Below are 56706 nucleotides of genomic sequence, written 5' to 3' on the forward strand. Positions count from 1 at the left end.
ACCGATCGCCGGATCCACCCGGACGACGCCCGCCAGGTCGTTGAGCGGAACCGGCACGTACTCGACGTACTGCCCGGTGTGGGGTGCGACGACCATCATCCCGTTGCCCCAGTAGATCGCGACGTGGTCGACGTCGGTCGGATCGCTCTTGTTGTAGTGCCAGAACAGCAGGTCACCGGGCCGGGCGTCGGCGTACGGCACGTGTGGACCGGTGAAGAACTGCTCCTCCGACACTCGCGGCATGGCGATACCGGCCTGCGCGAACGCCCACTGCACGAGCCCCGAGCAGTCGAAGGCGGACGGGCCGGCCGCGCCCCAGACGTAGGGCAACCCGATGCGGCTCTTCGCCGCGTTGAGGAAGTTGTAGATCTGCAGCCGGGTCAGGAACTCGCCCGCGTCCCGGGTGACGATGACCTCACGTAGCAGCTCGACGTGCACGCCGTGGCCCAGCATCTCCAGGGCCGTCTTGCGCAGCTTCAGCGGATCCGCTTTCGGCGCACTGATCAAGGCGCCGGTGTCGTCGGCCAGGCCGACCTGCGCCGCGCGCGCGGCGGACATCACGGCGTCGACCCCCGCCATGCCGACCGACGCGAACGCTCCGATCCGGATCGAGGTCAGGCCGCGGCGGCTGCCCACCGGCACGGTTCCGCCGAGCGGCAGGTTGGTGTTCTCCCCCATGTCGAAGGATGCGGCGAGCTCGCCTTGCTCGATGGTCTCCCACAGCGGGTTGCTGTCGGCGGTCAGCTTCGGCGTCCAGGACCGGAACGTCGTCGGGTCCACGCCGAGGACGAACGCCTTGTGCCCTTCGATCTGCGCGTGACCGGCCATCACCGTCTCCACCCGGCGTACCCCGGACAGCTTGTCGAGCCGTCGCACCTGGCGGGCGCTGAGCGGGCGCTTGTCGGAGACCAGCAGGGTCGCCGAGACGAGATGGCGGCGTTGATGAGCGGGCAGCGGTACGGGGGTCGAGCCGGGGGCTATCAGCTGGCCGAGGTCGCCGGCCGGCGCCGGCGGGAGCGGCTCGTCGGCGCTCGCGGTGTGGTGATGCTTCGTGACGAGGGCGGCGGTCACCGCCGTCGCGCCGGTCCCGACGGTGAGCACCGCGAGGAGCACAAGCACGAGCCCACCGGTCGTGGTTCGCAGCGGCAGCCATCCGGACGCGTGGCGCCGCCACGCGTCACGGGCACCCGTCACGGCGCGGCGCGGCGAGGTGAACCTGGGCATCCGCGGCGCGAACCTCCTTGCCCCCGTAGCTCTGCGTCAATTACAACGGCAGATCTCGGCGAAGGTTGACCACAGCGCGTCGGAACCGGGCCGATGAAGCGCCGCTACCCGGCCAGCGCGGATGCGGCGACTTTCAGATCTGCGACCAGTCCAGCGTATGCGGCGTCTCGGTCGTCGGCGCGCAGCACGGCCGACGGATGCAGGGTTGCCATGGCGAACGCGGAGGCGGGCGCGCCGTCGTCGTCCAGGCCGGGAAACGCGTCGGGCTCGGCCGCGGATGCCGGCCACGGCATCAGGACGCCGCGGGAACGCGTCACCCGAAACGACGCTCCGAACAGCGCCCGTGCCGCGGTCGCGCCGAGCGCCACGACCACCTCCGGGGAGAGCACGGCGAACTCGGCGAGCAGCCACGGGCGGCACGCCGCTATGTCGGCGACATCGGGCGTCTGATGGATACGCCGCTTGCCGACTCCCGCCGACCGGAACTTGAAGTGCTTGACCGCGTTCGTCGTGTAGACGCCGGCCGGATCGATGCCGGCGTCGGCCACGGCCTGGTCCAACATCTTCCCCGCCGGACCGACGAACGGCTCGCCCCGGCGGTCCTCGATGTCCCCCGGCTGCTCGCCGACGAACACCATGCGCGCCCCGACCGGACCCTTGCTGAAGACGGTCTGGGTGGTGCCCTTGTAGAGCTCGCACCCGGTGCAGCCCAATGCCGCCTTGCGTAGCTTGTCGATGGTCGCGCCGGGCGGGACGAACTCCGCGGCGCTCACGGGACCGGGTCCTGCGCGTCGTACTTGGCGAACGACGGGTACTTGGCGACGAAGGCAAGCAGTCCCACGATGCAGGCGATACCCCCGGAGATCACCGAGAACTCGGTGCTGACCAGGCTGGCGACCGTCCCGGACTCCAAGTCGCCGATGCGCGGGCCGCCCGCGACGACGACCGTGAACACGCCCTGCAGCCGGCCGCGCAGCGCGTCAGGGGTCGCGACCTGGAGGATCGTGCTGCGGAAGACCGCGCTCACCATGTCCGCCGCACCGGCGACGGCCAGCAAGATGACGCCGAGCCAGAGCACGTGCGCCAAGCCGAACAACGCGATCGCGGCGCCCCACACCGCGATGGAGACGATCACGGCGAGGCCTTGGCGGCGGACTCGCCCGGACCAACCCGAGAACGACGCTCCGAGGAACGCCCCGATCGACGGCGCGGCGTAGAGCACGCCGGCGGTCTCCGCGCCGCCGTGGAACACCCCCGAGGCGAGCGCGGGGAACAGCGCACGCGGCATTCCGAACACCATCGCCACGATGTCGACGAGGAAGGTCATCATCAGGTTCTTGCGAGGCGCCAGGAACTTGAAGCCTTCGCCAACCGACTTGAAGCCCGCCTTGTGACTGACGCTGTCGGGTGGCAGCGGTGGCAGGCGCAGCACGGCGTAGAGCACCGCCGCGAACGACGCGACGTCGATCGCGTACGCCGCGCCGTACCCCGCGGCCCCGACGACGACGCCGGCCAGCAGCGGCCCGGCCGTCAGTGCGGTGTTCCAACCCAGCTGGCCGAGCGAGTTCGCCGCTGGGAGCAGGTCGGCGCGCACCAGCCGCGGGAGGGTCGCCCCGCGGGCAGCGGAGTCGACCGAGCTGACGCCCGCCTGCAGACCCAGCAACACGTAGATGATCGAGAGCCGGTTGAGGTGCGTATCGGCCTGGACCAGGAGCAGCGACGACGTCGTCAACATCACGAGGCTCGTCACCATGACGAGCTTTCGACGATCGACTGCGTCAGCGATCGACCCTCCGAGCAGGCCGAACACGATCAGCGGGACGACCGTCACCAGTCCGGTGATCCCCACGTCGAACGACGAGTGGGAGATGTGGAACACCTGGAGCTGCGCCGCGACGATCGTGAGCTGGCTGCCGATGTTCGACACCGCGTAGCCCGCCCACCAGCGCCGGTAGGTCGGGCTCTCCCGCAACGGCGTGAGGTCGGCGAACAGCCGCCGGCGGGTGCGCTCCTGAGATCCGGCCGGATCGTCCGGTGATGGCTCGTCCGGCGGGGTGACGTCGCTCACGGGTTGAGCCGCTCCACACGCCATCCCGCGGGGTCGCGGAGGTAGCGCAGCCGGTCGTGCAAACGATCGTGACGACCCTGCCAGAACTCGATGGTCTCGGGCACGACCAGGTAGCCGCCCCAGTCCGGCGGACACGGCACGTCGACACCGTCGTACGCCGCGGCCGTCTCGGCGACTCGGCGCTCGAGAGCCTCGCGGTCGGTCACGACGCGGGACTGCGCGCTTGCGGTCGCCGACAGCTGGGCGCCGCGCGGGCGCGTGGCGAAGTACGCCTCGGAGTCCTCACGCGCGACCTTGTGGGCGACGCCGTTGACGATCACCTGGCGCGCCAACGCGTGCCAGGGGAACAACAGGGCGAGCGCCGGCTGCCCGGCGATCGCGACGCCTTTGCGGGAGGCGTAGTTCGTGAAGAACGTGAAGCCGCGTTCGTCGGCGGCCTTGCAGAGAACCGTTCGGATGCTCGGCCTGCCGTCGAGGTCGACCGTCGACACCACCATCGCGTTGGCTTCCGCGAGGCCGGCGGCCTGCGCGTCGGCCAGCCAGCGGCGCCACAGCTCGATCGGCTCGGCGGGCAGGTCGGCCCTGCTCAAGCCGGCCGATTGGTAGTCACTGCGCAGCCGCGCGAGATCCACCGTCGACCCGGTCTCGCTCACGACTCCTGACGCTCTCACACGGGCACACAGCGCCTGCACCGGTTTGTTCCTGCCCGCCATCACCGGTGCTACTCGCGAGTAGGAGAATGGGGGCAGCCCACGAGGCGACGCAACCGACAAGGAGTCGACATGGCCGACGAAACGGTCTTCAAGCCCGGACTGGAAGGCGTCATCGCCTTCGAAAGCGAGATCGCGGAGCCCGACAAGGAAGGTTCGGCGCTGCGCTACCGAGGCGTCGACATCGAAGATTTGGTCGGCCACGTGAGCTACGGCAACGTGTGGGGCCTGCTGGTCGACGGCCGGTTCGCGCCGGGCCTACCGCCCGCCGAGCCGTTCCCGGTCCCCGTCCACTCCGGCGACATCCGGGTCGACGTACAAAGCGCTCTGGCCACGTTGGCTCCGGCATGGGGGCTTCAGCAGCTGCTCGACATCGACGACGCGCAGGCGCGCGACGACCTGGCCCGCTGCTCGGTCACCGCGATGTCCTTCGTCGCCCAGTCGGCGCGTGGCCTCGGCGAGCCCATGGTGCCGCAGAAGCGGATCGACGAGGCGTCCACCGTGGTCGAGCGGTTCATGATCCGCTGGCGGGGCGAACCCGACCCGGCGCACACCAAGGCGGTCGACGCCTACTTCGTCTCGGCGGCGGAGCACGGCATGAACGCGTCCACGTTCACCGCGCGGGTCATCGCCTCCACCGGCGCCGATGCGGCCGCGTGCCTGTCCGGAGCGGTCGGGGCGCTGTCCGGTCCCCTGCACGGCGGTGCGCCCTCCCGCGTCCTGAAGATGCTCGACGAGGTGGCGGCCGAAGGCGACGCGCGTCGCTACGTGAAGCGGCTCTTGGACTCCAAGGAGCGCCTCATGGGGTTCGGCCACCGCGTCTATCGCGCCGAGGATCCGCGCGCCCGGGTGCTTCGTCGTACCGCGAAGGAGCTCGGCGCTCCCCGCGTCGAGGTCGCGGAGGCGCTCGAGAACGCCGCGCTCGCCGAGCTGCGGGAGCGCTACCCCGACCGCGTTCTCGCGACCAACGTGGAGTTCTGGTCGGCGGTCGTCCTCGACTTCGCGCAGGTGCCGGCGCACATGTTCACGTCGATGTTCACCTGCGCCCGGGTGGCCGGCTGGAGCGCCCACATCCTCGAGCAGAAGCGGACCGGCCGGCTGATCCGGCCGTCGGCGAAGTACGTCGGCCCAGCCAACCGCCCCGTCTCCGCGGTAGAAGGCGCCGACCAGCTCTAACCCAGCAACGCTCCATTGCTGGGGCTCCCTCCCCAGCAACGCTGCGTTGCCGGGGGATTGGCCGGGCAACGCTGCGTTGCTGGGGGATAACCCCACGTAATGGAGCGTTGCTGGTCAGTACCCTTGGCGGGTGACTGACGCCACTCTCGAGATTCCCGCCGACCTGCGGCCAGGCGATGGCCGTTTCGGCTCTGGCCCGACGAAGGTCCGGCCGGAGCAGCTTGCAGCCCTTGCTGCGACCGGGACGTCCTACCTCGGTACGTCGCACCGGCAGGAGACCGTGCGCTCGGTCGTTCGGCGGGTCCGAGAGGGCATCGCGACGCTGTACGACCTGCCGGACGGATACGAGGTGATCCTCGGCAACGGCGGCGCGACGATCTTCTGGGACATCGCAACCCTCTGCCTGATCGAGCGTCGCTCGCAGCACATGGCGTTCGGTGAGTTCTCGACGAAGTTCGCAAAGGCGACCGCCGCGGCACCGCACCTCGAAGAGCCCTCGGTCCTCAAGGCCGACTACGGCCACGCCCCTGACGCCTTCGCGCCGGAGGCCGGGATCGACGCCTACTGCCTGCCGCACAACGAGACCTCCACCGGCGTGATGACCAGCATCCAGCGACCCGTCGGCGCGGACGCCGGAGCGCTGATGCTGGTGGATGCGACCAGCGCCGCGGGCGGTCTTCCCGTCGACCTGACGCAGACCGATGCCTATTACTTCGCGCCGCAGAAGGGCTTCGCCTCGGACGGCGGGCTGTTCTTCGCGATCCTGTCACCCGCGGCGATCGAGCGCAGCGAGCGGCTCATCCCGCAGCGCTGGGTGCCGTCGACGCTGGACCTCGGAATCCACATCGAGCAATCGAGGCTCGAGCAGACCTACAACACACCCGCGCTCGCGACGGTGTTCCTCATGGCCGAGCAGGTCGAGTGGATGAACGCGCAGGGTGGGCTGGCCTGGGCAACCGAGCGCACTGGGGAGTCGGCGCGAATCCTCTACACGTGGGCGGACAAGGCGCCGTACGCCGAAGCCTTCGTCACCGACCCGGCGAAACGCTCGACCGTCGTCGGCACGATCCGGCTGGACGAGGCGATCGAGGCTGACAAGGTGGTCAAGGCACTGAAAGCCAACGGGATCCTCGACGTCGGCGCATACCGCGCGGCCGGGTACAACGGCCTGCGCGTCGGCATGTTCCCGGCGATCGATCCGGCAGACGTCGAAGCGCTCACCGCCTGCATCGACTGGGTGGTCGACCGGCTGTGACCCGTCGGGTACGCCTCGGCGGCATCGCCACCGCGCTGGCTGCGCTGCTGTCGGTCCTCGTCGTCGCGCTGCCACAGCCGGCAGCCGCCGCGCACCCGGCCGCCCGCCCCGCCGCCCGCCCCGCCGCGCGGAGCAAGGTGGCGAAGCTGCGCTGGGGCCTGTGCCCGTACTACCTGTACCCGGACCTGCGCCACAGCGGTGAGCAGTGCGCCCACCTCGATGTACCGCTCGACTACAGCCACCCCGGCGAAGGACACGTCACCCTCGAGCTGTCGATCCTTCGGCACACGTCTTCGCACTACAAGGGGGTGATCCTCACCAACCCGGGCGGCCCGGGTGCCCCCGGTCTCGATCTGCCGGCCTCCCTCGAACCGTTCGTGCCACACGGCGTCGGCGCGGACTACGACTGGGTCAGCTGGGACCCGCGAGGCGTCGGCGCGAGCAGCCCTGCGATGCACTGCCAGTCCAACTACTTCAAAGGCCCTCGCCGCCGCTACCAGACGACGAGCTCGAAGGTCCTGAAGTACTGGCTCGCCCGCACCAAGAAGTACGCCGCGGAGTGCGCGAAGAAGTACCCGCGGCTGATCAACAACATCTCCACCCGGGACTCCGCCCGCGACATGGATCGGATTCGCCGCGCGCTCGGCGCCAACAAGATCAGCTTCTACGGCTTCTCCTACGGCACCTATCTCGGCGAGGTCTACTCGACGCTGTTCCCGTCGCACCTGAAGTACATGGTGCTCGACAGCACTGTCGATCCCCGCCGCGTGTGGTGGGGCGCGAACCTCGACCAGGACAAGACGTTCCAGCGCAACATCGGCATCTTCTTCTCCTGGGTGGCGAGCTACGACGACGTCTACCACCTCGGCTCGACCGAGCAGGAGGTGTCCACGCGCTACAACACCGAGCTCGCCCGGCTGACCGTCAAGCCGAAGGGCGAACTGGGTCCGGACGAGTTCGCGGACGCGATCACCGAGGCCGCCTACTACCGGTTCGGGTGGACCGACCTCGCTCACGCGTGGCACCTGCTGGACGCGTCGGGCAAGCGAGCGCCGATGATCAAGCAGTACGTCGAGACCGACCAGCCCAGAAACGACAACGAGTTCGCGGTCTACTCGGCGGTGCAGTGCAGCGACGCGCACTGGCCCCGGTCATGGGCGAAGTGGGCGCGGGTCAACAAGGCGTACAACGCGAAGTACCCGTTCCTCACCTGGAACAACGCGTGGTTCAACGCACCGTGCCTGTTCTGGCACGCCCGCCAGCAGCACCCGTTGAAGATCAACGGCCACCGCACCGCGAGTGTGCTGATGGTCGACGAAACGCTCGACGCCGCGACGCCGTACTCGGGCAGTGTCGAGGTCCGCAAGCTCTACCCGCACGCGAGTCTCATCGCGGAGCCGGGCGGAATGACCCACGCCGACTCGCTGTCGGGCGACGCGTGCGTCGACGACAAGATCGCGACGTACCTGCGCAGCGGCAAGCGGCCGGTACGGCGGCCGGGCCCCGGCCCCGACGCGCGGTGCAAGCCGCTGCCCAACCCGCGCCCGCACGCCGGGTGACTCGCTTCGGCTAGCGGACCGCCAGCGTCCAGGCGAAGCTGTCGTGCCATGGCACGAACCCGTAGTACGGGCTTCCCGCCGGCAGCTGCAACCCGGACACGACCTTCGCCGCAGTCTGCAGACCAGGGCCGAGCAACCAGAGGGCACCTCGGCGTACGACGAGCATCGAGCCATCCGTCCCCCAGGTCGGCGCACTCGCCGCCTTGCCGGCCGACACCGCCGCGACCTGACCGCCCGACGACGCCGTCAGGATCCCGCCGCTGGCCTGCACCTGGTCGACGTAACTGATCCCGAAGCCGTGTTTCGGCGCGACGGCGCGATCCCGCACGAACGCCAGCCGTCCGGAGGCGCCGAACGCCGGGTCGAAGCTGACCTGCTTCGCACCCTGCGCGATAGCGCGGCAGGCCGCGACGCTGCACACGACGACGTGCTTGTGCTGCATGCTGATCTCGCGGTCGCCGCCGGCGATGAAGGCGACCTGGTTCGTCGCTGCCGATGTGGCGAGCCACTGGGAGTAGTCCAGCGCGATCCGGCCGAGCTGGCGCTGCTTGCCGTCAGCCACCGAGACGTCGACCAGTGGCAGGCCGTCCGCCGCCAGCGACGCGGAGCCTTGCGGGTCCAACCGCGCAAGAATGCCCGATCCGTCGGGCCACCAGCCGGCAACGTCGATGACCTTCTCCGTCGCGGCGGTGACGAGGCGCTTGTGGTCGGTCGCGGCGTCGATCGTGACCAGGCGGCTGTTGAAGTTGCCCGGCGAGCGGACCAGCCGGTCGCTGGCGAAGGCAAGCTGCGAACCGTCCGGCGACCAGGCGAACCCGGAGATGTCCGGTGCGGCCAGCAACCCGTCCGCCACCCCGTCCGCCGGGTCGTAGAAGCTCAGCACGTCCCGGTCGTTGCTCGGGTTCTTGGCCTGCAACGTGTACGAGACCGCGAGCCGGTCGGCGCCCGGCGACCACGCGGTCGTGACGTCGTACGCCTTCGTTCCGCGCGGGAACTCGCGGAGGACCTTCCCGCGCTGGCCGACGACGGCCACGAAGCTCGGCTCCTGCTTGTAAGGGTTGTGCTTCGGTGGCGGCGGGGTCACCACCACCGAGAGCAGCTTGCCGTCGGCCGACCACTGCGGGTCGCTTGGCTGGTTTCCGAAGCCGACGTAGTGAACCCCACTCACCGGCCCACCGATCAGGAACAGCTCATGCGCATGGATCACCGCGAGCTCCCCGTGCCCGCTCATCGCTGAGGCACTCGCGGCGGGAGGATCGGGAGCATCCCGCTGTGGCGCCGCCGAAGCGCTCAACGGCGCGATCAGACCGGCGAACGAAAGGACGACGGCGGAACCAACCAGCACACGCTTCACAACTCTCACGACGCCCGACGCTACGCCGCGGTTGTCGCAGCGCCACGTCGGGCCGGATACCGTCTCCCGGTGCTCATCCTGCTGCCGCCGAGCGAAGGCAAGGCGGCCGGTGGGTCCGAGCCGCCGGTCGATCTCGCCGGGATGTCGTGGCCCGAGCTCGCACCACATCGGCAACGCGTGCTGAGCGCCCTCGTCGCGCTCTGCAAGACCAGCCCCGCGAAGGCCCGCGCGGTGCTGGGGCTGTCGCAAGCCCTCGACGCCGACCGCGCCGCGAACGCGATCGCGGACACCTCACCCACCATGCCCGCCGGCGCGCGGTACTCCGGGGTGTTGCACGACGCGCTCGGCTACCCGACGTTGAAGATCGCGGCGCGTCGGCGAGCCGACGCCTCGCTCGTGGTCTTCTCCGGCCTGTGGGGCGCGACCCGGCCGACCGATCTGCTGCCGGCGTACCGGATCGGCATCGCCACCAAGCTGCCGAAGATCGCAGCGCTGCCGGCGTACTGGCGCACCCCGCTGCTCGACGCGCTGGATGCGGACGTCGGTGAGCAGGGTGCGCTCGACCTTCGCTCGTCCGGCTACTCGCTCATGTATCGCCCGTCGAAGGCTGCGGCCGACCGGCTCGTGACGGTCAACGTCACCGGGGCCGACGGGAAACGCGCCGCGCCGAGCTACCAGAGCAAGGTGGCCAAGGGGCGTCTCGTCCGCGCACTGCTCGAACAAGGCGAGCCGACCGCAGCGGCAGTCCCGGCGGCCGCCGAGGCGACCGGCCTCGAGCCGATCGAGACCGCGAACGGCTTCATCCTGAAGGCCCCGACCGGCTGGGGTCTGGTTGCCACGCGTCGCTAACGTTGTCGCCGTGGAGGTGGACCCGCCCAACTCCCGCGAGGTCGAGGTGACCGTCGCGGGCATCGTGGCGTGGGTGCTCGCCTTCGTGCTGCTCGCCACCGTGTTCCACCACGACCTGCAGCGCCATCACGCCACGTGGTGGCTGTGGTCGTGCCCGTGCGGCGTCGTCCTCGGCTTGTACGGGCTGCGCACCGCGCTGCGCCGACGCAACCGCGCCAGCTAAGAGCGCTCTACCTCGGCGTCGACGTCGAGCTCGATCTCGGCTGCGGTGATGGCGTCGTCGGCGGGTACCGGCTCGTCCGCGGCGTCATCGGCCGCGTCGTCGGCGGCGTCATCAGCGACCGCGTCGTCGACAACCTCGGCGACCGCGTCGTCGACAACCTCGGCGACCGCTTCGATCACCTCACCGGGCTCGGCCGGCTCGACGACGTCGTAGACCGCGTCATCGATCAGCGGCGGCGGCAGCGGCGCAGGCTCGGGCGCCACGATCGCCTCGGAGTGAGCGCCACAACCGTGGTCGACGGCGACGACCTTGCCGTCATCCGGAGCGAACGCGTTCGCGCAGGCCCCGAAGGCCGAGCGCAGTGCGCCCGACAGCGGCAGGAAGAACCCGCACGTGGCACATGCGGCCGGAGCCGAGCGCGCCACCTCCGACCGTGGGCCGGGCGCGCCGGCGTACCACCGGTCCACCGTTTCGAGCCGTCCTTCGTAGGACAGGAGCCGCTCGCGTCCCAGGCCGATCTCGAAGGCGACCATGGCCGCCTCCTCGTCCTCGGTCGAGAAGTACGCCGGCGTCAGCCGCGGGTCGTCCGGCGCCGTGGGAAGCAGGTCACCGGCCCCCATGTCGCCGGGGCGCAGCCGCTCGCTCCACGGCAGCCACGCCGGAGCCAGCACCGCTTCCGCCCCCGGAAGCAGCACCACGTCGTCGACCGTCGCCACCTTGGACCGCGACGCGCGGGCAACGGTAACCGCCCAGCGCCACCCGACGTACGCCGGATCGAGGGTCGCGAAGTAGTGGACGACGACTCGCTGCTCGTCGGGCTCGACCCCGAGATGCTCGCCGACCAGACCGGGGGCGTCCGCCTCAGCCGCCGCGCGAGCGAGGTCGACGGCTGCGGCCGCAACCTCGTCGAGCACGAGCTCGACGGCAGGAGAGGCGTCCGGCGAGTCCACAGTCTGGACGTCGTCAGGCGCCACGTCGGTTTCGGTCACGTGTTTAGTCTCGCTCATGACCACCGACGCGGGCGAATCGCAGCGTCCCGATCCGGGCCGCTTCGCCGAGCAGGATGACCGCGTCGGTCCAGCGCTCGGCCACCTGGCGCGCGCGACCGCGGCGGCGACCGGGCGCGGCGCGCGGCGGCTGCGCGAGTGGAACCGCCGCGGCGGCGCCGGCGCCTCCGGTCTTGCCGGCCTGGTCGAGACGCACGCGCTGCAGGCCGCGGGAGATGCCACCATCACGGTCGCTCTCGCCGGCTCGCTGTTCTTCTCCGTACCGACACACGAGGCCCGCAGCCGGGTCGCGCTCTACCTGCTCGTCACGATGGCACCGTTCGCCGTCGTCGCACCCGTCCTGGGACCGCTGCTCGACCGGTTGCGTCACGGCCGCCGGATCGCGCTCGCGGCAACGATGATCGCCCGCGCGATCCTGGCGATCACCATCGCTCACAGCCTCGGCTCGCACGGCCACACCTCCGTGACGCAGGCGTTGACGCTCTACCCCGCGGCGCTCGGAGTCCTCGTCGCCAGCAAGGCGTACGGCGTGACGCGCAGCGCCGCGGTCCCCCGACTGCTGCCGCCCGACATGACGCTGGTCCAGGCGAACTCGCGACTGACCCTCGCCGGGGTGGTGGCACCGAGCGTCGCGGGCTCGCTGGCTGCCGCCGTGATCAAGGTGCTCGGCCACCACGTCGAGCTCGAGCTCGGCGCGGTGATCTACGTCGTCGCGGCGGTGACCGCCTTCCGGTTGCCCCGCCGCGCCGACGGCGGCGGCAAGGCGCGTCCGGCCGGCGCCCGGCGGACGGGAATCCGGATGAACCGCGAGATCCTCGCGGCGCTGCGCACCGCTGCGGCGCTGCGCTGGCTTTCCGGGCTGCTGTTGCTGTTCGGCGCCTTCGTCGTACGCGTCCACCCGATCGGCGGGCTGTCGGCCAACATCTGTCTCGGCGAGCTCGCTCTCGGCATCGCCGCGGGTAACGTCGTCGGCACGCTCGTCGGTGCGCGCACCGCTTCCGCGGCCGGGGCCCGGCTGTCCGTCGTGCTGCTTGCGGCGACGATCGCGGTGTGCGCGTACGCCGCGCTCGCCTTCGGGGTGGTGTCGGTGTTCGCCGTCGCCTCCGTCGCGTCCGCGACCGCCGCGGTGTCGAAGCTCGCGCTCGATGCGACGATCCAGCGGCGCGTGGACGAGAACGTGCGGACGTCGACCTTCGCGCGATCCGAGACGGTGCTTCAGCTGTCCTGGGTGGTCGGCGGTGCGCTTGGCATCGTCATCCCGACCAAACCGATCGCCGGCTTCGGCCTCGCCGCCGTCGTACTCGCGGTGGCGCTGATCGCGGCGATCACCCGTCGCGGCAAGCCTGACGGCGCCTGACCGGTCAGCCTTCGAGCTCGGCCGCGATCGCCCGCATCATCTGCGCCAGGCGCGGCCCGGTTGTCTTGTCCGGGTAGCGGCCGCGACGCAGATCGGGCTGGACCTTCGCCTCGAAGAGCTTGATGAGGTCGTCGATCAGCCCGTGCAGCTCCTCGGCAGGCCGGCGCGTCGCGGCGGCAACCGACGGCAACGGGTCGAGCACCCGCACCGACAGCGCCTGCTCGCCGCGGCGACCTTCGGCGACCCCGAACTCCACCCGCGCGCCCGGCTTGAGCGTGGTCGCGTCGGGCAGCGACGAAGCGTGGACGTATACGTCGCTACCGCCGTCGTCACGGGACAGGAAGCCGAAGCCCTTGTCCGTGTCGAACCACTTCACCTTGCCCGTGGGCACCGCTGACCTCTTCGCTCGCTGTTGGCATACCCCGACCGGTACGCCCGAACAAGGCTACTTGGAATATCGAAACGGTTATTCGCCGAGCGCTTCGTTCATCGAACCGGACCGAAACCCCCTCGGGTCCACCTCCACCGACGCGAATCCGGAGACCGCCGCGAGCAGGTCGCCCCGCCGCGCGAGTGAGGCCACCATGTCGGCATCCACCTCGACGCGGGCGACGTCGCCGAGATCACGAACTCGCAGGTCCCGTACATCGAGGCCGGCCTCGCGCAGGGCGGAGCGCAGGCCGGCCTCGGCCCGCTCGACGCGGGCCAGCCGGTACGGCGAGACCTCGATCCCATAGGCGATCCGGCTCGACAGGCAGGCCGCCGCCGGCTTGTCCCAGGTCGGCAGGTCCCACGCCCGGCTGAGCTCGCGGACCTGCGGCTTGGTGAGCCCCGCGTCCAGTAGCGGGGTGACTGCGCCGCGTTCGGCCGCGGCCCGGATCCCAGGACGGAACCCGGCGACGGCGTCGTCGGCGTTGGTGCCGGTCGCGACGTACGCCAGGCCGAGGTCATCCGCCAGCGGCGTGAGCACGTCGAGCAGCTCCGCCTTGCAGAAGAAGCAACGGTCGGCGCCGTTGGCCCGGTACCCCTCGCGCGACATCTCGTCGGTGCGCGGCGTCAGGTGACGTACGCCGAGGCCGGCCGCGAAGTCCCTGGCCTGGTCGAGCTCGCTGGCCGGCAGGCTCGCCGACACCGCGGTCGCCGCCGCGACCCGGTCGGCCCCGAGCGCGCGCGCCGCGGCGGCCACCAGGAACGCGGAGTCGGCGCCCCCGCTGAAGGCGACCAGCACGCTGCCGAGCTCGGCAAGCCGCGCCTGCAGGACCTCGAGCCTCTCGCGCGATCCGGCCGAACCCACCCCGCGAGGCTATCCACCCCGCGCGGCTATCCACCCCGCGCGGCTATCCACCCCGCCGAGCCCAACGTTGTTGGTCTCTCAGGGCCGTCGAAAGACCAACAACGTTGGGCTCGGCGTTGGGGGGCGGCGTTGGGAGGGCGGGGGGTCAGGCCAGGGCGGCGACGAGGGCCGGGGCGTTCGGCGTACCGAGGCCGGTCGAGTCGTCGTAGCCGGGCAACGCCTGCAAGGTTCCGAGTACGCCGATCGTTCGCAGCGTGTAGATGACCGCGGACTTCGGGTTGTCCCCGGTCGTGTAGTCCGGCCGGACGTCGGCCAGGCGGGTCAGCGCACCGCGCTTGGCCACCGGCACCGGGTCGTAGAACAGCCGCTGCCGCTGCGCCGCGGTGCGCGAGTCGGCGTACATCGTCGGTGTCACCAGCCCGAGCCGGTGATGCGCCTCGGCGTCCGCGAGCGCCAGCAAGCCGGTGAACAGCGGCGAGGCCAGACTGGTCCCGCCGATCCGGTACTCGCCATAGCGGGTCGCGCCATCGGCGAAGCTCTGCGTCAGCCCGAGCGCGATCCCGGTGGTCGGGTCGGCGACCATCGACACGTCCGGCTCGACGCGGCCCGGCTGCATCAACCCGCCGTACGTCGCCTCGTCAGCCGGCACGATCCCGTACTGCCAGGCCGGCTCGCGGAAGATCGTGCTGTCGCCGCCGCCCCCGCCGTACATGTAGACCTTGTGCTGGTAGTCCCACTTCCCCTTGGTGAACGGGATCTTCTGCGTCCCCCAGTACGACTCGGAGACGCGCGCTCCGGTTCGCCCGATCTGCAGCGTCGTGCCGCCGACCGTGACGACCCCGGGGCTGGTGGTCGGGAAGTCCGCGACCCGATGCCCGGTGAGGGCGAGCTCGTCGCCGTCGTCACCGGAGGAGAAGGCGATCGTGACACCTTCGGCGGCGGCCTCGTTCGTGATCGCGTTGAGCACCTGTACGTCGCCGAGCACGGTGTCTTCGCTGTCATCCCCCCACGAGTTGCTCACCAGGTCGACCTTGCCGCTCTCGACGGCTTGCGCCAGCGCGAGCAGGAGGTTGTCGACGCCGACCCCGATGCCTGCGACCTCTTCGTACGGGAGGTTGGCGACGGCCGAGTAGTAGGCGATGCTCGCGTCGGGCGCCATCCCGTGAACCGCTTCGATGTCGAGGGTCTCCTCACCGGCCCAACCCTGTCCGTCGAGGATCGGTACGCCGAGCAACGACAGCTCCGGCAGGCTCGACTCACCGGGGAAGGTGTGCTGCGTGAGCTGGCCGGGCCGCAACCGCGGCAGCCCCATCCGCTGCGACCACGTGTCGACGTCGGACTCGACGGTCGGCGAGGCGTAGGCGTCGACGATCCCGACGGTGACGCCGCGGCCGGTCGAGTGCACCTGGTTCACGCCGTACGCCGAACGGATCTGGCCCATCGTGTAGCCGCAGACCGCGTACGGCGCGTGCCGGCCCTGGTAGGAGGGCAGCGTCGAGGCGACCTTCTGCCCGTAGTAGCGCGAGCACGGATGCGCGTTGATGTACCCCGTCGGTGGTGACGCGTCCGACACCGCCGGGGTCTGCGCGAGCCCGACCACTGTCGCCGCGAGCGGCCGCAGCGCAGTGGGCATCGTCGGCTGCGACAGCGGCGCGCGCAGCAGGCGGCCGGCGACGTCGAACAGGCCGAAGGTCGTGGCGAACACCTTCCCGACCAGCGCGGACGTGGCGTGTGCCGTGATCAGCGTGCCGCCGGGCGTCGTGTTGTCGATCGTGAACCCCGCGTGCCGCAGCCAGGTCCGCGCCGCGGCCGTCTCGGCCGGCGCCGGTCCGAACCGGCGGGCGAACTCGGCGCGGGTCAGGAAGTGCCGGTACGACGCCGACGTCGGGTCGCTGACCGCCGCGTCGAAGCGCCGCAACGCGGCCGGATGACGACCCTTCAGCAGCACCGAGAACTGCACCAGCGCGTCCGGCGACTCGAGCTTCGCCGGCAGGACGTCTCGCGCCCACGCCGGGATCGCCTCGATCACCGACGCGAGGCTCCGCACCGGTTGCGCGGTCGGGCCAGCGGCGAGCGCCGGCGCTTCCAGGGCGGTGACCGCGAGTACTGCGGCGGCCGCGGCGAGGCGCAGGGTCGACCCGGTCTTCACCCCGCTCATCTTGCCGCCCGGCGCGGGCCGGCGTGCCCTCGCACGCCGGCCAGCGCCGCGACCAGCGGGCCGGCGTTCGGCGTACCGAGACCGGTCGAGTCGTCGTAACCACGCAGCGACTGGAGCGTGCCGAGGTTCGACAGGATCCGCAGGCTGTAGGCGACCGGCGACTTGGGGTTGTCGGTGGCGGTGTGGTCCGGCCGGACGTCAGCCAACGTCGACAGGTCGTCGCGCAGCGGCACCGTCACCGGGTCGTAGAACAACCGCTTGCGCTCGGCCGCCTTGCCGGCCTCGGCGTAGAGGGTGGGCGTGACCAGCCCGAGCCGCTGGTGGCGTTCGGCGGCCGCCAGCGCGAGCAGCCCGGAGAACAGCGGACACGACACGCTCGTCCCACCGATCCGGAACTCGCCGTAGCGGTTCGAGCCGTCGGCGAAGTGCTCCGTCAGTCCGATCAGCATGCCGGTGGTGGTGTCGGCCACCATCGACACGTCGGGCACGACCCGACCCGGCGCGCTCAGCCCGCCGTACGTCGCCTCGGCCGGCGGGACGACGCCGCGCTGCCATGCCGGCTCGGCGTACGCCGTGCTCACGCCGCCTCCGGCGCCGGAGCTGAACGCCTTGTCCTTCAAGTCCCACGAACCCTTGTCCAGCTTCGCGATGTCGGTGCCCCAGTACGACTCGGAGATCCGCTTGCCGTTGGCGCCGACCTCCAGCGTGGTGCCGCCGACCGCCGTCACCTCGGGGCTGGTCGCCGGGAAGTCCGCCTGCCGCTTGCCGCTGGCGGCCAGCTCGTCGCCGGAGTCGCCGGAGGAGAAGTCGAGCGTGATGCCCTCCGCCGCGGCCTGGTTGGCGACGGCGTCGAAGATCTGCAGGTCGCCCGGGGTCAGGTGCTCGCCGGCCGCTCCCCAGGAGTTGCTGATGATCGCGACCTTGTCATCGGACACCGCCTGCGCCAGCGCGACGAACAGCGGCTCGATCCCGATCTCGAAGCCGACCTCGTTGAGACCGATCGCTCCGCCAATCGCGGCGTAGTAGTCGATGTCGGCACCGGGCGCCATCGCGTGGACCGCCTCGACATCGAGGCTCTCCTCCGGCTCGACGTCCTGCGGGTCGATGATCGGCAGGACCACCGACACCTCCGGCAGGCTCGACAGACCCGGAAGGACGTGTTGGGTGAGCTGGCCGGACCGCAGCGCCGGAAGACCCATGTGACGCGACCAGGTGTCGACGTCGGACTCGATCGTCGGCGACGCGTACGGGTCGACGATGCCGACCGCGGCGCCCTTGCCGGTCGAGGCGACCTGGTTGACGCCGTACGCCGACCGCAGCTGCCCGGCGGTGTAGCCGCACAACGCGTAGGGCTGGTGCTTGCCGAGGTAGGTCGGCAGCGACTTGGCGATCTTCTGGCCGTAGAAGTGCGAGCACGGCCGGGCGTTCACGTACGCCGGCGCCGGCCCGGCGTCCGTCACGGCGCGGTTCTGGGCGAGTCCCATCACGGCCGACACGAACGGGTGCAGCGCACCGGGCAGCGACGGCTCGGTCAGCGGCGAGCGCAGCAGCTCACCGGCCACCCGGAACAACCCGAACGTCGTGTCGAACACCTTGCCGACGACCGACGCCGCCGCGTGCGCGGTGATCAGCGACGTGCTCGTCGAGTCGATCACGAAGCCGGCGTCGCGAAGCCACGACGTGGCGGCGGCCACCTCGGCCGCAGTCGGGCCGAACCGCCGCTGGTACTCCGCCCTGGTCAGGAAGTGCCGGTACGACGGCGAGGCCGGGTCGCTGACCCGGGCCACCAGCTCGTTGAGCGCGGCCGGGTGGCGGCCCTTCAACAGCAGCGAGACCTGGACCGGCGCGGCCGCGGGCTCGACCCGTGCCGGTGCCACGCCGCGGGCCCACGACGGGATGGCGTCGAGCACGGCGTCAAGCCGCGGCGCCGACCGGTCCGACGCGGTGGCGGCGAGTGCCGGCGCCCCTGTCGCGGCGATTGCGACGACGGCCGCGACCGAGATGAAACGCATGGCGGGGCGAGGCTTCATCGGGCTCATTTCGCTGGGTGGATCAGACCATCCTGCACGTGAAACGACGAAAGGGACCAGCCCGGTACGGGGCTGGTCCCTTTCGGGAGTTGGCTGGACTCTAGAAGTCCATACCGCCCATGTCGCCGCCGCCCGGCATGGCCGGCGCAGCCTTCTCGGGCTTGTCGGCGATGACGGCCTCGGTGGTGAGGAACAGCGCGGCGATCGACGCGGCGTTCTGCAGCGCGGAGCGCGTGACCTTCGCCGGGTCGATGATGCCTTCCTTGATCAGGTCGACGTACTCGCCGGTCGCGGCGTTGAGGCCGTGGCCGACCTTGAGCGAGCGAACCTTCTCCACGACGACGCCGCCCTCGAGACCGCCGTTGGCCGCGATCTGCTTGATCGGAGCCTCGAGCGCGAGCTGGACGATACGGGCACCGGTGGCCTCGTCACCTTCGAGCTCGAGCTTGTCGAACGCGGTCTTCGACGCGTGCAGGAGCGCGACGCCACCACCGGCGACGATGCCCTCCTCGACGGCCGCCTTCGCGTTGCGGACGGCGTCCTCGATGCGGTGCTTGCGCTCCTTGAGCTCGACCTCGGTGGCGGCACCGACCTTGATGACCGCAACGCCGCCGGCCAGCTTGGCCAGCCGCTCCTGCAGCTTCTCGCGGTCGTAGTCGCTGTCCGACTTCTCGATCTCGGCCTTGATCTGGTTGACGCGGCCGGCGATCTGGTCGGCGTCGCCGGCACCCTCGACGATCGTGGTCTCGTCCTTGGTGACGACGATCTTGCGGGCGCGGCCGAGCAGGTCGAGCGTCGTGCTCTCGAGCTTGAGGCCGACCTCCTCGCTGATGACCTGGCCACCGGTGAGGATGGCCATGTCCTGGAGCATCGCCTTGCGGCGGTCGCCGAAGCCAGGAGCCTTGATCGCGACGGACTTGAACGTGCCGCGGATCTTGTTCACGACCAGGGTGGCCAGCGCCTCGCCCTCGACGTCCTCGGCGATGATCGCGAGCGGCTTGCCGCCCTGCATGACCTTCTCGAGGACCGGGAGCAGGTCCTTGACCGCCGAGATCTTCGAGTTGACGAACAGCACGTACGGGTCGTCGAGCACGGCCTCCATGCGCTCGGCGTCGGAGACGAAGTACGGCGAGATGAAGCCCTTGTCGAAGCGCATGCCCTCGACGAGCTCGAGCTCGAGCCCGAACGTGTTGGACTCCTCGACGGTGATGACGCCTTCCTTGCCGACCTTGTCCATCGCCTCGGCGATGATCTGGCCGACAGTGGTGTCACCCGCGGAGATGCTCGCGGTCGACGCGATCTGCTCCTTGGTCTCGACGTCCTTGGCCTGCTTCGACAGCTCCTCGCTGACCCGCTCGACGGCAGCCTCGATGCCGCGCTTGAGCGACATCGGGTTGGCGCCTGCGGCGACGTTGCGAAGGCCCTCGCGGACCAGCGCCTGAGCCAGGACGGTCGCGGTCGTCGTACCGTCACCGGCGACGTCATCGGTCTTCTTCGCGACCTCCTTGACGAGCTCGGCGCCGATCTTCTCGTACGGGTCCTCGAGCTCGATCTCCTTGGCGATGCTCACACCGTCGTTGGTGATCGTGGGCGCGCCCCACTTCTTCTCCAGCACGACGTTGCGGCCCTTGGGGCCAAGCGTGACCTTGACGGCGTCGGCGAGCTGGTTCATGCCGCGCTCGAGCGCGCGGCGTGCATCCTCGTCGAACGAAATGATCTTTGCCATTGGGTGGCGATCCCTCTCGCGTGACTGTGCTGATGGCGGACGTCCCGTCCCGGGCCGTCCGATGTGGGGAGACTCCGCGGCCACCGCGTGACCAACGGCGTAACCACCGGCGTTGTCACTCGAGGCCGCAGAGTGCTAGAGCCATTGTTAGCACTCGACCCGGTCGAGTGCAAGCCGTCGGTCGGGGCCCGAAATCCCCGGTCGGTGAGCTCGCGGCGCGTCCCGCGTCACGCCCGGCCGAACGTGTCGTTATTGTGTGCGGGCGCGCCCAACCGGGCGCGCGTCGCATTCGCACCGCCAAACCTGTCCGGCGAATGCGTCGCCTTCAATCCCAGACGGACGGGGCCGGGGACCCAAAAGTTCTACCCAGCAACTGGAACGCGCACGCGCGTTTCACGGAGCGATTCGCTCCTTGGGGTGAAGCCGTCTCACGACGGCCGGGTGATCCACTCACCCGAACCCGACAGCTAACTCGGCAGGCGTCGGAGTGGACTTCATGCTGCCTTCGCATACCTGTGCCCGCTTTCGCACCGTCGTACTCGCCGGCCTGACCGCCGGTTTGGTCGTGTCCGCCGCCGGTACTGCCTCCGCCGCCCCGACCGGGCGACCCACGAGCACCGCGACCGACACCGAGACCCACTCGGGGACGAACTCCGGGTCCCACTCGGGGACGAACTCCGGGACGGCGAGCCCCGCCGACCCCACCCCGACCGACCCGACCACGACGAGCCCGTCCGACCCGACCGCGCCCACATCTCCTGGCGATCCGGGCGCGGCGACCGGCGATCCGAGCGATCCGACGACCGGCCCGACACTTCCGATCGACCCGAACCTGCCGGCCATCACCTTCGAGCTGCCGCAGGCCAGCGCCCACTTGCGCTACGAGCGCGCCCGGTTGCGCCGCCGCGAATGGCACCAGCACGCGGTGAGCGCGGTGCTCACGGAGGCGCGCCGCCAGGCCGGCAAGCCGTACGTCTACGGCGCAGCCGGACCGAGTTCCTTCGACTGCTCCGGGCTGGTCCGCTACGTCTTCGGCCACGCGATCGGTGACTGGCTGCCGCACAACGCCGCCGCGCAGTACGCCGTCATCGAACACATCAAGCGTCGTGACCTCGAGCCGGGCGACCTTGTCTTCCAGGAGTCGGGCGGCTACCCGTTCCACGTCGGGATCTACGCCGGCCACGACAAGTGGTGGCACGCGCCGCACACCGGCGCGGTCGTGCACAAGCAGACGATCTACCGCGGCCACCTGTTCTACGGCCGAGTCCTCACCAGCCGGATGGCCCGGCAGCGCACCCGCCACTAAGAAAACACAAACGTGACGCGTGAGCCCTCCTGAGGCGGGTCACCCACCTCAGGAGGCTGCTCTCGTCACGTTTGTGTTCGCTTCGGCACCGAGGTCGAGCAGCCGGCGTACCGCGGTCACGACGTACGCCGGATCCTGCGTGACGTCGAACCACGTCACGACGGCAAGGCGCCAGCCGGCGGCGGTGATCGCCGTCCAACGACGCCGATCCCGGCGGAAGTACTCGCGCGAGGAGTGATAGGCGTAGCCGTCGCATTCGAGTACGGCGCGCAGCTGCGGCCAGGCGAAGTCGACGAAGCCGACCCAGCCGGTTGCGCTGCTCTTCAACGAGAGCTGAGTGACCGGGATCGGCAGCCCTTCGCGCCAGAGCAGGACGCGGGTCAGTGACTCGAGCACCGAGCCGCTGAGCGGATCGACCAGGCCGGCGACGGTCTGGATGCGCAGCCGGCCCGGCCCTTTGGCGCCGCGAGCGACCGCCGCGAACTCCGCGTCGGTGAAGTGGCGCTGCCGGATGAAGGCATCGATGATCGCGACCGCCTGGTCGATCGGTGCGTGCCGGGCGATGTCGAGACAGGTACGCAGCGGCGTCGTCACCAGGGCGCCGTTGCGGAACTCGACGTCGGTGCGCGCAAGGTCCGCACGGTGCAGCCGGACGCCTGCCACCGCCTCGGCGTACCGCCCTCGATGGCGCGGCACCGTCACGTGGATCTGGGTCAACGGCGTCGGCAGGTCGACGCCGTGCCAGGCGACCGCGGATTGGTAGCTGATCACGGCGTACCAGCCGTTGGCGATCCGACGCGGCTCGGGCAGCGGGTCGCCGACGGCGTACACCCCGCGTGCGATGCGGGCGACCGAGCCGGTGCTCACGAGCTCACTCAGCACCCGGGCGCTGACCCCGGTCGCGAGCACTTGCGAGCGGGTCAGGACCCCGCCGTTGTCACGCGCGATCGGGGCGATGAGGGTGAGCGCATCCACGGCGGCAACCGTGACGGAGGCAACCTGCGCCGCCCAGACCCAATCGCCCCCCTGTGGAAATCACCCGCAGGGCGCCCCGGTACGCAAGGAAACACAAACGTTGCGGAATCCCGTTATCGCGTTGGAGGTCGCTGGCGAGAACGTGATTCCTGCAACGTTTGTGTTTCCTTCGGTACGTCGAAGGGCTACGGCGGGTACGGCGGGTCAGCCGGCGGGTACGGCGGGTCAGCCGCCGGCTACGGCGGGGATGATCGACACCGATGCGCCGTCGGGCGTTGGCGTCTGCAGGCCTTCGGCGAAGCGGACGTCGTCGTCGTTGACGTAGACGTTGACGAACCTGCGGAGCTTGCCGTCCTCGTCGAGCACCCGCGCCCGGATGCCGGTGTGGTCGGCTTCGAGGGCGTCGAGTACGTCGGCGAGGGTCGCACCCTCCGCGGTGACCTCGGCCGCGCCGCCGGTCAGCGATCGCAGGATCGTGGGCACGCGCACTGTCACTGCCATGTCGAGGCCCCCGCGAAGTCGTGGCGCGCGCCGAGACGACGGCGTCGGATGTCGGTCATTGGTGCAATCCTGCCGCACGGAACGCGTCGAGCGTCGCCGGGATCGTCGCCGTCGGCCGGGCGACCGGCTCGACCGCGTCGAGGGTCTTTAGGCCGTCGCCGGTGTTGAGGATCACCGTCTCGGCCGCTGGGTCGAGCTGGCCCGACGCGAGCAGCTTGCGCAGCGTCGCGACGGTCACCCCGCCGGCGGTCTCGCCGAAGATGCCGGTCGTCCGCGCGAGCAGCTGGATGCCCTCGACCACCTCGTCGTCGCTGACGTCCTCGATCGCGCCACCGGTACGACGTGCCACGTCGAGCGCGTAGGGCCCGTCCGCCGGGTTGCCGATCGCGAGCGACTTCGCGATGCCGCTCGGGCGCACCGGCTGCACGACGTCGTGCCCAGCCCGGAAGGCGGTCGCCACCGGAGAGCACCCGGACGACTGCGCGCCGAACACCTTGTACGGCGTCGCGTCGACCAGCCCGAGCTTGCCGAGCTCGCGCCAGGCCTTGTCGACCTTGGTGAGCAGCGAACCCGACGCGATCGGGATGACGACCTGCTCGGGCAACCGCCAGCCGAGCTGTTCGGCGATCTCGTAGCCGACGGTCTTGGAGCCTTCGGCGTAGAACGGCCGGACGTTGACGTTGACGAACGCCCACGGCAGCTCGCCCGCGACCTCCGCACACAGCCGGTTCACGTCGTCGTAGGAGCCTTCGACGGCGACGAGCGTGCCGCCGTACACCGCCGTCGTGACGACCTTGCCCGCCTCGAGGTCGTGCGGGATGAACACGACCGACTTCATCCCGCAGCTGGCGGCAGCGGCGGCGACGGCGTTGGCCAGGTTGCCCGTCGACGCGCAGGACAGTACGTCGAAGCCGAGCGCACGGGCAGCGTTGGCCGCGACGCCGACCACCCGGTCCTTGAACGAGTGCGTCGGGTTGCCGCTGTCGTCTTTGACCCACAGCGTCTTCATGCCGAGCTCACGGGCGAGGTTGTCCGCCCGCACCAGTCGTGTCATGCCGACCTGCAGGTCGACGACCGGCGCGGCCGGCAGCAGGCCGGCGTAGCGCCACATCGTCTGCGGGCCGGCCGCGACCGACTCGCGGGTGACCAGGCGTTGCAGGTCCTCGTCATAGGCGATCTCGAGCGGGCCGAAACACATCTCGCAGACGTGCGACGGACCGATCTCGTACTGCGTGCCGCACTCGCGACAGACCAGGTGGGACGCCGAGCCGAAGGCAGCGGCGCGCTCTAGCACCGAAGTGGGTGACATCAAAGAGGCCTTCCGTCCTCATCTTCCCCCCGGACGGTTGCCCGAAGGCCGGATGTGGCACCTGCCCGAGACGGGTGGTTGCCGGGGCTTCAACGGGCCGGTTCCCTCAGCCCCTCTTGATGAGAGGTGCGCCCGCCCGAAAGCGGGTGCAGTGATCAGTTTGCCATACGCCGGCCGGCGACAGCCGCCGGGTTTCTTTCGGCTCCTAGTCTTTTGGTCGTGGCAAGCGCCTCGGTTGTCATCGCGTCGAACCGCGGGCCGCTGTCGTTCTCACGCGACGACGACGGCCGAACCACGTCGCGGCGAGGCGGCGGGGGGCTGGTCTCCGCCATGGCGATCGCGGCCGCGGCGCCCGGCGCCGTCTGGGTGTGCGCCGCGTTGTCCGACACCGACCGCGAGGTCGCAGCTGCCGCCGAAGGCGGGCGGGTCGATCTCGCCGGGTTCGACACCGAAGGCGCCGCGGTACGCATGCTCGGCATCGACGCAGGGGTGCTCGACGGCGCGTACACATCTATCTCGAACTCGACGCTGTGGCCGCTCAACCACGGCCTCGGGAAGCCGGCGGCGTACGACGAGCGGTGGCGCGAGGACTGGCAGCGCTACGTCGCCTACAACGAGACGTTCGCCGCGGCGATCGCCGAGGAAGCCGAGCCGCACGCCCGGATCCTGGTGCAGGACTACCACCTGAACCTGGTGCCCGCGGCGCTGCGGGAGCGGCGTCCCGACCTGCGAATCGCGCACTTCACCCACACGCCGTGGGCGGCTCCCCGAGACTTCGCAACGCTGCCGGACGACGTCGCGCGCGCGGTGATCGAGGGCCTGCTCGGTGCCGACTCTCTCGGCTTCCACTCCCCGCGCTGGGCCGCGGAGTTCGCGGAGTGCGCGTCGGCACTGGGCATCGAGGTCGCGGTGCCGCTGCGCGTCCATCCGCTGGGGGTCGACGCAGCGCCGCTGCGCGCCCGGGCAAGCGAGCCTGACGTCGCGCAGCGGCGCGCGGAGCTTCGCGCCGAGGTGGGCGGGGCACGCATCATCGGCCGCGTCGACCGCACGGAACCGGCGAAGAACATCCATCGCGGGCTGCTGGCCTTCGCCGACCTGCTGCGCCGTCATCCGGAGCACGTCGGCAACGTCGTCCACGTTGCGCTCGCCTATCCCAGTCGGCAGGACGTCGCGGAGTACCGCGACTACACCGACCTGTGCCGCCAGACCGCGGCGGCGATCAACGCCGAGCTCGGTGACGGCGGCTGGCAACCGGTCCACCTCGACGTCAAGGACGACTACGCGCGCTCGCTGGCGACCCTGTCGTCCGCCGACGTCCTGCTGGTGAACTCGTTGCGCGACGGGATGAACCTCGTCGCCAAGGAAGGTGTGCTCCTCAACGACTGCGCCGGTCTCGTGCTGTCACGGGAGACCGGCGCCGCCGACGAGATGACCGAGGCGCTGCTGGTCGATCCGCTCGACGTCGAGGCGACCACGGCGGCGATGCACGCCGCGCTGACGATGCCGGACGGCGAGCGCGCCGCTCGCTATGCCGAGCTCGCCCGGGTCGCGGCCGCCCTGCCGCCGCGCGAGTGGCTCCAGCAGCAGCTCGACGTACTGGGTTGAGTCAGCCGGCGTCGAGCATGTCGGCCAGACCGGCCAGCCACGCGACCGCCGCAACCGGACCCGCCAGCACGAGGTCGGCGCGTGCCGCCACCTCCCGCGGCGAGTCCGGGTCCGCGGGGTCGGCGACCGCCACCGTCAAGCCCGACACCGCCGCGTCGCGACGCAGCCGTTCCACCTCGGCGTACGCCGGCAGGTCGCCGAGGTCGTCGCCGAGGTAGATCACCGTTCGCGCGCCGGAGTCGGTGACCAGCCGGCGCAGCGCCTCCCCCTTGTCGACCCCGCGCGGGCGCAGCTCGATGACATAGCGGCCGGGCACCGCCTCCAGGTCGCAGTCGGCCGCGAGCTCCAGCAGCGCCGGGCGCAGCGCCGCGAGCGCTGCGGTCGGGTCGGCGGCGCCCCGGGTGTGGACCGCGACCGAGTGCGTCTTGTCCTCCGTCTGTACGCCGGGATCGGCCGTCGCGAGCAGCTCGGCCAGCCGGGCGCGGGCACGTCCGACGCCTTCGACCGGCGCAGGCGTGGTCAGCGAACCCTCGCGCCAGCTCTGCAAGCCGTAGTGGCCGAGCACCTGGATCCCGGACTGCGCGGTCAGCCCGGCGAGGCCGAGGACCTCCTCGGCGGCCCGACCGCTGACGATCGCGACGGCGCCGATCCGGGCCGCGAGTGCGGTCAGCGCGTCGACCGCACCGGGCGCCGGCCGGGCGTCCTGCGGGCGGGACACGATCGGAGCCAGGGTCCCGTCGAAGTCCACCGCCACAACCGCCGACGACGGGTCGGCCAGCAACGCCGCAACGGCATCAGACGTGACCGCCATCGTCGTCGGTCTAGTCGTGCCAGGAGGCGGTCAGGATCAAGGTGAGCCCGCTGAAGGTGATGCCGGCGGCGGAGTCCGGCACGACCCGCTGGATCCCGGAGAACTCGCCGGCCAGGTGCTGCGCGGCGGCATGCAGACCCGGCGCGTAGTACAGCGTGGTCAGTGACGAGGCGCCGCTGACGTTGCCGACGTCGATCACGGTCCAGCCGCGCGCCTGGATCTCCTCGGCGACGTGATGGGCCAAGCCGGTGATCGTGGTGCTGTTGTAGACCCGCACCGGCGCCATGGCGGTCTGATCGGGCTTGGGCTTCGGCTTGGCCGCAGGCGCGGTGTGCCGGGCCGGTGGACTCGCCGGGCGACTCGCGGTCGGGGTCGGACCAGCGCTGCTCGCGGTCACCGTGGGCGTCGGGTCGGGTGTCAGTGTCGGCGTCGTCGCCGCCGTGACCACGCCGGGACCGGGGCCCTTGCCCGACGAGTGGCCGTTTACCTTGTACACGACGAGGACGACGGCAGCGACCGCCACGACGGCAACCACCGGCGCGACGAGGCGCACCATGACCCTGCGAACGGCGCTCGGCGGCGCGCGATGCCTACCGACCCACGGCCCTTTCGAGCCCGAGCCCCGCGGTGCGATGGCGAAAGCCTTGGGTCAGGCCTCGAAGCCGAGGCGGCGCGCCGAACGCTGACGCTGCCGGGCAGCCCGCATCCGGCGCAGCCGCTTGACCAGCATCGGGTCGGCAGCCAGCGCCTCCGGCCGGTCGAGCAGGGCGTTGAGGACCTGGTAGTAGCGCGTGGCCGACATGTCGAACAGGTCGCGGATCGCCTGCTCCTTGGCTCCGGCGTACTTCCACCACTGCCGCTCGAACTCCAGAATCGCGCTGTCGCGCTCAGAGAGCTCGCCGTTGGCGGGTTCGCGGTCAGAGACCGCTCCAACAACGCTCATGGCAGACTCCTGCGATCGTTCGGCGCCGAACTACAGCGATGTCATTCTGGCACGCCTGGGCTCACAGGTCACGCAACAGGGGCCCGTCACGGGTAGAGACCGCGGATCTGATGCGCCTCCGCCACCCGCCCGACGGCGATGATCTGCGCCGCGATCCGCTTGGACACCCCCCGTTCGCGCGCCACGGCGGCGACGTCGGCGTACGAGCGCTCCATGATCGCCTTCATCCGGTTGACCACCTCTTGCTCGGACCACCAGTACACCTGGATGTCCTGCACCCACTCGAAGTAGGACACCGCCACCCCGCCCGAGTTGGCCAGGATGTCGGGTACGACGACGGTGCCCTTGCTCTCGAGCACCGCGTCCGCGTCGGGCGTGGTCGGGCCGTTGGCGCCCTCGACCACGAACCGCGCCTTGATCGCGTCGGCGTTGCCGTTGTGGATCACGCCTTCGAGCGCTGCCGGCACGAGTACGTCGACGTCGAGGGTCAGCAGGTCCTCGTTGGTGATCGAGTCCGTGCCCGGATAGCCCGCGACCGTGGCCAGCCCGCCGCGGACGTCGCGGAGCATCGCGGCGGGATCGAGTCCGGCCGCGTTGTAGGCACCGCCCCCCACATCGGAGACCGCGACCACCTTGCAGCCGGCTTCCTGAAGGAACTGTGCGGCCAGCCCCCCGACCTTGCCGAAGCCCTGCACCGCGACGGTCGCGCCGACCGGGTCGACGCCCGCCTCGCGCAGCGCTGCGAAGACCGCGATCTGCACCCCACGGCTGGTCGCACCGCCGCGGCCTTCGGACCCGCCGACGCTGAGCGGCTTGCCGGTGACCACCCCAGGGGTGGTGTAGCCCTTCTGCACCGAGAAGGTGTCCATGAACCACGCCATGGTCTGCTCGTCGGTGCCGACGTCAGGCGCCGGGATGTCCTTTTCCGGACCGACGATCGGGAACAGCTCGCTGGCGTAACGCCGCGTCACCCGTTCCAGCTCGTAGTGGCTGTAACGGCGCGGGTCGATCGTGACGCCGCCCTTGGCGCCGCCGTACGGGATGCCGATCAACGCGCACTTCCAGGTCATCCACATCGCGAGGGCGCGCACCTCGTCGATGTCGGTGGACGGGTGATAGCGGATCCCGCCCTTGGCCGGGCCCCGCGCGTCGTTGTGCTGGACGCGATAGCCGCGCAGTACCTCTACGTTGCCGTCGTCTCGGCGCAGCGGAATGGCCACCGTCAGCTCACGCCGAGGCGTCGCGAGCGTCCGGTACATCCCGTCGTCGAGCCCGAGGTGCTTGACCGCCTCCGCGAGCTGCAGCTGCGCCGACTGCCACGCCGACTGCCGGACCGGTTGGGACGTCTGATCGGCCACGGGCTCATCCTGCCACCGACGACAGCACCGAGCCCCGTGTCCGGATTGAACGGACGACCGCTCGCTTACAAGGCGAGTGCTCTACCACTGAGCTAACGGGGCAAGCGCCCCAAGGTTAGGGAATCACTGATCCATGCATGTCCTGCTGCGCGTCGCCCGGATCGACGGCTGGACCGCGTTGTCGTCGTCGGCGGTAGCGCTGCTACCGCGCTCCTCCTCCGCCTTGCCAGCCGCCGCCCGGATCGCCGCTCGCGACGGACGGCATTAATCAGTGATTCCCTAGAGCGCGGCGGCTGCCAACCGAATCGGCGCTTCGAGAGTCTTCTGTGCATGCCGGGGGTGCCGCTGACTCGTCGGCGGGCGCTCGGCCTGCTGGCGGGGACGGGAGCGGCGGGCGTCCTCGCCGCGTGCAGTGGCGGCTCCGGCCGGCCGGTGGCGCCGAGCGGTACGCGGGCCCCGACACCGACGCCCAAGCCGCCGAGCGCCCCCGCCACCGCAGCCGCCACCGACTGGCGGGCGCTGCGACAGGCCATGACCGGTGAGCTGCGACGGCGTGGTGAGGCGGGGTACGAGGAGGCTTCCCTGCTCTTCGACCCCCGCTTCGACCACGTCCGCCCGGCGGCCGTCGCGACGGTCGCGACCGAGAGCGACGTCGCGGCATGCGTCGCGTTCGCGCACCGGTTCGGTCTGCCGCTGTCGATCAGGTCCGGCGGCCACTCCTACATCGGTGCCTCCACCGGACCCGGGCTGGTGATCGACCTGCGTGGGCTGCACGACATCGACGTCGGCGACGGCACCGCGACGATCGGCGCCGGCGCGGCGCTGGTCGACGTGTACGCCGGCCTCGCTGCGCAGGGTGTCGCGATCCCTGCGGGGTCCTGCCCGTCCGTCGGGTTGTCCGGGCTGGCACTCGGCGGCGGGGTCGGAGTCGTCACCCGCAAGTACGGCCTGACCTGTGACCGGATCGCCGCCGCCCGGGTAATCACCGCCGACAGCACGGCGCAGACCGTCGACGCCGACCACGACGGCGAGCTCTTCTGGGCACTGCGCGGCGGCGGTGGCAGCTTCGGCGTGGTGACCTCGCTGACCGTGCAGACCCATCCGACCGAAGCGCTCTCGCACGCCTTCCTGGTCTGGCCGTGGTCGGCGGCCGCCGACGTGGTGAGCGCCTGGCAGGCGTTCGCCGTCGCGGCGCCCCGCGAGCTGTGGTCGGCCTGCCACGTCCTCGCGCCCGACACCAAGTCGGCCGGCCCGAACGTGTCGGTCGTCGCGGTCCACGTCGGTCCGAGCAGCGCCCTGTCGGGCCACCTCGACAGCTTGCTTGCCGCGGTGCCGCTCGCGCCGACGACCCGCTCGATCACCGACGACGACTACGAGTCGACGATGCTGCTCGAAGCGGGGTGCGCCGACCTCACGCTCGCGCAATGCCACGTCGGCGCCGAGACGCCGGGCGGCACGCTGCCGCGCGCGGCGTTCCTCGGCGCCTCGGACTACTTCCACGACCCGATCCCCGCGGCAGGCATCGCGGCGATGGTGCAAGCCGTCGAACGCCGCGCGGCCGATCCACTCCTCGGCAACGGCGGCGTGTCGCTCGACGCGCTCGGCGGCGCGGTCGACGACCTCGCCCCCGACGCCACGGCGTACGTCCATCGGGGTGCGCTGTTCAACGCGCAGTACACGGCGGGATGGCGCGGCGGCGGCGATGCAGCGCTGGCCCGCAACCGGTCGTCGCTGGCCGCGATTCATGCGACGCTGCGGCCCTACGGCACCGGCCAGGCGTACCAGAACTACGCGGACGCGACGCTGGTCGACCCGCAGCGGGCGTACTACGGCGCGAACCTGCCGCGGCTGGTCGAAGTCAAACGGAGCTACGACCGGCGCAACGTCTTCGACCAACCTCAGGGCATCAAGCCCCGGTGATCACGACGCGTCAGCGATCTCCCGCGCCCGCAGGTGACCGTCGAGCTTGCGCTTGATCCGCTGCAGCGCGTTGTCGATCGACTTCACGTGCCGGTCGAGCACCGCCGCGATCTCGTGGTAGCTCTTGCCGTCGATGTAGAGCCGCAGCACCTCGGCTTCGAGGTCGGACAGCGCCGCGTCGAAGTGGGCCTGCAGCGCCCGGATCCGCTCGGCGGAGATCACCAGGTCGGCTGGGTCGCAGACCGCGGTCATCGGGAGTACGTCGGCGAGCGTGCGGTCCCCGTCCTCGTCAGCGACGACCGGGCGGGAGAACGAGACGTAGTTGTTCAGCGGTCCGTGCTTCTGGCGGGTCGCGGTCTTGATCGCGGTGATGATCTGGCGGGTCACGCAGAGCTCGGCGAAGGCGCGAAAGCTCGACGTGAGCTCCGGGTTGAAGTCGCGGATCGCCTTGTAGAGGCCGATCATGCCCTCCTGGACGATGTCCTCGTGGTCGGCCCCGACCAGGAAGTAGGAGCGTGCCTTCGACCGGGCGAAGCCGCGGTACTTGGTGAGCAGGTCGCTGAGTGCGTAGTCGTCGCCCGCCCGGGCGGCGGCGACGAGCGCGTCGTCGTCGTCCTCACGGCGTGCCACGGGCGCAACCGGGTGCACCCTCGCTGAACGCATAGGTCAGGCCTCTCAACGCTGGGCAACTGGCACGACCAGTGACGAATCGTAGGTTCGTGACCGGCCGGTGAACATCGGGCCTCGTCACAACAACGAGCGAGCGACCTTGGAGTTGCGGGCGGATAAATCCGACTTTTCGGACAAAACCCTGTGACCCGGGTCTCACCGGGAAAATGCCCCTCGTCGCGTCTCACAAGATCGGCGAGGAAAACCGGCCGCGCCGGCCGGCCCTACCGGGCCCGCTGCACCGAGCGCTGACCGCCCTCAGCCGCGCCGGCGACGGGCCACTTCGGCGAGTGCGATCCCGGCGGCGACCGAGGCGTTGAGCGACTCCACCGGCCCGGCCAGCGGGATCCGCAGGGTGAGGTCGCAGCGCTCCCGGACCAGTCGCGACAGCCCCGCGCCCTCGGCGCCGACCACCACGACCAGGGGCCCGGTCGCCAGCTCGAAGCCGTCGAGGTCGAGCTCGCCCCGGCCGTCGAGACCGACGACCATCAGCCCGGCGTCGGCGTACGACGTGAGCGCCCGGACCAGGTTCGTCGCGCGAGCGACCGGCAACCGGGCGAGCGCCCCCGCGCTCGCCTTCCACGCCGACGGCGTCACCCCCACCGACCTGCGCTGCGGCAGCAGCACGCCGTGGGCGCCGAACGCCGCAGCCGAGCGCACCACCGCGCCGAGGTTGTGCGGGTCCGTCACCCCGTCGAGTGCCACGACGAGCGGCGCATCGGTCGACTCGAGCACCCGGCGCAGCAAGTCGTCGGGATGGGCGTAGTCGAACGGACGCACCGCGAGCGCGATGCCTTGGTGCGCAGCGCCGCCACTGAGCCGGTCGAGCTCCGGGCGGCCGGTCTCGATGATCGCGATCTCGTGCTCCTTGGCCAGCCGGGCCGCCTCGATCAGCCGATCGTCGCGGTCCAGGCCTGACGCGAGGTACATCGTCGTGGCCGGCACCGCGGCGCGCAGCGCCTCGACGACCGCGTTGCGGCCGGCGACCACGTCCGCGGCGCCCTCGCGGCGACGGGTGTCCTGGCGGGCCGGGCGCGGCTGGGCCGTCGCTCGCTTGGCCGCCGCCCGGGCCCGGCGAGCGGCCGGATGCTTCGTCCGGTCCTCTGCCTTCGGGGTCGGGCCGCGGCCCTGCAGCTTGCGACGGCCGTGACCTCCGGTGCCGCTGGTCGGACCCTTCTTGCTCGCCACGGCGCTACCCGATCCGCCAGCGCGGCCCGTCGGCGGTGTCCTCGACGACCACGCCGGCCGCCGCGAGCGCGTCGCGGATCCGGTCGCTCTCGGCGAAGTCCTTGCGTTCGCGCGCCGCCTGCCGGGATGCCAGCAGTGCCGGCATCACCGCGTCGAGGACCTGTCCCTGCGCGGACTCGCCACTGCCGGCGAACTCGTTGGGCGCCAGCCCCAGCACGTCCGCCATCGCCGCGACCTCGGCGTACGCCGACCGCGCCGCGGCGGCATCCCCGTCGGCCAGCGCGGAGTTGCCGCGGCGGACCGTGTCGTGCAGCACACCGAGCGCGGCGGGCACCGCGATGTCGTCGTCCATCGCCGCGACGAACTCCTCCGGCAGCCCCGAGGTCCCGCTGACGTCGGGGTAGCGCTCGGCTGCCCGCGACAGGAAGTTCTCGATGCGGGTGTAGGCCGCGTCAGCCTCGGCCAGGCCGGCATCGCTCCATTCACTCTCGGAGCGGTAGTGCGGCGAGACGAGGTAGTAGCGCAACGCCTGCGGGCGGGCCGCCGCCAGCAGGTCGGCGACGAACAGCGAGTTGCCCAGCGACTTGCTCATCTTCGTACCGCTGGTGTTGAGCAGGCCGTGGTGCAGCCAGAACCGCGCGAACCCGTCACCGGCTGCGGCGGACTGCGCGAGCTCGTTCTCGTGGTGCGGGAAGACGAGGTCGAGCCCGCCGCCGTGGATGTCGAAGGTCGGGCCGAGGTACTTCGTCGCCATCGCCGAGCACTCGATGTGCCACCCCGGACGGCCGGGGCCCCACGGGGTGTCCCAGAACGGCTCGCCGGGCTTGGCTGCCTTCCACAATGCGAAGTCGAGCGGGCTGCGCTTGGCCGCCGTACCGTCGTCGCCGGACTGCATCGCGTCCGGCTGCTGGCCGGAGAGCTCGCCGTACGCCGGGTGAGAGCGGACGTCGAAGTAGACGTCGCCCCCGGAGGGGTAGGCGTGGCCGGCCTCGATCAGCCGTTGGATCAGCGCGACCATCTCCGGAATGTGCCCGGTGGCGCGAGGCTCTCCCGTCGGCGGCAGGCAGTTCAACGCGTCGTAAGCAGCGTGGAACTCACGCGTCACCGCGGTCGCGAGCGCCCACCACGGCGTGCCTTTGGCGTCGGCGTTGACGAGGATCTTGTCGTCGATGTCGGTGACGTTGCGCAGGTGGTGGACGTCGTGGCCGCTCGCCTGAAGCCACCGGCGTACGACGTCGAACGCCACCGCCGAACGGACGTGCCCGATGTGCGGGGCCGACTGCACCGTCGGGCCGCAGACGTAGAGGGTGACGATGCCGGGGGTGACGGGCTCGAAGTCACGGACCGCCCGGGTCCTGGTGTCGTACAGCCGCAGCGCCACCGACCCACCCTATTGATCCGCCGAGCCCAACGTTGTTGGTCTTTCGCGGCGCCCGAAAGACCAAAAAGGTTGGGCTCGACGCTTAGACGGCGACGAGGAGGGCGGTGGCGATGGCCGCGAGGCCCTCGCCGCGACCGGTCAGCCCGAGACCGTCGGTGGTCGTCGCCGACACCGAGACCGGCGCCCCGATGGCACTGGACAGGGCAGCCTCCGCCTCGACGCGGCGGGAGCCGAGCTTGGGCGTCTCGCCGATCAGCTGCACCGCGACGTTGCCGATCGCCCAACCCGCCACGATGAGCCGGCGGGCGGTCTCGGTCAGCAGCGCCACGCCGGAGGCGCCCGCCCACCGGGGATCCCCGGTCCCGAACTGTGCGCCGAGGTCGCCCATGCCCGCCGCCGACAGCAACGCGTCGCACGCGGCGTGCGCGACGACGTCCCCGTCCGAATGACCGGCGAGCCCTCGCTCGCCCGGCCAGGCCAGCCCGGCGAGAGCGAGCGGACGATCGTCGGCGAACGGATGCACGTCGACCCCGATGCCGATTCGGGGTACGCCGGCCAACGCCTGGTTGAGCGGGACGACCTCCTCGCTCATGCTCCTGCCTTGGCCGCCGGCGCCGGCCCGGTCACGTCCCCGAAGACCAGACGCCCGTTGGCGGTCACGACCACACTGCTGATGCGCACCGTCACATCCTTGCCGACCAGCGAGCGACCTCGCTCGACCACGACCATCGTGCCGTCGTCGAGATACCCGACACCCTGTCCCGCCTCACGCCCGGGCTTCGTGACCTGGACGGTCACGTCCTCGCCGACCACCACCGGTGGGCGCAGCGCGAGGGAGAGGGCGTGGAAGTTGAGGACGGCAACCCCGGAGATCGCGGCCGACTTCGCCAGGTTCGAGTCCAGCGTGAGCAACGCGTAGTCGAGGTCGAGGCAGGTCCGGACCAGCTTCTCGTCGACGGCGTCGACCTCGGGCTGCGGGTCGGGGATCACGTCGAGGTCCACGAACGGCTCACGACGCAGCGTCTCCAGGACCTCGATGCCGCGCCGGCCGCGGCTGCGGCGGGTCGGGTCCGAGGTCTTGACGAGCCGATCGAGCTCGTCGAGCACAGGCTGAATCACGACGAACCGGCCGTGGACGAACCCGGCGCGGACCACGTCGACGATCCGCCCGTCGATCGCCACCGAGGTGTCGACCAGCTTCACCAGCGCGGAGCCCGAGACCCGCCGCGGCATGACCCCGGTGCGGAACCCGATGACCCCGAGCACCTCGTCGCGCTTGGCGGCGCCCACTCGGAAGCCGACGTAGGCGAGCAGTACGACGACGATGCTGAACAGCGACACCGCAAGGGCGAGCCCTGGGATGAAGAACAGCGGCCAGCCGGTGACCACGCCGATGAGCGCACCGACCAGCGCACCGAAGCTGCCGGCGACAAGGGTGTCGGCCGAGACCTCACGCAGGACCGCCTCGGTGCGGTCCGCGGTGGTCGCGGCGGTTCGCCCGAGGATGCCGCCGACGACGTACCCGACCCCCGAGCCGACGATGACGCCGAGCCCGGCGCCGCGGAACGGGCCGATCGAGACGTTGTGCAGATGGCGCGAGCTGACCTGGCCGACCTCGACCCCGAGGCCGATGAAGAACACGACCGTGAGCAGCCGCAGTACCTCGACAAGGCTGTTCGGGGTACGGCGGCTCGGCACGCGGGTCCGGCTCACCTAGCGATTCTCGGCCTCTCGGGCCCTCGCCACTTCACCCAGAAGGGCTAATCAAGATCGCGGCGGCTAGCTGGCGAGGACCTCGTCCAGAATGGCTTCGGCCTTGTCCTCGTTGGTGCCTTCGGCGAGCGCGAGCTCGCTGACCAGGATCTGGCGGGCCTTGGCGAGCATCCGCTTCTCGCCCGCCGACAGGCCGCGCTCCCGGTCCCGCCGCCACAGGTCGCGGACCACCTCGGCGACCTTGTTCACGTCACCCGATGCGATCTTCTCGACGTTGGCCTTGTACCGGCGCGACCAGTTCGTCGGCTCCTCGGTGTGGGGGGCCTTGAGGATCTCGAAGACCCGCTCCAGGCCGTCCGCGCCGACGACGTCACGGACCCCGACGTACTCGGCGTTGTCGGCGGGAACCCGGACCGTCAGGTCGCCCTGCGCAACCTTCAGGACGAGGTAGGTCTTCTCCTCGCCCTTGATGGTCCTGGTCTCGATTGCCTCGATGAGCGCCGCCCCGTGGTGGGGGTAAACGACAGTCTCGCCGACCGTGAACGTCATGCGCGTTGATCCCTTCGCTGACCTCCAGGATATCACGCAAAATCGCTGCCCCGACCGGCCGCCAAAGAGCAAAACCGCAGGTCAGAGGCCTGTTCTGCGCAAATCCAGGTCTTGACAGGACGTCCGGCACGTGCATGTGCACAACGCTGGGGACGACCTCGATCTGGTGTGTTCAGGGTATGTCGCGACAGCGACATCGAGCGCATACTCGAACCCGATGCGGGACGACGACGACCGACCGGGTGAGGCGGCACATGCCGCTGATGAGAGCTGGGCGGACCTCGTCGTACCCGACGACATCTCCGAGCTGGCAGCCGACATCGCCGCCTACCACCGCGAGCTGCGGCGCGCCCGCCGGGGCCGGCGGTTCACCCGCTCGAATGCCCGCCGCGCGACCGGCCCGATCTTCGCGCTGGCCCTCGCCACCGCGTTGGCCGGCCTCGTGGCCTTGATGCTGACCGTGATGGCGCCGCAAGCCGTGCAACCGCCGTCGGCCGCGCCGCTGGCCGCCCCGACCGTTGCCGACGGCTCGGTCGGCGGGCTGCTGCCCGAGGTGACGTTGACCGGCCCGAACGGACCGGTCGACTCTCGCGCGGTTGCGTTGCGTCCGGCGGTGTTCGCTCTCGTGCCGGTCGGCTGTGCGTGCAAGGCGTTGCTCGATGGGCTCGGCGGGGAGGCGTACAGCGAAGGGCTACCGCTGGCCGTCGTCGTACCGTCCGCCAGCGACCCGAGCACAGCCGCGGTGGTCGCCTCGCTGGACCGCGGGGTGACGCTGTATCTCGACCCGAGCGCGGCGCTCGCGACCGCCGTGACCGGCAGCGCCGCGCCTGACCCGACCGCGATCTCGGCCACCGTCGTCGTCGTGAACAAGGACGGCACGATCTACGACATCGACCGCGACGTCAGCAACGCCTCGCAGTCCTCACTGGAGGCGGAGCTGCAGAGCATGCTGGTGCGCCACTAGCGAGGTGGCGGGTCCGCCTCCGGCCTCGCACGGGCACCTCAGTAGGCTGGCCGCGCCTGCCAAGTAGGCAACGCCGGACCGGAGGACTCGAGGAGTGTCTGTGATCGCGCGCCGTGCCACACAGCGCAGCATCGCCGCGGGCGCGCTCGCGCTCGTGCTGCCTGTCCTTGCCGGATGCGGCATGGAGGCCAAGGACGAGACGAGCAAGGAACACACCCAGATCCAGGCCGCGAGCAACCACATCGGCGCGATCAAGATCCGCAACGCATTCCTCACGACGCTGCCCTCGGCGACGTCGGTCGACTCCGGCACGACCTACCTCGTGGTCACCCTCGTCAACGACGGCCGGACCCCGGACGCCCTCACGGGTGTCACCACGCCACTGGGCACCGCATCCCTTCAGGGCGGGCCGGTGACGCTGCCACCCGGAGTCGTCGTCTCGATCAGCGACCCGGAGCTCGACCCGAGCGCGACCACGCTCGCCGTCACTACGGCGACCGCGCCGACGGTGGGGACGACCGAGCCGGTGTCCTTCAGCTTCGCGACCGCGGGAACCACCGAGAACCTCGACGTACCGGTGGTCGCGCCCGGCGGCAGCCTCTCACCCGACCAGGTGATCCCGACCACCCAGGCCACGGTCGCCACCCCCATCGTCTGACCTTCCCCCCAGCAACGCTGCGTTGCTGGGGGATCTCCCGGGCGACGCTGCGTTGCTGGGCAAAAAGCCGAGGCAACGCTGCGTTGCTGGGGTGGGGTGGGGGTCGGGGTGGGGTGGGGGTGGGGTGGGGTCAGCGGCCTTGGTTGGCGACGGCTTCCGCCGCGGCCTTGGCGGCGTCGGCGTCGAGATAGGTCCCACCCGCGACCAGCGGCCTCAGCTGGTCGTCGAGCTCGTACGCCAGCGGGATGCCGGTCGGGATGTTGAGCTCGACGATCGCCTTGTCGCTGATCCCGTCGAGGTGCTTGACCATCGCCCGCAGCGAGTTCCCGTGCGCCACCACGAGCACCGTCTTGCCGGTACGCAGGTCCGGCACGATCGCGTCGTACCAGTACGGCAGCATCCGCGCGATCACGTCGGCGAGGCACTCGGTACGCGGCACGATCTCCGGTGGCAGCGACGCGTACCGCGGATCGCCGACCTGAGAGAACTCGTCGTCATCAGGCAGCGGCGGCGGCGGGGTGTCGAACGAACGCCGCCACACCATGAACTGGTCGTCGCCGAACTCCGCCCGCACCTGCGCCTTGTCCTTGCCCTGCAACGCCCCGTAGTGGCGCTCGTTGAGCCGCCAGCTCCGGCGTACCGGAATCCACTGCCGGTCGCAGGCGACCAGTGCGTTGCCGGCCGTGACGATCGCGCGCTTGAGCACGGACGTGTGAAGTACGTCGGGAAGCAGCCCGTGCTCGGCGAGCAGCTCACCCGCGCGGACCGCCTCGGCGAATCCCTTGTCCGTCAGCCCGACGTCGACCCAGCCGGTGAACAGGTTCTTCGAGTTCCACTCGCTCTCGCCGTGGCGAAGCAAGACCAGCCGTCCCGTCACGGGGTGCCATTCTGCTGTGCGCCGCGAGCCGCCCGGTTGTCGGGATCGGCGAAGCGCGCGAACGCGGCGAGATTCGCCAGCGACTCGCCCCGTTTCACCCGCCAGTCCCATTCCCGTTCGATCGAGGTGCGGAAGCCGATTTCGAGGGCGGTGTCGAACAGGTCGTCGGAAGCGGTGAGTACGGCGCCGAGCACCCGGTCGATCTCCTCCGGGGTCACCGACGACAGCGGCAGCCGCCCGACGAGGTAGACGTCACCGAGCAGGTCCACCGAGAACGCGACGGCGTAGAGCTTCGCGTTGCGTTCGAGCAGCCACCGCCAGAACCGCTCCTCGTTCTCGTCCGGCTTGCGGCAGAAGAACGCTTCGACGTGCAGCGAATGGTCGCCGATGACCAGCCACGTCATGGTGGCGAGCTTGTGCGAGCCAGGCAGCTTGACGAAGAACGCGCCCGGGTTGGGCTCTTCGAACTCGAGTTCTCGCTCGCCGAGCTCCTCGCGCAGCACCGCCGCCAGGCGGTCGACGTCGGTCATGGCACGACGGAGGTGTAGACCTCGAGGACCCGCTCGACGGTCGCGCCCCACCCGAACCGTTCGGCGTGGCGGATCGCTCCTTCGGCCAGGGCGAGCCGGCTCGCCGGCTGGGCGAGCAGGCCGCCGAGCACCCGGGCGTAGTCCCGCGGATCGTGACCGTCGATGAGCAGACCCGAGCCGCCGTCACACACGGCCGTGACGAGCCCGCCGACCCGGGCCGCGACCACCGGCGTCCCGCAGGCCTGCGACTCCAGCGCCACCAGACCGAACGACTCGTTGTACGACGGGACGACGGTCACGTCGGCCGCCCGGTAGTAGTCGGCGAGCAGCGCGCGCGGCGCGGGTCGCTCGAAACGGACCAGGTCCGCGATGCCGAGGGAGACCGCGAGCTTCGACAGCTCTTCGGGCTTGTCCAGCCCGTTGCCCGACGGGCCGCCGACCACCAGCACCACTAGCCGGTCGCGAAGCGCGGGGTCGGCCTCGACCAGTCCGGCGGCGGCACGCAGGAGGACGTCCGGCGCCTTGAGCGGTTGGATCCGCCCGACGAACAGCAGCACGTGGGCGTCGGCCGCGATGCCCAGCGCGAGCCGGGCGAGGACCCGGTCACCAGGCGTGAAGGTCTCGAGGTCGACCCCGGGGGCCACCACGTCGACCTTCGCGGCGTCCGCGCCGTACAGCTCGACCAGCTGCGTCGCCTCGTCGGTGGTGGAGGCGATCAGCCGGTCGGCGGCCTCGACCACCTGCGCCTCACCGATCGCCCGCATCGCGGGCTCCGGCGCGTCGCCGTCGGCCAGCAGCGCGTTCTTGACCTTCGCCATGGTGTGCATCGTGTGGACCAGCGGGACGCCCCAGCGTTCCTTCGCCAGCCACCCGACCTGGCCGGACAGCCAGTAGTGGGAGTGGACCAGGTCGTACCAGCCGGGTTCGTGCGCGGCCTCCTCGCGCAGCACCGCGCTGGTGAAGGCGCACAGCTGCGCCGGCAGGTCGTTCTTGTGGAGGCCCTCATACGGGCCGGCCGTCACGTGGCGGACGAGTACGCCGGGCGAGAGCTCCACGGTGGGCGGCAGCTCGCTGCTCGTCGCCCGGGTGAAGATCTCGACGCTGATGCCGTGCTCGGCGAGGCGGCGGCTCACCTCGGTGACGTAGACGTTCATTCCGCCGGCGTCGCCGCACCCAGGCTGCTCCAGCGGGGAGGTGTGGACCGACAGCGTCGCGACCCGACGTGGCAGTCCCATGCTCTCAATCCTGCCCGAAAGGCCCGGTTCGCTCACCTGGCCGGCCGCGGCAGCCCGACTCATAGGCTCGTCCTGTGCAACGAACCGCTGTCGTGACCGGGGCGAGCAGCGGCATCGGCGCCGCGACCGCTCGCCGGCTGGCCGCCGAGGGGTACGACGTGATCGCCGCGGCGCGCCGCCTCGACCGACTGGAGGCGCTCGCCGCCGAAGCCGGCGTGCGACCGGTCGTGCTCGACGTCACCGACGAGGCCTCGGTACGCGCCCTCGCCGACTCGCTGGCCACCTGTCATGTCCTGGTCAACAACGCGGGCGGGGCTTTCGGTCTCGAGCCGGTCGCCGACGCCGACGAAGCCGCCTGGCGACAGATGTGGGAGACCAACGTCCTCGGCATGATGCGCGTGACCCGCGCGTTGCTCCCGGCGCTCGAGCGCAGCGGCGACGGGGTGGTCGTCACGGTGACCTCCGTCGCCGGGCACATCGTTTACGAAAACGGTGCGGGGTACGCCGCGGCGAAGCATGCGGAGCGCGCGGTGTCGGAGACGCTGCGCCTCGAGGTGTTCGGCAAGCCGATCCGCGTAGTGGAGGTCGCGCCGGGCATGGTCGCCACGGAGGAGTTCTCACTAAATCGGTTGGGCGGGGACCGCGCCAAGGCGGATGCTGTCTACGCCGGAGTGCCCGGGCCGCTGTCCGCCGACGACGTCGCCGACTGCATCGCGTGGGCCGCCACCCGGCCGTGGAACGTCAACGTCGACCTCCTCGTGGTGCGCCCTCGCGCGCAAGCCGCGCAACACAAGCTCTACCGGGAGACGACAGCGTGACCGAACCGACACCGGCGGCAGGCGACCACACCCACGTCGTACACAACGGCAAACGCGAGCTGACCATCGACGAGCTCGCCCTGATGCAGCCGGGCATGGACCGGCTGATGGCGGAGGTCGGCCAGCGGACCCACCGGCTCTACTACGCCGCGAAGGCCGGCAACTGGAAGCTCGCGGAGTACTTCTACACCTCCACGTACAAGCAGCTGCGGCTGTGCGCCACCAGCCGGCCGAAGTACGCCGAGGACATGGCCGCCTACCTCGAGCAGGACTGCGCGCCGGTCCGCGAGGCGTTGCGCAACCGCGACCAGGACGCCTTCGACGTGGCCTACCAGCGACTCGTCGACCGCGCCAACCACTACCACGACGTGTGGAAGAAGCCCTGGCTGCACTGGGTGACACCGGACAGCCCGCCCAACGACCTCGACCTCACCGCCGGCATCGAGGACCAGTGACCACCCCCGCGTACGCAGAGCTCGTCAGCGCCGTCCGGCGCGAGGGTGAGGCACTCGTCGCCGCCGCCCGGCAGGGCAGCGAAGCCGCCGTGCCGACGTGCGGGGCGTGGACCGTCGCCGACCTCGCCCGCCACGTCTGGCAGGTCTACGCCAACGTCACGATGTACGTGACGACGCGCGCCACACGACGTCCGGACCAGTTCCCGGAGCTGCCCGACGGCGACCCCGTCGACCTGCTCGAGGCACAGCTCGACCAGCTGGTCGCCGCGTTGAGCGACGTGGCTGCCGACACCCCGATCTGGACGTGGGTGTTCGACGCTCCCGCGGGCGCGGTGTTCTGGGCGCGACGGATGGCCCACGAGTCGGCGGTGCACCGGTTCGACGCCCAGAACGCCCACGGCATCCAGGAGCCGATCAACGCGGAGCTGGCGGGCGACGGGATCGACGAGCTGGTCGACGTCATCGCGCCTCGGGTCTACGGTCGCGACGAGCTCAGCGGCCCGACCGGCTCGCTGGCCCTGCACTCCACCGACGGCGACGCCTGGTTCCTGGAGCTGCATCCGAGCGGGGTGCGCAAGGTGGAGCGGCTCGAGTCACCGGCCGTGACCGCGACCGGCACCAGCAGCGGGCTGCTGCTGACCGTCTACGGCCGCGTCCCGATCAGCACGGTCGAGGTCACTGGCGACGCGTCGCTGCTCGAAGCCTGGACCGACGTCCTCAACTTCTGAGGGCGCGGGCGAACTCGTCGTACGCGTCCTGGCTGAACAGCACGAACCGTACGTCGGTCACGTCCGTCGGGGTCGCCGTCACGGTCGCCACAGCGATGTCGGCCGCCGAGGCCATCGGCCAGCCGTACACCCCGGCGGAGACCGCCGGGAACGCGACGCTTGCCGCGCCGAGCTCGTCGGCGACCCGCAGCGCCTCCCGGTAGCAGGACGCCAGCAGCTCGGAGCGGTCCGTCGTCCGGCTGTAGACCGGCCCGACGACGTGGATCACCCAGCGGCAGCGCATGTCGCCGGCGTCGGTGGCGGCCGCCTGCCCCGCCGGTAGCGAGCCGATCCGGTCGCGCAGCTCGCGACGGGCCTCCAGCTGCGCGTCGCCGCCGGCGCGCAGGATCGCGCCGTCGACGCCACCGCCACCCATCAGGCCGCTGTTCGCGGCGTTGACGACGGCGTCCACCTCCTGCTCGACGATGTCGCCGAGGACGAGACTGATCTGTGCTGTCACGCCGTCGCGGTGAGCAGCGGCACGAGCAGCTCCTCATCGGTCAGCGCTCCGTGATGGCCGGGCAGCGCCGACATCCGCGACTCGCGCTTGCGCTGGACGATGCCGAGGCGGCCCTGCGCGATCGCGACGACGTCACCGATCCGCGCCCGCGCGGTCGGCGTGACCACCGCGCCGAACAACCCGGCCGCGATCGCGGTCTCGGCGTCCAGGACCCACGCCCGGTCGCCGAGCACCGCACGCCAGGTGGCGAGTACGTCGGCGGCGGCCCCGGGTTTCGCGTGGACGTGTCTCATCCGGGGCTCGCCGGCGATCGCGACGACGCCTTCCCGCAGCGGCGAGTTCGGCTCGTCCGCGTCGACCGCCTCGTCCTGCGCGACGTCCGTCATGCCGTGATCTGCGGTGACGAACAACGACGTGCCCGTCGGCAGCCGCTCGGCGAGCAGCTGGATCCGCCGGTCGATCAACGACAGCTGCGCCGACCACGAGTCACTCGACGGCCCCCGGATGTGACCGACGAAGTCGAGCTCGGAGGCGTAGGTGTAGACCAGCGAGCGATGACCGCGGTCGGCCGCGTCGGCGGCGAGCGCAACCATGTCACCGCCGGTCGTCACCCCGCGAAACCCACCGCCGCGAAACACCGCCCGGGTCAGGCCGGTTCCCTCGAAGTCGCGCGAGCTCGCAATCGTCACCGAGACACCGGCGTCGGCGGCCTGCTGCCAGACCGTGGTGCGGGACTGGATCTCCTCGGGTTCGAGGACCTCGCGCAAGTCGTCCTTGCCGGACAGCTGACGCCACGACAGCCAGTTGACCGGCTCGCCGACCTCGGCGACGTAGGACGAGTAGCCGGTCATGGCGTGCTCACCGGCCGGCAGGCCGGTCGACAGCGAGGCGAGGGAGGTGACGGTGGTCGACGGGAACCCAGCCGTCAGCTCGCGGCAGGCCAGTGACGACAGGAACGGCGCCGCCGCCGCGCCCGCCTGCATCCCCACCAGGCCCATTCCGTCGACCAGCACGACGACCGCCCGGGCGGTGTCGGGCAGGCCCAGCCGGTTGTCCTCGCCGACGCCGAGCGCCGCAAGCACCGACGGCATGACGTCGCAGAGCGAGGCTTCGCCGTAGCGCGGCACAGGCATCGCGGCGTCGGTCACTGTGGCAGCCGCACTCTGAGCCTGCGAAACCCTTTGCCTTTGTTCTCGATCTTGACTACCTCGATCGCACCGATCTGCCGGGTCGACGCGACGTGAGTACCACCGTCGGCCTGGGTGTCGAGCCCGACGATGTCGACGATCCGCACCTCGGACAGACCTGGCGGCAACAGGTTCGTCGCCGTGCGGATGATGTCCGGGATCGCGAAGGCCTCGTCGTAGGGCAGGACCTTCACCTCGATCCGGCGGTCGGCGGCGATCTCGGTTGCGCAGGCCTCGGCGATCGCGTCGCGGAAGCCGTCCGGCACCTCGGGAAGGTTGAAGTCCATCCGTGCCTCGAGCGGTTCCATGTTGCCGCCGGTGACCAGTGCGCCGTAGTCGCGGAACACGACACCGGCCAGCAGGTGCAGCGCCGAGTGGGTGCGCATGAGAGCGGTACGTCGCTCGTCGTCGATCGCCCCCTGCACCGCGGTGCCGACGGCGGGCAGCGGCTCACCATCGACCGGGATCAGGTAGACGTCGTCACCGGTCTTGCGTGCGCCGGCGATTTTCGTCTGGACCCCGCCCCAGAGGAGGACGCCCTCATCCGGTGGCTGTCCCCCGCCGCCGGGGTAGAACGCCGAGCGATCGAGGACGAGGCCCTCGTCGTCCGCACGGAGCACGACCGCCTGCCACTCGCGAAGAGTCGCATCTGCCAGCTCGAGACGGTCGGTCGCCATCGGTGCTGAGAGTACGGGAACCTTGTGGCGGGTACCGACGTCTGACGACCATGAGGTGGCGCATGAACGGCGTACGAACGACCATCACGACGCTGGCCGCTGCCGGCCTGCTGTCCGGCGGGGTCGGCGCAGCGGCCGCGGCGAGTGCGACGACCGCCGGCGCGACCCGCCCGCCGGCCGAGCACGTGCCCCGCACGATCCATCGCGCGGAGGTCATCTACTCCGGCACGACGCAGGGCACTGCTCGCACTGTGCGTGGTCGGCAGGCGACTCGGCTGATCACCCTGTTCGACGCATTGCGGCCGGAGCCGCCCGGCACCGTCCACTGCGATCTCGCCGGCGGGCCGACGATCACGGTGACCTTCCGGGGCGCCCACCACACCTGGGTCGCCACGCAGAGCGCCTGCACCAACGTCCAAGTGGCGCGCGACGGCAAGCCGCTGCCGACGCTGCTGCCGACGAACGCGTGGACCCACGCCACCTACCGCGTCGTGGGCCGCTGACGAGGGGCACTCCGATCTCGACCCGCGCCAGCGGCGGTTGACACACTCACCTCGTGCTCACCGTCACGCTCGCCGACACCCGGCTGTTCCTGCACGTCCTGGCGGCGAGCATCTGGGTCGGCGGCCAGATCGCCCTGGCGGGCTTGGTCCCACCGCTGAAGCGAGCCGGCGTCGAGATCCCGAAGGTGGCCGCCCGGGCGTTCGCGCGGGTCGCCTGGCCGGCGTTCGCGGTGCTGGTCGCGACCGGCATCTGGAACATCCAGGCCGATCACGACGAGCTCGACCACTCGACGGACTTCCGCAACACGCTGATCGCGAAGCTGTGCCTCGTCGTGCTGTCCGGGGTCAGCGCGTTCGCTCACAGCCGCGCCACCTCGCGGCGTGGCCTGGCGCTGTGGGGTGCCGGTACGGCGATCTTCGCCCTGCTCGCGATGTTCTACGGCATCGTGCTCAGCCGCGGCTGAGGGTCAACCGGCAACCGCGAACCACCTGCCGTCGACCTGATGGGCGCGGACCGGGCGCCCGAAGCAGACCGACAGCGCCGCCTCGTCGCCGAGCAGCTCGACGTCACCGTGGCCGACCAGGCGGCCGGCCCGCATCAGCGCCACGTGGGTCGTGGTCGACGGCAGCTCTTCGAGGTGGTGGGCGACCGTGATGCTCGCCAGCCGCGGCTCGGAGCGCGCCGTGGCCTCGAGGGCCGAGAGCAGGTCGGCCCTGCCGGGCAGGTCCAGGCCCGAGGCCGGCTCGTCGAGCAGCAGCAGAGCGGGGTGCGCGACGAGCGATCGCGCCAGTCGCGCCCGGCCTGCCTCGCCTTGGGAGCACACCGCGATCGACCGGTCTCGCAGCGACGCCAGCCCGAACCTCTCGATCAGCTCGCCGACCCGTGCCGCCGCGCCCGGATCCGGTGGTCGCAGCCACTGCACCGTCTGGGTGGCGCCGGTCTCGACGTACCGCTCGACGGTCAGCTCGGCCGGCAGCCGCAGCCGTACGTCGACGACGCCGATGGCTCGCCGCAGCTCACGGAGGTCGACCCTGCCCATCTCGTTGCCGAGGATCCGCACCGTTCCGCGTGACGGGAACCGCTGCGCCGAGGCGAGCGCGAGCAGCGTCGACTTGCCGGCGCCGTTGGGCCCGAGCAGCGCCCAGTGCTCGCCCTCGGCGACGGTCAGGGAGATCTCGTGCACGACGTGCGGACCGCCGGCGAACCAGACGTCCGCCCGTTCGATTTCGAGGACGCTCATCGCGGCAGACTCTAGGCATGAGCCTTCCCGACGACGCTGAGCAAGCCCGCCTGGCCGCTCGCCGCGACCAGCTTCGCGCGCAGTACGTCACCCCGGCGGCCGACCGCGCGGCGACGAACGGCCGCGGCATCCACCACGCCGCGCTGATCTGCAGCGACGTGGAGCAGACGATCAGCTTCTACCAAGGCCTGCTCGGCTTCCCGCTGGTCGAGCTGGTCGAGAACCGGGACTACCCCGGCTCGACGCACTTCTTCTTCGACCTCGGCAACGACACGCTGCTCGGCTTCTTCGACTTCCCCGGACTCGGGTTGGCGCAGCTCCCCGAAGGGATCGGCGGCGTGCAGCACATCGCGATCTCCGTGGCGCCCGACGCGCACGCGAAGCTGCGGGCCCGGCTCGACGACGCCGGCATCGCCTACGACGGGCCGCAACGCGGCATCCCCGAGTCGATCTACCTGCGCGATCCGGACGGGATCGGCATCGAGCTGCTCGCCGACGAGCTGATGTGGTTCGGCGGGAAGTGGCTCAACACTTAGCCTGCTGACATGCCCGTCTGGGTGGCGATCGCCTCGAAGGACACACGGCGGTTCACCCAGCTCGCCTGCGTCTCGGCGATGCGTACGGCGGGCCAGCCGATCCATCTCGTCGTCGGCGACTGCGCCTCGACCGACGGCAGCCTCGAATGGCTGCGCGCACAACACGCCGCCGGTTGGCTGCAGCTGGTGGAGGGTCCGGCCGACCGGCGACACGGGCAATGGATCGACACCTTCCGGCAGATGTGCCCGGAACGCCACCTCATCGTTTTGGACTCCGACCTTCGCTGCCGTCGTCACGGCTGGGTGGACATGGTGCTCCGCCATCTCGACGACGCCGCACTCGTCGCCTTCGACCGCTCGGAGCTGACGACCTACACCGAGCTTCGGCCGACGCCGCTTCAGGGGATCACCATGAAGCTGCTGCCACGCCCGATGCCGTTCGTGCTCGGGCTCGACCAGGAGCGGCTGCGCGACGTCGACACCAGCTTCGTGTGGCAGCCCGCCTACCAGCTCGCCGATCCGAGCGACTTCGCCGCGCGCCCGGAGGCCTACGACACGGCAGGCGCGTTCGCGGCAGAGATCGAGCGCCGCGGGATGCGCTGGGAGACGTTGTCCGAACGCGAGCGGACATGGTTCATCCATTACGGCGGTCAGTCGTGGGACACGAAGCTGCGGCTGGCTCGCTCGAGCGCGGTGAGCCTCCAGCTGTGGCAGAACCGGCTCCGGTTGCGCGACAAGCCCGCGCCGGTCTGAGCCCGGCCGGTCAGGAGATGTGGCGGGCGGCGTACGTCGCGTGCATGCCTGCGACGATCGCCACCACCAGCGCCAGGTAGACCACCGACAGCCGCAGCCGCAACCGTGGCTCGACGGCGGGCGGCGTGCCGCGCTCTCGAAGCCGCACCCAGAGCTCGTAGCCGACCAGCAACAGGATGACGAGGACCAACGGTTCGAACCGGACGATCAGATATCCCACGAGACCGGCACCGACCGCCACCCACACCCACACGTAGAGCAGATCGGCGACCCGCCCGCCGTCGAGCGGGACCAGCGGGACCAGGTTGAGCAGGTTGAGCAGCAGACCGGTGAAGGCCAGCGCTCGCAACAGATCGGACCCGTGGAGGTGCCCGTACTCCGCGAGCGCGAGCGAGCCGACCGTCCCGAGCAGCGGGCCGGCCAGCGCCGTCTCGGCCTGCTGATAGGGCCGATCCCCACTGGGCGTCCAGCTGGTGAACGCTCCGAGCAACGGCAAGAAGACGAGCGCGCCGGCCCGGATTCCACGCAGCCGCAGCGCGACAACGTGCCCGAGTTCGTGCACCAGAATCAGCCCGACGAACCCGACCGCGTAGCGCCAACCCCACAGCTGTGCGTAGGCGGCGATCGACACCGCCATCGAGCCGACGAACAGCACGGATTTGAGCTTCGCCACCAGTGCGACGGCCCCCGCGAGCGGCGCGAGCGCTTGCTTGAGCTTCGCCCACCGACCCGGCGACGGCGTCGCCGGCGGCACGCCGTGCCCGCCGGGCTGGTCAGCGACCGCGCCGGCGTCCGTGCTCACCGCTCCATCGTGCACCTGGGTCGAGCGGCGAGCCGGACCCCGGACACACAAACGGTCCCCGGCGGCTCATACCCGCCGGGGACCGTTTGTGACTGGGCTGCGACTACCGGGTGGAAGTCCCGTCAGCGTCGATCGGAGTCGCCGAGAACTCCGGCGTAGCGGCCGAGGACGGCGTGGCGGGCGCCGTCGTCGCAGCGCTGGCCGCGGGCTTCGCGGCCGGCTTGCGGGTGGCCGGCTTGGTGCTGGGCTTCTTGGCAGCCGGCTTCGCCGGGGCCTTGGCGGCGTCGCCTCGCAGGCTCGCCACGACCTTCTCGCCGCGGTCGGCGAACTCGGCGTAGGTCGACGCGACGCGCGCGCCGAGCTCGTCGGCCTGCTTGCGCAGCGTGGCGGGCTGCTTGCGCAGGGTCGCGGTCAGCTCCTCGACCTGCTTGCGGACGCTGTCCTGCTGCTTGCGCAGCGTGGTCGGGAGCTCCTCGACCTGCTTGCGCAGCTCGGTCGGCAGCGACTGTGCCTGCTTGCGCACCGTGTCCTGCTGCTTGCGCAGTGCGTCCTGCTGCTTGCGCAGTGCGGTCGGCAGCTCCGCGACCTGCTTGCGCAGCTCGGTCGGCAGCGACTGCGCCTGCTTGGTGACCTCGACCCGGCGGGTCTGGGCACGTGCGGGCAGCTCCTTGACCTGGCTCTGCAGAACCGTCGCGCGGGTGCGCAGCGTCTCCACCGCGAGTTCGCCGGCACCGGCGATCGCGTAGAGCGGCTTGGTGTCGATGGTGAGAAGGGTTGGCATGGCGGTTGGACCTCCAGATGACGAGTCGGGTGCCGCCCCGGCGGCGGCGCTTCGACGTTCGTTGGTCGGTGACGGTGACGGGAGTTGCGGCGAACCGCTGCTACGACGAGGTATCGCTCGCCCCGTCGCCAGGGACTGCGGACTTGGCGCGGCGCGCCGTTCTGGTGCGCGAGGCCGCGACCGGCGCGGGCTCGGCCGTGGATGTGGCGGCGTCGTCCGGCTTCCCCGCGTCGGTCTTGCGGGCTCGGCCTTCGCTTTCACGTCGGTAGGCCTCGTACAGTTCGAGGAGCACCTGCTTCTGGCGCTCTGCGAGGTGTGCATCGCCGAGAATCGCGGCGGGCACATCGCTGTCGCCGTACCGTTCCTCGAGAATGCCGGCTTGCACGTAGAGCGCCTCTGCCGAGATGCGCAGCGCCTTCGCGATCTGCTGCAGGATCTCGGCGCTCGGCTTGCGAAGCCCACGCTCGATCTGGCTGAGGTACGGGTTCGAGACCCCAGCCAGGCTGGCCAGCTGCCGCAGCGAGATCTGCGCCGCGGATCGCTGCTCGCGGATGTAGTCCCCGAGATTGCGAACGTCCAGCTTGGCCACGACGCAGAGCGTAGACCCAAGTGCTAACTATTGCAAGCGCCCTGCAAGCACTCGCCGTACGCGTCGTCGCTCAGACGTCCGGGAGCAGGTCCTCGACGTTCGCGGCACCCTCGCGATAGCGGCGGCCGAGCTCGGCGCTGCACGCATCCATCACCGCTTGCACCGAACGTCGCTTGCGCGACACGTCGCGCTCTTCCCGGTCGAGTACGTCGACCAGCCGGGCCAACGTGTCGTCGTCGTGCCGCGACGGGTCGGACAGCTCACTGTCGGAGACGAGTGCCTCGACGTACCGACGATGGGAGTCCAGCGCGGAGGGCTCCGCCGTCGCGTGCCGTCCGGAACCGCGCGGCGCGGTCCGGTCGTCGGCCAGGATCTCCGGCAGCGCGTCGATCAGCGAGCCCGCGGCGCCTTCCCCGCGCCGCCGCGCCTGCTCCGCCCGCAAGATGTCCAGGCGGCCCTGCAGCAGGCGGCGCAGGTAGGACAGATCGGTCTCCTCCTGCTCGGTCTCCGCGCGCATCGCACGGATCTCCTCGACCGGGCGCTTCGCCAGGCCGAGCAGGTACTCCGGAGCGAGCACCCGGTCGAGCCGGCGACCCGCAGCTGGGTAGGTCATCAGACGCCTCTCATACCCATGGCGCAGCGGTCATCTGGCTGCCCGCGGCCTCGGGGCTCGTCACAAGGACGAATACGCTCATGTTGTCACTCTTCGGCAGGTGTCCTAACCCGCGTGAGCGCGAGATTGGTCCGTATGGCTCAACAACCGGGTCGTGCGTGCCGAAGGGAATGAAGCGCGATGCCGGCTGCGGACAGTGAAGGAGGTCGCCGATGCTCAAGGGCGACCTCGCCACCACGGCCCTTGCGCCGGTTCTGCTCGACCTCGCCGCCTCCGGGGCGACCGGGAGCGTGATCCTGAACCGCCCGGACGGCGCCGAAGCGCAGCTGTTCCTGCGCGGCGGGCTGGTCTGCGGCTTCAACGCGCCCGACCAGCGGACCGATCTGGGTGCCAAGCTCGTCTCGTCGGGCGTTCTGGCGCCCGAAGCGCTCTCCGACGCGCTCGAGGCGCAACGCACGGACCTGTCGGCCTGGAATCTCGGCGAGCTGCTCGTGCACCTCGGCTACATCGACGAGGACGTCATCCAGGAGTTCGTGACCGAGCAGCTCCACGAGGCGCTGTGGGACTTCCTGCAGTGGTCGGAGGGCCGCTGGAAGTTCCGCAAGAACGCCAAGATCCGTGAGGACATTCGGCCCCCTCATGCCGTCGTCGAGCTGCTGGAGACGCTGCGCGAGCGCGGCTACGAATGGGAGGAGATCTCCTCCGTCGTCAGCTCGCCGGACGCGATCCCGGTGCTCTCGGCGCGCGGCGACGGGGCGCCCGAGACCACGCTGGACAGCGACGCCTGGTCGATGCTGTGCAAGATCGACGGCGTCCGTAGCGTTGCTGAGCTGGCGAACGACTGCGGATACACCCTCTTCGAAGCCGGCCAGGTCCTCGTCACCCTGGTCGACGCCGGGCTCGTCGACATCAGCGACGACGTCGACGACGACTCCGCCGACGTCTACGGCGCCAGCGCCCTCGCCGAGGCGCTGAGCGGCCGACGCAACGCATCCGCCCCCGCCGACGCGACGCCGGGCGGCGGCGACGACGCGCTCACCCGACTCGCCCGGCTTGCCAGCGACGTGACCAGCCACGGCGCCACGGCTCCTGCCACCAACCCCCTCCAGCTCGACGTCATGGCCGCCCAGCTCAACGGCGGCCCGAGCCTCACGGTGCCGCTGCGGCGCAACGCCGAGAGCTTCGCCGCGTCGATGGGCCGCGTGTCCGGGGCGCTCGCGGATGCGCTCGGCCCGCCGCCTGAAGACACCGAGGGCATGACCTCGCTGATCGAGATCCGGCGTCGTCCGCGGCCCGCCCGCACGGCAGCGCCGCTCGACGGCGAGCAAGAGCTGGAACGACGGCGCCGGCTCCGCGCCGCTGCCGCGGCTGAGCTCGCCTCAGCGCAGGCTGACGCCGAGTCGCTGCGCCCCGACCACGACGTGAACGCACGCTCCGACTCCGTCGACGACCCGCCGAAGCTCGTCGACCTCGAAGCCGAGCGCGCGCGGGTTGCCGCTCGCGAGGCCGAGGAAGCGGCGCGTCACGCCTCCGAGGAGGCGGCTCGGCGTGCCGCGGAGGAGTTCGCCCGAGCGGCGGCCGAGCAGGCTGCGCGCCACGCCGCCGAGCTTGCCGAAACCCAGAGCACAGATCAGGCGGCGCAAGCGGCCGCCGAGCAGGCGGCCGCGCTCGCTGCCCAGAAAGCCGCCGCCGAGAAGGCCGCGGCGGAGAAGGCAGCCGCAGAAAGGGTCGCTGCCGAGCAGGCCGCGGCAGAGAAGGCCGCTGCCGAGCAGGCCGCGGCAGAGCAAGCCCGGCGCGACGCCGAGGCGCGGGCGGCCGAGGAAGCCGCGCGACTTGCCGAGCAGCAGGCGGCCGAGGAGGCGGCCCGCAAGCTCGCCGAGCAGCAAGCCGCCGAGGAAGCCGCCCGCCTTGCCGAGCAGCAGGCGGCCGAGGAAGCGGCCCGCAAGCTCGCCGAGCAGCAGGCGGCAGCAGCAGCCGAACAGGCCCAACGCGAAGCCGCCGAGCAGGCTGCCGCGCAGGCGGCTCAGGCCGCGGCGGAGCAGGCCGCGGCGGAGCAGGCCGCGGCGGAGCAGGCAGCGAAGGAGGCCGCGGAGCGCGCTGCGGCGGAGAGCCGCGAAGCCGCCGCACGCGCCGAGGCAGAGGCAGCCCTGGTCGCAGCGCAGGCCCAGGCGGCCGCCGCCGAGGAGGCGCAACGCCTCGCCGCGCAGGCACAGCGGCTCGCCGACGAGCAGGCGGCACTCGCCGCGGAGGCGGCGGCGAAGCACGCCGCGATCGACGAGCAGGATTTCGCCGCGGCGGCAATCCAAGCCGATCAGGCCGCGCAGGCCTCGGCCATGCTCGCCGAGCTGCACCACAGCGCCAGCGACACGGCAGTCGAGCCGATGGTCGCCGTCGTGCCCGACCCGACACCGGCGTCGGAGCCCGAGCCCGAACCCGCGCCGGTCCCCGGCGGCGGTGACACCGACACTGCTGCGCTGCTGCGCGAGCTGTCCTCGCTCGGGGTGGAAGACGACAACCGGCCGCCGGCGGCGCCAGTGGCGCCGCGGGCGCCGCGGCCCAGCCAGGCCGACGCGAAGAAGGCGAAGAAGAAGATCGGCTTGTTCGGCCTGTAGGCCACCGACTACGCGTCGACCACCCGCTCGGCGCGCATCGCCATCCCTGCCACGGTCAACGGCGCGTCGTCCGCCACGTTCCGCTTGATCACCGCGAGCGCGATCGGGCCGAGATCCGCGTGCTGGAGCGCCGTTCCCAGGAAGCCGACCGCCCGGCCGTCCAGCTCGACCGCGACATGAGGCGCCGGCAGCTCGTCACGCGTGCCGTCGAGGTAACCGAAGACCAGCCGGCGCGGCGGCCGGCCGAGGTTGTGCACGCGAGCGACCGTCTCCTGCCCGCGATAACAGCCCTTGTCGAGATGGACGGCCACCCCGATCCAGCCGACCTCGTGCGGAATCGTGCGGTGGTCGGTCTCGAAGCGAAGGCGCGGTTCGCGCCGCGCGACGCGGCGCGCCTCCCAGGCGCCGTGGCCGACCAGGGGCAACCCGGTCCCGTCGACCCAACGCTCGAGATCCGCGCGGGGCACGAGCTCGTCGCCAGCCACGTCGACGGCCACCCGCGTCATGACCGCGTAGGACGACGTGACGTCGCTGACCTCGACGCGGAGCATGAACCGCATCGACTCCAGGTAGTCACGCAGCGGCTCCGACATCTGCGGTTCGGTGGTGAGCCAGGTCGCCTCGCCGTCGTCGCGCACGGTCATGTGGTGCTCCACGTGACCGTGCGGAGACAGGATGAGCGCCTCACGAACCTCACCCGGGGGCAGCGACTCGAGATGCGCGGAAGTCAGGGCGTGCAACCAGGTCAACCGGTCCGGGCCGGCGATGCGCACGACCCCTCGGTGCGACCGGTCGACGACCGCATCCGAGTCGACCAAGGTCCGCTGTTCGCGCAGCGGGTCGCCGTAGTGGGCCGCCACTCCGGCGTCGACGCCCAGCCCGTCGACCGCGCCCTGGCGCGACAGAAGCGGGCTGGCAGGCATCTCGCGCTCCATGCTAGGAGCGGGCCGGCCTAGCGAGCGCCGGCCGGCGCGGCCTCCCCGCGTTCGAACTCCAGAATGGCCTCGCTGTCAGGTCCCTCGGGGGAGAGCAGGTCGAACAACAACGACAGCGGGATGCGGGCGTCCAGCAGTCGCATCGCGACACTGAGTCGCTGCTCTGCTGAGATCGGCTCGCTCACAGTATGTGAGTCGTCCAGGGCACAGGTGATCATGACCCGCCGTACGGGGGAATCGCGTCCGGCGTCCGAGTGATTGTCGGGTCGATCAGGTCGTGCAAGGGGCGGTGCCGAAGCCCGGCCCGACCTCGAAGACCCCACCAGCATCGTTGGTCACAACCGGCGTCGCGGCGGGGTCGCTCGACGCCCAGGCCAGTTGCGGCGGAGGCGGGTTGCCTGCCGAGGTCTCGACGACGACGAAGGAGTAGTCGCCGGCGGCAACCGCCGCGCGCCACGCCGGGCAGCTGGGATAGTCGACGAACGCGTGGTGCGCTTCGGTCTCACCGACGTACTGGACGGTGTTGCTGAACGTCGCGCCGAGGAAGGGATAGAGGACCGTTCCGATGACGCCGATCCGCACCCCGGTCTTGTCCTGCACAGACGCGTAGAGCGCCTCCTTCGAGTCCGCGACGGTGTGGTAGCGATCACGGAGGTAGCTCCGGTTCGCCGCGTAGCCGCCGACCGCCAGCGCCGCGACCGCGACCAGCGCCAGCCACGGTCCGAACCGCCGCACGACCGGCGCCCTGACCACTGCGGCGACCACGAGAGCCACGGCCGCCGCGGCCGCGCAGTCCCTGGTCCCCAACGCCCAGATCCGCGGACCGAGCAGCGTCACCACCAGGCACGCGAGGAACGCCAGGGACACGATCGTCGGCCAGCGCCGGCCGAGTCGTGAAACGCCGAACCCGAGCAGCCCCAGCGATACGGCGGGCAATGCGTATCGCACGTTGTACTCGAACAGATAGGGGTGGCCGGCCGGGCCGAACGCGCCGCTCGGCGTGATGAGGTAGGCGCCGGTCGCGACGACCGCGACCACCCCGGCCATCCGCCACGCGTTGGGTCCGAGCGCGAGCGCGAGCAGCACGCCGATCACCGCCAGCGCGAGGATCGCCACCCACGCCTTGCCGAAGAAGAAGGCGAGACCCGGATGGAAGTAGTGCCGGATGACCGACGAGTCGGACAGGTAGTGCGCGACGGAGTAGCCGTACTTCTGGAAACCGGCCATCGGGACCCTGGTCAGGCCGGGGATGTGCTCACTGGGCAACGGCGAGCCGACCGCGACCACGTCGCGGACGTACCAGTAGATCGCCGTGATCGCGGCCCCGAGTACGACGAGGACCGTGGCGACCGGCTTGCGCCGGTTGGGGACCAGCACCAGGAAGCCGAGCAGCAACGCGCCTGCCGGCGCCAGCAGGCTCAGCTTGGTTCCCATGGCGAGGCCGCCGGCCAACCCGGCGAGGAACGGCAGCCCAACCGTTGCCTCGTCACCGTCGTTGCGGAAGTGCAGCGTGATCGCGAGCACCGCGATCAGCGGCCAGACCGCCATCCAGTCGTTGATCGCGCTCGCGTCGTAGGTCCCGAGCAACGCGAGCAGCGGAGAGATCGCACACACCGCGACCGGCCCGGCGTCGTACGCCGATCCGACGCACCACGCGGCCAGCAGCGCCGCCCCGAGGTCGGCGAGGGTGATGACCAGCGACAGCGAGTCGCGACCCAGCAGCGCGATACCCATCCCGTGGAGCAGCTCGCTGTTGAACGGGTAGTAGGAGACCGGTGAACCGGGGGCGAGCTGGACGACCGAGCCGGTGTGGTGGGTCGTCGCGAAGTGCGCGGCCATCGTGAGGTGGTACTGAAGCGAGTCGATGAAGACGTTGCCGGTGCGTGCGGTGGCGCGCACCGCCACCAGGCCTTCGGCGATGACGAGCGCCCCGCACGCGCTGGCGATCCACGACGGCACCGACCGCAGGCCGCGCCGCCGGGGAAGCACGTCGACCTGCGGCGGCTCAGCGGGTTCACCCGCCCCCGGCTCGGCCGCGCTGGGCTGCGGGCGCGACCGTCCCCGGCCGAGCAGCAACGCGAGGGCGGCCGACGCCACTGCGGTGATGACCAGCGGGTTGCGGTTGAACGCGCCGAAGGACCCGAGCACCTCCCCCATCACGACGAGGTAGGAGTACGCCACCACCACGACGACGAGCGCCGCGGTCGCTCCGGCCCAACGCGGGGCGAACAACCGCCGCCCTACCAACCCCACGACCGTCGCGCAGAGCAGGACCGCGAGGGTTGCGCCCACCCCGACGGCGTACTGATGGACCGTCATCACTAACCCCCAGCATCCTGCGAGCCGATGTGAACCCTAGGGAATCACTGATCAATGCCGTCCGTCGCGAGCGGCGATCCGGGCGGCGGCTGGCAAGGCGGAGGAGGAGCGCGGTAGCAGCGCTACCGCCGACGACGACAACGCGGTCCAGCCGTCGATCCGGGCGACGCGCAGCA

Annotated in this window: 56 protein-coding genes, 1 tRNA gene, 1 pseudogene and 2 riboswitches (1 of these 60 only partly in view); of the genes and pseudogenes, 19 read left to right on the forward strand and 39 right to left on the reverse strand. The window is 71.0% G+C overall.

Features of this window, described 5'->3' with window-relative positions:
• The 4 genes from VG899_02880 to pdxH form a co-directional block, all read right to left on the reverse strand.
• Positions 1 to 1224, reverse strand: partial view of a C40 family peptidase gene (locus VG899_02880; protein ID HWA65297.1) — the 5' portion only. It extends 15 nt beyond the left edge of the window; only the first 1224 of its 1239 coding nucleotides appear in the window; its start codon is at positions 1222 to 1224; its stop codon lies off the left edge, out of view.
• Positions 1225 to 1328: 104 nt separating this feature from the next.
• Positions 1329 to 1997: a UdgX family uracil-DNA binding protein gene (locus VG899_02885; protein HWA65298.1), complete on the reverse strand. Its 669-nt coding sequence runs from the start codon at positions 1995 to 1997 to the stop codon at positions 1329 to 1331.
• Positions 1994 to 3292: an MFS transporter gene (locus tag VG899_02890; GenBank protein ID HWA65299.1), complete on the reverse strand. Its 1299-nt coding sequence runs from the start codon at positions 3290 to 3292 to the stop codon at positions 1994 to 1996. Before VG899_02890 ends, VG899_02885 begins: the two co-directional genes overlap by 4 nt.
• Positions 3289 to 3945 (reverse strand): pyridoxamine 5'-phosphate oxidase, encoded by a 657-nt coding sequence (pdxH, locus tag VG899_02895; protein HWA65300.1) that lies wholly within the window; start codon positions 3943 to 3945, stop codon positions 3289 to 3291. The genes VG899_02890 and pdxH overlap by 4 nt, the downstream gene beginning before the upstream one ends.
• Before the next feature lie 129 nt (positions 3946 to 4074).
• Between pdxH and VG899_02900 the strand changes: the two genes are divergently transcribed.
• The 3 genes from VG899_02900 (at position 4075) to VG899_02910 (ending at position 7992) form a co-directional block, all read left to right on the forward strand.
• A complete protein-coding gene (locus VG899_02900) occupies positions 4075 to 5178 on the forward strand; it encodes a citrate synthase 2 (GenBank protein ID HWA65301.1) in 1104 nt (367 codons plus the stop codon).
• Positions 5179 to 5308: 130 nt separating this feature from the next.
• Positions 5309 to 6433, forward strand: a complete 1125-nt coding sequence (gene serC, locus VG899_02905) for a phosphoserine transaminase (GenBank protein ID HWA65302.1) — start codon at positions 5309 to 5311, stop codon at positions 6431 to 6433.
• Positions 6430 to 7992, forward strand: a complete 1563-nt coding sequence (locus tag VG899_02910) for an alpha/beta hydrolase (protein HWA65303.1) — start codon at positions 6430 to 6432, stop codon at positions 7990 to 7992. Before serC ends, VG899_02910 begins: the two co-directional genes overlap by 4 nt.
• A 10-nt stretch (positions 7993 to 8002) precedes the next feature.
• On the opposite strand, the gene VG899_02915 is transcribed toward VG899_02910, so the two are convergent.
• The gene (locus VG899_02915) at positions 8003 to 9223 is read right to left on the reverse strand and encodes a hypothetical protein (GenBank protein ID HWA65304.1); all 1221 of its coding nucleotides are present in this window, start codon (positions 9221 to 9223) and stop codon (positions 8003 to 8005) included.
• 192 nt (positions 9224 to 9415) lie between these two features.
• Between VG899_02915 and yaaA the strand changes: the two genes are divergently transcribed.
• Positions 9416 to 10195 carry a peroxide stress protein YaaA gene (yaaA, locus tag VG899_02920; GenBank protein HWA65305.1) on the forward strand — a complete coding sequence of 260 codons (780 nt, stop codon included), beginning with the start codon at positions 9416 to 9418 and terminating at the stop codon, positions 10193 to 10195.
• Between the two features lie 10 nt (positions 10196 to 10205).
• Positions 10206 to 10418 (forward strand): DUF2530 domain-containing protein, encoded by a 213-nt coding sequence (locus tag VG899_02925; GenBank protein HWA65306.1) that lies wholly within the window; start codon positions 10206 to 10208, stop codon positions 10416 to 10418.
• Here the strand turns inward: VG899_02925 and VG899_02930 are convergent.
• Positions 10415 to 11407: a DUF3027 domain-containing protein gene (locus VG899_02930; GenBank protein HWA65307.1), complete on the reverse strand. Its 993-nt coding sequence runs from the start codon at positions 11405 to 11407 to the stop codon at positions 10415 to 10417. The two genes, VG899_02925 and VG899_02930, sit on opposite strands and share 4 nt — an antisense overlap.
• 16 nt (positions 11408 to 11423) lie before the next feature.
• Between VG899_02930 and VG899_02935 the strand changes: the two genes are divergently transcribed.
• Entirely contained in the window at positions 11424 to 12782 is a 1359-nt protein-coding gene (locus tag VG899_02935; GenBank protein HWA65308.1) for an MFS transporter, read from the forward strand.
• A 4-nt stretch (positions 12783 to 12786) separates the two neighbouring features.
• On the opposite strand, the gene VG899_02940 is transcribed toward VG899_02935, so the two are convergent.
• From VG899_02940 to groL, 5 genes are all read right to left on the reverse strand, one after another.
• A complete protein-coding gene (locus VG899_02940; GenBank protein HWA65309.1) occupies positions 12787 to 13173 on the reverse strand; it encodes a cold shock domain-containing protein in 387 nt (128 codons plus the stop codon).
• A 75-nt stretch (positions 13174 to 13248) separates the two neighbouring features.
• Entirely contained in the window at positions 13249 to 14076 is an 828-nt protein-coding gene (gene larE / locus VG899_02945) for an ATP-dependent sacrificial sulfur transferase LarE (protein ID HWA65310.1), read from the reverse strand.
• A gap of 145 nt (positions 14077 to 14221) precedes the next feature.
• Positions 14222 to 16225, reverse strand: coding sequence for a S53 family peptidase (locus tag VG899_02950; GenBank protein ID HWA65311.1), 2004 nt, complete (start codon positions 16223 to 16225; stop codon positions 14222 to 14224).
• 5 nt (positions 16226 to 16230) lie between these two features.
• A complete protein-coding gene (locus VG899_02955) occupies positions 16231 to 18264 on the reverse strand; it encodes a S53 family peptidase (GenBank protein HWA65312.1) in 2034 nt (677 codons plus the stop codon).
• Between the two features lie 100 nt (positions 18265 to 18364).
• Positions 18365 to 19990 (reverse strand): chaperonin GroEL, encoded by a 1626-nt coding sequence (groL, locus tag VG899_02960; protein ID HWA65313.1) that lies wholly within the window; start codon positions 19988 to 19990, stop codon positions 18365 to 18367.
• A gap of 310 nt (positions 19991 to 20300) precedes the next feature.
• Positions 20301 to 20485: riboswitch (cyclic di-AMP (ydaO/yuaA leader) on the forward strand.
• 1 nt (position 20486) lies between these two features.
• On the opposite strand from groL, the gene VG899_02965 reads away from it, so the two are divergent.
• A complete protein-coding gene (locus VG899_02965) occupies positions 20487 to 21296 on the forward strand; it encodes an NlpC/P60 family protein (GenBank protein ID HWA65314.1) in 810 nt (269 codons plus the stop codon).
• A 48-nt stretch (positions 21297 to 21344) separates the two neighbouring features.
• Here VG899_02965 and VG899_02970 read toward each other — a convergent pair whose 3' ends face one another.
• The 3 genes from VG899_02970 to thrC form a co-directional block, all read right to left on the reverse strand.
• Positions 21345 to 22271: a type IV toxin-antitoxin system AbiEi family antitoxin domain-containing protein gene (locus tag VG899_02970; GenBank protein ID HWA65315.1), complete on the reverse strand. Its 927-nt coding sequence runs from the start codon at positions 22269 to 22271 to the stop codon at positions 21345 to 21347.
• A 225-nt stretch (positions 22272 to 22496) separates the two neighbouring features.
• Positions 22497 to 22772, reverse strand: coding sequence for a ubiquitin-like small modifier protein 1 (locus tag VG899_02975; GenBank protein ID HWA65316.1), 276 nt, complete (start codon positions 22770 to 22772; stop codon positions 22497 to 22499).
• A 55-nt stretch (positions 22773 to 22827) separates the two neighbouring features.
• Positions 22828 to 24081, reverse strand: coding sequence for a threonine synthase (gene thrC, locus VG899_02980; protein HWA65317.1), 1254 nt, complete (start codon positions 24079 to 24081; stop codon positions 22828 to 22830).
• A gap of 15 nt (positions 24082 to 24096) precedes the next feature.
• Positions 24097 to 24207, reverse strand: a riboswitch (SAM riboswitch).
• 93 nt (positions 24208 to 24300) lie between these two features.
• Here thrC and VG899_02985 point away from each other — a divergent pair.
• Positions 24301 to 25686, forward strand: a complete 1386-nt coding sequence (locus tag VG899_02985; protein HWA65318.1) for a trehalose-6-phosphate synthase — start codon at positions 24301 to 24303, stop codon at positions 25684 to 25686.
• Between the two features lies 1 nt (position 25687).
• Here the strand turns inward: VG899_02985 and otsB are convergent, their stop codons facing one another.
• From otsB to VG899_03010, 5 genes are all read right to left on the reverse strand, one after another.
• Positions 25688 to 26497, reverse strand: a complete 810-nt coding sequence (gene otsB / locus VG899_02990; GenBank protein HWA65319.1) for a trehalose-phosphatase — start codon at positions 26495 to 26497, stop codon at positions 25688 to 25690.
• Between the two features lie 10 nt (positions 26498 to 26507).
• Positions 26508 to 27053 (reverse strand): LytR C-terminal domain-containing protein, encoded by a 546-nt coding sequence (locus VG899_02995; protein ID HWA65320.1) that lies wholly within the window; start codon positions 27051 to 27053, stop codon positions 26508 to 26510.
• Positions 27054 to 27146: 93 nt separating this feature from the next.
• Complete coding sequence (locus tag VG899_03000) at positions 27147 to 27440, reverse strand: DUF3263 domain-containing protein (GenBank protein ID HWA65321.1); 294 nt, start codon at positions 27438 to 27440, stop codon at positions 27147 to 27149.
• An 86-nt stretch (positions 27441 to 27526) separates the two neighbouring features.
• The gene (locus tag VG899_03005; protein HWA65322.1) at positions 27527 to 28798 is read right to left on the reverse strand and encodes a Glu/Leu/Phe/Val dehydrogenase; all 1272 of its coding nucleotides are present in this window, start codon (positions 28796 to 28798) and stop codon (positions 27527 to 27529) included.
• 30 nt (positions 28799 to 28828) lie between these two features.
• Positions 28829 to 28900 (reverse strand) — tRNA-Thr (locus tag VG899_03010).
• A gap of 228 nt (positions 28901 to 29128) precedes the next feature.
• Here VG899_03010 and VG899_03015 point away from each other — a divergent pair.
• Positions 29129 to 30718, forward strand: a complete 1590-nt coding sequence (locus VG899_03015; GenBank protein HWA65323.1) for an FAD-binding oxidoreductase — start codon at positions 29129 to 29131, stop codon at positions 30716 to 30718.
• On the opposite strand, the gene sigH is transcribed toward VG899_03015, so the two are convergent.
• The 6 genes from sigH to VG899_03045 all read right to left on the reverse strand — a co-directional run bounded on the left by sigH (position 30719) and on the right by VG899_03045 (position 36218).
• Positions 30719 to 31348 carry an RNA polymerase sporulation sigma factor SigH gene (gene sigH / locus VG899_03020; protein ID HWA65324.1) on the reverse strand — a complete coding sequence of 210 codons (630 nt, stop codon included), beginning with the start codon at positions 31346 to 31348 and terminating at the stop codon, positions 30719 to 30721. It abuts the gene before it with no gap.
• 297 nt (positions 31349 to 31645) lie between these two features.
• Positions 31646 to 32575 carry a 23S rRNA (guanosine(2251)-2'-O)-methyltransferase RlmB gene (rlmB, locus tag VG899_03025; GenBank protein ID HWA65325.1) on the reverse strand — a complete coding sequence of 310 codons (930 nt, stop codon included), beginning with the start codon at positions 32573 to 32575 and terminating at the stop codon, positions 31646 to 31648.
• 4 nt (positions 32576 to 32579) lie between these two features.
• The gene (gene cysS, locus VG899_03030; GenBank protein ID HWA65326.1) at positions 32580 to 33956 is read right to left on the reverse strand and encodes a cysteine--tRNA ligase; all 1377 of its coding nucleotides are present in this window, start codon (positions 33954 to 33956) and stop codon (positions 32580 to 32582) included.
• Positions 33957 to 34038: 82 nt separating this feature from the next.
• The gene (gene ispF, locus VG899_03035) at positions 34039 to 34515 is read right to left on the reverse strand and encodes a 2-C-methyl-D-erythritol 2,4-cyclodiphosphate synthase (protein ID HWA65327.1); all 477 of its coding nucleotides are present in this window, start codon (positions 34513 to 34515) and stop codon (positions 34039 to 34041) included.
• A 29-nt stretch (positions 34516 to 34544) separates the two neighbouring features.
• On the reverse strand, positions 34545 to 35669 hold the full coding sequence (locus VG899_03040) for a TRAM domain-containing protein (protein HWA65328.1): 1125 nt from the start codon (positions 35667 to 35669) through the stop codon (positions 34545 to 34547).
• A gap of 66 nt (positions 35670 to 35735) precedes the next feature.
• Complete coding sequence (locus tag VG899_03045) at positions 35736 to 36218, reverse strand: CarD family transcriptional regulator (protein HWA65329.1); 483 nt, start codon at positions 36216 to 36218, stop codon at positions 35736 to 35738.
• A 217-nt stretch (positions 36219 to 36435) separates the two neighbouring features.
• On the opposite strand from VG899_03045, the gene VG899_03050 reads away from it, so the two are divergent.
• Both VG899_03050 and VG899_03055 read left to right on the forward strand, forming a co-directional pair.
• Positions 36436 to 37182: a hypothetical protein gene (locus VG899_03050; protein ID HWA65330.1), complete on the forward strand. Its 747-nt coding sequence runs from the start codon at positions 36436 to 36438 to the stop codon at positions 37180 to 37182.
• A 100-nt stretch (positions 37183 to 37282) separates the two neighbouring features.
• A complete protein-coding gene (locus VG899_03055) occupies positions 37283 to 37840 on the forward strand; it encodes a hypothetical protein (protein HWA65331.1) in 558 nt (185 codons plus the stop codon).
• 130 nt (positions 37841 to 37970) lie between these two features.
• Here the strand turns inward: VG899_03055 and VG899_03060 are convergent, their stop codons facing one another.
• The 3 genes and pseudogenes from VG899_03060 to mshA all read right to left on the reverse strand — a co-directional run bounded on the left by VG899_03060 (position 37971) and on the right by mshA (position 40482).
• The gene (locus tag VG899_03060) at positions 37971 to 38717 is read right to left on the reverse strand and encodes a phosphoglyceromutase (GenBank protein ID HWA65332.1); all 747 of its coding nucleotides are present in this window, start codon (positions 38715 to 38717) and stop codon (positions 37971 to 37973) included.
• A complete protein-coding gene (locus tag VG899_03065) occupies positions 38714 to 39247 on the reverse strand; it encodes a YbjN domain-containing protein (protein ID HWA65333.1) in 534 nt (177 codons plus the stop codon). The genes VG899_03060 and VG899_03065 overlap by 4 nt, the downstream gene beginning before the upstream one ends.
• Before the next feature lie 14 nt (positions 39248 to 39261).
• Positions 39262 to 40482: pseudogene (gene mshA / locus VG899_03070) on the reverse strand (D-inositol-3-phosphate glycosyltransferase).
• 74 nt (positions 40483 to 40556) lie between these two features.
• On the opposite strand from mshA, the gene VG899_03075 reads away from it, so the two are divergent.
• Genes VG899_03075 through VG899_03085 form a run of 3 tightly spaced genes read left to right on the forward strand, consistent with a single transcriptional unit; the run spans position 40557 to position 42483 of the window.
• Positions 40557 to 41300 (forward strand): SDR family NAD(P)-dependent oxidoreductase, encoded by a 744-nt coding sequence (locus VG899_03075; GenBank protein ID HWA65334.1) that lies wholly within the window; start codon positions 40557 to 40559, stop codon positions 41298 to 41300.
• Positions 41297 to 41755, forward strand: a complete 459-nt coding sequence (locus tag VG899_03080) for a hypothetical protein (protein ID HWA65335.1) — start codon at positions 41297 to 41299, stop codon at positions 41753 to 41755. The genes VG899_03075 and VG899_03080 overlap by 4 nt, the downstream gene beginning before the upstream one ends.
• Complete coding sequence (locus VG899_03085; protein ID HWA65336.1) at positions 41752 to 42483, forward strand: maleylpyruvate isomerase family mycothiol-dependent enzyme; 732 nt, start codon at positions 41752 to 41754, stop codon at positions 42481 to 42483. Before VG899_03080 ends, VG899_03085 begins: the two co-directional genes overlap by 4 nt.
• Here VG899_03085 and VG899_03090 read toward each other — a convergent pair.
• Genes VG899_03090 through VG899_03100 form a run of 3 tightly spaced genes read right to left on the reverse strand, consistent with a single transcriptional unit; the run spans position 42473 to position 44846 of the window.
• Positions 42473 to 42982 carry an O-acetyl-ADP-ribose deacetylase gene (locus VG899_03090; protein ID HWA65337.1) on the reverse strand — a complete coding sequence of 170 codons (510 nt, stop codon included), beginning with the start codon at positions 42980 to 42982 and terminating at the stop codon, positions 42473 to 42475. The two genes, VG899_03085 and VG899_03090, sit on opposite strands and share 11 nt — an antisense overlap.
• Positions 42979 to 44115 (reverse strand): alkaline phosphatase family protein, encoded by a 1137-nt coding sequence (locus VG899_03095; protein HWA65338.1) that lies wholly within the window; start codon positions 44113 to 44115, stop codon positions 42979 to 42981. Before VG899_03095 ends, VG899_03090 begins: the two co-directional genes overlap by 4 nt.
• 11 nt (positions 44116 to 44126) lie before the next feature.
• A complete protein-coding gene (locus VG899_03100; protein ID HWA65339.1) occupies positions 44127 to 44846 on the reverse strand; it encodes an alanyl-tRNA editing protein in 720 nt (239 codons plus the stop codon).
• Between the two features lie 62 nt (positions 44847 to 44908).
• Here VG899_03100 and VG899_03105 point away from each other — a divergent pair, with 62 nt between their 5' ends.
• Together VG899_03105 and VG899_03110 are read left to right on the forward strand one after the other, a co-directional pair.
• Entirely contained in the window at positions 44909 to 45349 is a 441-nt protein-coding gene (locus tag VG899_03105; protein ID HWA65340.1) for a hypothetical protein, read from the forward strand.
• Between the two features lie 53 nt (positions 45350 to 45402).
• On the forward strand, positions 45403 to 45813 hold the full coding sequence (locus VG899_03110) for a hypothetical protein (GenBank protein HWA65341.1): 411 nt from the start codon (positions 45403 to 45405) through the stop codon (positions 45811 to 45813).
• 3 nt (positions 45814 to 45816) lie between these two features.
• On the opposite strand, the gene VG899_03115 is transcribed toward VG899_03110, so the two are convergent.
• Positions 45817 to 46590: an ATP-binding cassette domain-containing protein gene (locus VG899_03115; protein HWA65342.1), complete on the reverse strand. Its 774-nt coding sequence runs from the start codon at positions 46588 to 46590 to the stop codon at positions 45817 to 45819.
• Between the two features lie 17 nt (positions 46591 to 46607).
• Between VG899_03115 and VG899_03120 the strand changes: the two genes are divergently transcribed.
• On the forward strand, positions 46608 to 47126 hold the full coding sequence (locus VG899_03120) for a VOC family protein (protein ID HWA65343.1): 519 nt from the start codon (positions 46608 to 46610) through the stop codon (positions 47124 to 47126).
• A gap of 9 nt (positions 47127 to 47135) precedes the next feature.
• The gene (locus tag VG899_03125; protein ID HWA65344.1) at positions 47136 to 47879 is read left to right on the forward strand and encodes a hypothetical protein; all 744 of its coding nucleotides are present in this window, start codon (positions 47136 to 47138) and stop codon (positions 47877 to 47879) included.
• Between the two features lie 10 nt (positions 47880 to 47889).
• On the opposite strand, the gene VG899_03130 is transcribed toward VG899_03125, so the two are convergent.
• From VG899_03130 to VG899_03145, 4 genes are all read right to left on the reverse strand, one after another.
• Complete coding sequence (locus tag VG899_03130; protein HWA65345.1) at positions 47890 to 48681, reverse strand: site-2 protease family protein; 792 nt, start codon at positions 48679 to 48681, stop codon at positions 47890 to 47892.
• A 103-nt stretch (positions 48682 to 48784) separates the two neighbouring features.
• A complete protein-coding gene (locus VG899_03135) occupies positions 48785 to 49462 on the reverse strand; it encodes a hypothetical protein (GenBank protein HWA65346.1) in 678 nt (225 codons plus the stop codon).
• A gap of 100 nt (positions 49463 to 49562) precedes the next feature.
• Positions 49563 to 50051, reverse strand: a complete 489-nt coding sequence (locus tag VG899_03140; GenBank protein HWA65347.1) for a helix-turn-helix transcriptional regulator — start codon at positions 50049 to 50051, stop codon at positions 49563 to 49565.
• A 70-nt stretch (positions 50052 to 50121) separates the two neighbouring features.
• Positions 50122 to 50664, reverse strand: coding sequence for an aerial mycelium formation protein (locus tag VG899_03145; protein ID HWA65348.1), 543 nt, complete (start codon positions 50662 to 50664; stop codon positions 50122 to 50124).
• Positions 50665 to 50876: 212 nt separating this feature from the next.
• Between VG899_03145 and VG899_03150 the strand changes: the two genes are divergently transcribed.
• Positions 50877 to 53276, forward strand: a complete 2400-nt coding sequence (locus VG899_03150) for a DUF4388 domain-containing protein (protein ID HWA65349.1) — start codon at positions 50877 to 50879, stop codon at positions 53274 to 53276.
• Positions 53277 to 53284: 8 nt separating this feature from the next.
• Here the strand turns inward: VG899_03150 and VG899_03155 are convergent, their stop codons facing one another.
• The 3 genes from VG899_03155 to VG899_03165 form a co-directional block, all read right to left on the reverse strand.
• A complete protein-coding gene (locus VG899_03155) occupies positions 53285 to 54199 on the reverse strand; it encodes a folate-binding protein (protein ID HWA65350.1) in 915 nt (304 codons plus the stop codon).
• A 29-nt stretch (positions 54200 to 54228) separates the two neighbouring features.
• Positions 54229 to 54396: a hypothetical protein gene (locus VG899_03160; GenBank protein HWA65351.1), complete on the reverse strand. Its 168-nt coding sequence runs from the start codon at positions 54394 to 54396 to the stop codon at positions 54229 to 54231.
• An 85-nt stretch (positions 54397 to 54481) separates the two neighbouring features.
• Positions 54482 to 56533 (reverse strand): hypothetical protein, encoded by a 2052-nt coding sequence (locus VG899_03165; protein HWA65352.1) that lies wholly within the window; start codon positions 56531 to 56533, stop codon positions 54482 to 54484.
• Between the last annotated feature and the right edge of the window lie 173 nt (positions 56534 to 56706).

It is taken from the genome of Mycobacteriales bacterium (assembly GCA_035550055.1).
Taxonomy (GTDB): domain Bacteria; phylum Actinomycetota; class Actinomycetes; order JAFAQI01; family JAFAQI01; genus DASZTV01.

Bases quoted from the DNA above. Each gene is read 5' to 3' on its own strand.
- VG899_03045 (HWA65329.1), bottom strand. From the start codon at position 36,218: ATGACGTTCACGGTCGGCGAGACTGTCGTTTACCCCCACCACGGGGCG.
- VG899_03015 (HWA65323.1), top strand. From the start codon at position 29,129: ATGCCGGGGGTGCCGCTGACTCGTCGGCGGGCGCTCGGCCTGCTGGCG.
- VG899_03115 (HWA65342.1), bottom strand. From the start codon at position 46,590: ATGAGCGTCCTCGAAATCGAACGGGCGGACGTCTGGTTCGCCGGCGGT.
- VG899_03135 (HWA65346.1), bottom strand. From the start codon at position 49,462: ATGCCAACCCTTCTCACCATCGACACCAAGCCGCTCTACGCGATCGCC.
- otsB (HWA65319.1), bottom strand. From the start codon at position 26,497: ATGGCGGTCACGTCTGATGCCGTTGCGGCGTTGCTGGCCGACCCGTCG.
- VG899_03125 (HWA65344.1), top strand. From the start codon at position 47,136: ATGCCCGTCTGGGTGGCGATCGCCTCGAAGGACACACGGCGGTTCACC.
- VG899_03145 (HWA65348.1), bottom strand. From the start codon at position 50,664: ATGACCTACCCAGCTGCGGGTCGCCGGCTCGACCGGGTGCTCGCTCCG.
- VG899_03155 (HWA65350.1), bottom strand. From the start codon at position 54,199: ATGCCTGCCAGCCCGCTTCTGTCGCGCCAGGGCGCGGTCGACGGGCTG.
- VG899_03150 (HWA65349.1), top strand. From the start codon at position 50,877: ATGCTCAAGGGCGACCTCGCCACCACGGCCCTTGCGCCGGTTCTGCTC.
- VG899_03000 (HWA65321.1), bottom strand. From the start codon at position 27,440: ATGAGCGTTGTTGGAGCGGTCTCTGACCGCGAACCCGCCAACGGCGAG.
- VG899_03100 (HWA65339.1), bottom strand. From the start codon at position 44,846: ATGGCGACCGACCGTCTCGAGCTGGCAGATGCGACTCTTCGCGAGTGG.
- thrC (HWA65317.1), bottom strand. From the start codon at position 24,081: ATGTCACCCACTTCGGTGCTAGAGCGCGCCGCTGCCTTCGGCTCGGCG.
- VG899_02965 (HWA65314.1), top strand. From the start codon at position 20,487: ATGCTGCCTTCGCATACCTGTGCCCGCTTTCGCACCGTCGTACTCGCC.
- VG899_02975 (HWA65316.1), bottom strand. From the start codon at position 22,772: ATGGCAGTGACAGTGCGCGTGCCCACGATCCTGCGATCGCTGACCGGC.
- VG899_02935 (HWA65308.1), top strand. From the start codon at position 11,424: ATGACCACCGACGCGGGCGAATCGCAGCGTCCCGATCCGGGCCGCTTC.
- VG899_03095 (HWA65338.1), bottom strand. From the start codon at position 44,115: ATGCCTGTGCCGCGCTACGGCGAAGCCTCGCTCTGCGACGTCATGCCG.
- groL (HWA65313.1), bottom strand. From the start codon at position 19,990: ATGGCAAAGATCATTTCGTTCGACGAGGATGCACGCCGCGCGCTCGAG.
- VG899_03050 (HWA65330.1), top strand. From the start codon at position 36,436: ATGCGGGACGACGACGACCGACCGGGTGAGGCGGCACATGCCGCTGAT.
- VG899_02995 (HWA65320.1), bottom strand. From the start codon at position 27,053: ATGGTGCGCCTCGTCGCGCCGGTGGTTGCCGTCGTGGCGGTCGCTGCC.
- VG899_03065 (HWA65333.1), bottom strand. From the start codon at position 39,247: ATGACCGACGTCGACCGCCTGGCGGCGGTGCTGCGCGAGGAGCTCGGC.
- VG899_03120 (HWA65343.1), top strand. From the start codon at position 46,608: ATGAGCCTTCCCGACGACGCTGAGCAAGCCCGCCTGGCCGCTCGCCGC.
- VG899_03105 (HWA65340.1), top strand. From the start codon at position 44,909: ATGAACGGCGTACGAACGACCATCACGACGCTGGCCGCTGCCGGCCTG.
- VG899_02955 (HWA65312.1), bottom strand. From the start codon at position 18,264: ATGAAGCCTCGCCCCGCCATGCGTTTCATCTCGGTCGCGGCCGTCGTC.
- VG899_02900 (HWA65301.1), top strand. From the start codon at position 4,075: ATGGCCGACGAAACGGTCTTCAAGCCCGGACTGGAAGGCGTCATCGCC.
- VG899_02915 (HWA65304.1), bottom strand. From the start codon at position 9,223: ATGAGCGGGCACGGGGAGCTCGCGGTGATCCATGCGCATGAGCTGTTC.